This is a genomic window from Aquimarina intermedia (genome assembly GCF_008124785.1).
GTDB classification, from domain to species: Bacteria; Bacteroidota; Bacteroidia; order Flavobacteriales; family Flavobacteriaceae; genus Aquimarina; species Aquimarina intermedia.
In genome coordinates this window covers 1-57,671 of record NZ_VNHU01000005.1, presented here as the reverse complement: position 1 = coordinate 57,671, position 57,671 = coordinate 1, and the positions used below count along the sequence as shown (strand labels likewise).

Below are 57,671 nucleotides of genomic sequence, written 5' to 3'. Positions count from 1 at the left end.
TTAATTTGTACGGCATCGGGAGAGTAAAATACTACAGCCTCGTCTGCTGCATCCAAAGCTCCTTTATACTCTTTAAGAAATTCTGCGTTGAGACTACTATAGGTATGTAGTTCCAAACATGCTATTAACGAACGATTCGGATATTGTTCTTTAACTGCTTTTGTAGTGGCAGCTACCTTAGATGGACTATGTGCAAAATCTTTATAAGCTACCGCGCTATTCGACTCTGCAATTTTTTCTAAACGCTTTGAAGCTCCCCTAAACGTAGCAATCGCTTCATAAAAATCATCTTCATCTACTCCCATATGCTGGCAAATCCATTTTGCTCCGGCCAAATTACTTAGGTTATGCGCTCCAAAAACTTCGATCGGCATATCACCATCAGGGGTTTCTAATAGTGTTTCCCCATCTACAACCTGGTATTTTGGAGTTTCATAAGGAAATTTACGAATTTGCTTTTCTGTAGTTTCTGCCAATTGCGCGACCTCAGCATCTTCATTATTATATACTAGCGCTCCACCATTAATAATAGACTCTATAAAAATTTGAAATTGCTCAACATACCCTTCATACGTCGGAAAGACATTAATATGATCCCATGCAATACCACTGATCAGTGCTATATTAGGTTGATATAAATGAAATTTTGGCCTGCGATCAATTGCAGATGATAGATATTCATCCCCTTCCAAAATCATAAAATCATTATCTTCTGTGAGACGTACCATCACATCAAAGCCTTCTAATTGTGCTCCCACCATATAATCCACATCCTTACCATGATAATGCAAGACGTGCAAAATCATAGAAGTTATAGTAGTTTTACCATGAGAACCTCCGATTACTACACGCGTCTTATTCTTTGCATGCTCATATAGAAACTCAGGGTACGAATAAATCTTTAACCCCAACTCTTGTGCCTTTAATAATTCAGGATTATCCGCCTTAGCATGCATTCCTAAAATGACTGCTTCAATATCACCACTCAATTTATCAGGATACCATCCAAAAGCTTCGGGTAATAATCCGTGTTTTTCCAATCTGGATTTTGAGGGTTCAAATATAGTGTCATCACTTCCGGTAACGGTATCTCCTTTTAAGTGTAAAGCAATTGCAAGATTATGCATTGCACTGCCGCCAATGGCTATAAAATGTATGCGCATAGTGTAAACTGTATTGAAAGAGTAAAGATACAATTAACGTCGAGGAATAAAACCTGATTTAATAAAATATTGCAGGCCTGCAACCCTGCTATACCCTTAATAGTTAACCCCGAAATTTCCTATTGCAACGATATCTAAACAATTATTTAACAGTTTTACGATAACTTAGCAGTAGCTTTATACGGTAGTAACTGTATACAAAACTGAGTGTCATATTTAGATATATTTTAAAATATTAAAATTAATGGTACAACAATTGTATTAACAGTTCAAACTCAAAATCTCAAAAAGATGAAAAGGTATATTATTCTAGTATTCTTAATCTCAATATCGATGCTTATGGCTCAAGAATCGTTTACTACGGAATGGAAACAAGTCACCGAGTTCGAAAAAAAGGGATTGCCCAAATCAGCAGCAGAGGTTGTTACCAGCATTTACAACCAGGCTAAAGAACAGAATAATACCACTCAGCTTATCAAAGCGTTGCTACACAAGTCAAAGTACACCCTAACCCTTGAGGAAGACGCACAACTTAAAATAATTAACACCTTTAAAAAAGAAATTGAGCAAGCTAAACCCTTAGAAAAACAAATATTGCAAAATATTCTTGCTAACCTCTATTGGCAATATTTTCAACAAAATCGATGGAAGTTTTATAACCGAACACAAACTGCAAATAAACCTGAATCCAACGATTTTAGAACCTGGGATTTACAAACCCTGTTTGCTGAAGTACACAGTTACTTTAAAGCTTCCTTAGAAAACCCGGAGCTTTTGCAAGAAACTCCTCTTAAAGCATTGGATGTTATTTTAACTACCGAAGAAAACTCAAAATTATACCGTCCGACAGTGTATGATTTATTAGCACATCAGGCACTTGATTTTTATAAAACGTCAGAAACAAATATTACCAAACCAGCATATGCTTTTCAAATTGATGCGACTGATTACCTACAAGACCATACCACCTTTATCAATCTTGAACTAAAAAGTAAGGACTCCGTATCGCTTCAGCTGAATGCTTTACAGCTCTATCAAGACTTGATTCACTTTCACGCTAATGATAAAAATCCTGCAGCCCTGATCGATGTCAATATTGAGCGTTTATTATTCGTAAAGGAGCATACTACCGTAACTGATGCACAAAGCATACTACTGAACACCTTCCGAAAGGAGAAAGAAAATGTTGCAACAGATCCGGCAGCTACACTTTATGATTATCAGATTGCTTTAATTTTACAAGAGCAAGCTTCCACCTATGTTCCAGATACAAATGAAACACATCGCTTTAAATTAGAAGAAGCTCTGGCGATATGTAATGCTGCTATCGCAGAATTCCCAAAATCCAGAGGAGCCAAAAACTGCGCTGCCTTAAAGTCTCGTATCCTTGCTCCCGAGTTAAGAGTACAGACTGAGTCAAACGTTCCTGTGCAACAATCGAGTCGTGCACTCATCACCTACAAGAATGCGAAAGACTTTCATTTTAAAGCGCTCAAAATTAGTCAGGAGCAGCTACAAACTTTAGAGAAAAGCTATAAAATCAATGAAAAAATTAAACTAATTAATTCACTTGCTACGCAAGCAACTTGGCATATCACTACGTGTAGTGACCAGGATTATCAACGACATTCGGCCGAAGTGGTAATACCTCAACTCCCGCATGGACAATATTTGATAATTGCCTCGCCTACAGAAAAAATTTCGTCTTCTTCACTTTTAGCGTATGGTGAATTACAAGTCACCAAGCTCGCTATTGTAGAGCATCGCGCCCCGCAGACCCAAAATTTTCAAGTCTTGGATCGCTCTAGCGGATCGCCGATACCAAACGCAAAAGTTCAATTGACCACTTCAAAAAACAGCGGTAGCCGTAACCCGCTTGATATTACTTTGACAACAGATGATAATGGAATGGCTAAGCTCGACATAGATGGGAACTATTACAATGTTATGGCTATGGTTACGCACAACGAAGACATTGCTTATTTTGACGGGTATTACATCAATCGACAGTATAACGAAAGCCCCGATACCTACAAACCCCTTTTTACCACCTACCTTTTTACAGACCGCAGTATCTATCGACCGGGACAGACTGTTTTTTTTAAAGGTATCATGGTGAATTCTCAAAATGAAAGCAAACCTACAGTAGTTTCAGAGCAAAAGGTAACGGCCACCTTACGTGATATTAACGGACGCGCATTACAATCCTTGGATTTTACAACAAATAGCTTTGGCTCTTTTCACGGACAGTTTATTTTACCAAGCTCAGGCTTAACCGGATTGTATGTAATTCAAATGGATAATTATCATAATACGACCTTCTCTGTGGAGGAATATAAGCGGCCAAAATTTGAAACAGAATTTAAACCCGTAACTGAAACCTATAAAGTGAATGATAGTATTACGGTTCAGGGTACCGCTATGGCCTATGCCGGTAGTTCGATCACCGATGCTAAAGTAGTGTATCGCGTATACCGCAAGGTGAACTATCCGTACTGGTACTATTGGTCACGCCCGGCGTACACAAGTGAAGCACAAGAAATCAAACATGGAGAAACTACCAGCGATAGTAAGGGTCTTTACACTATAACATTCCCTGCACTACCTGATACTAGTGTGGATAAAGAAAATCTACCGGTTTTTAATTATGAAGTAGTTGCCGAGGTCACCGACATCTCCGGAGAAACACGGGTAGCCACGACAACGGTTCGTGTGGGCTATCATTCAACCCTACTCACCATACAGAGTAAAGAGCAACTGAGTACCGCTCAAAAATCAGACACGATTAAGATCAGTACCAAAAACCTTAATGATGAATACATTGCAGCCAAAGGCACAGTAACTATTCATAAATTGATTGCACCAACAAGTCCATTGCGTAAACGCCCATGGTCATCTCCGGATTGCAAGCTGTTGACTAAAGAGGAGTTCAAGAAATTGTTTCCGCATGACGCCTATGATAAGGAGCACGATTATCATCAATGGAAAAATGGCACCCAGATGCTCAAAACCTCCTTTGACACCCAAAAATCTTCAAATTCGATAAAAGGAGTAGAAGCAATTGCACTCACCAAATTATCCAGTTGGAAACCCGGCGTATATCGTATTGAAGCAAAAATTAAAGATAAGAATGGTCAAGAAGTCAAAGCCGTAAACTACATAACAATAAACGACCCAAAAGCTACAACCGTAGCTGATCAACAACTGTTTACAATCAGTTTAGATAAAACCACCTATCAAATAGGCGACAAGGTTCAGGTACGCATAGGATCTGCTGCCAAAGATTTACAGGTTACACTGGTAACCGAAAAAGATCGAAAAATTATCGATACGCAAATTATCACCGTATCCAATACCATCAAAACGATAACCATACCGGTGACCAAAGAGGATTTAGGTGGTTTTGCCATCACCTATAGTTATGCACAGTTCAACGATTTTGAGTCTGGCAATATACTAGTTCCTGTACCCTATCCTGCCTCTGACTTACAAATTACAACCAGAACGTTTCGCGACAAGTTGCGCCCGGGACAGGAAGAAACATGGAGTTTTACTATTACAGGTCCTAAGGGAGAAAAAGTTGCCTCAGAAATTCTGGCCAGTATGTACGACCTGTCTTTAGACCAGTTCAAACCGCATCAATGGCAATTTTCGCCCATTGCGCATCCTACCTACTACTCTGTATACGATTTACAGGCACGGCAGAGTTTTGGTATTCATAATTTAAGAATTTATCAACCGGATAGAGGATTTAATAAGTATAGTATTCAGCAATACGATCAGCTAAATTGGTTTGGCTTTACCTTTGGTTCCCACTATTATCATAATAGGATGTTACGTAAATCTGCGACGCCAATGGTACAGAACGAAATCATGGAAGAAAGCAAAGCTACTAATTTGGTCGAAGATTCCACTAGACTCGAAGAATTAAGAATGACAGCTGGTTCAAAAGATGAAGATGCAGCTAAAACTGAGCAAAAGAAAACAACGGAGTCCGATATGATACGGAAGAATCTGCAGGAAACTGCCTTTTTCTTTCCGCAGTTATCGACAGATGAGGATGGAAATGTAACTTTTAAATTCACCACCCCCGAAGCTTTGACCCAATGGAAATTACAGTTGTTAGCACATACTAAAGAGTTACAATCAGCCCTGCAGTCCCTAGAGACCGTCACACAAAAAGAGTTGATGGTGATCCCTAATCCCCCACGATTTTTACGTGTAGGAGATACTATTCAATTGGGAACTAAGATTGCTAATTTGAGTGCTCAACAACTTACCGGTACTGCAGAGCTTCAGCTAACCGATGCCTTTACTAATAAGTCGATTAATAGTAAACTTCAGTTACAAAACGCACAACAATCTTTTTCGGTTGATCAAGATGGTAATACGGTTGTTTTTTGGGAACTTGTAGTTCCGCAGGACGTGCAAACCGTTCAATATACGATTACAGCAACTGCCGGTGACTATAGTGATGGCGAACAAAATGTATTACCTGTACTTACCAATCGTATGTTGGTTACCGAGACTTTGCCTATGTGGATTCGTTCGGGGCAAACCAAAACTTTTACATTAGATAAATTACAAAACACGACCTCAACCACCTTATCGCATCATAAGTTAACGTTAGAGATGACCTCTAATCCTGCGTGGTATGCAGTACAGGCGATGCCCTATCTGATGGAATATCCTTATGAATGTTCAGAACAGACCTTTTCGCGGTATTATGCCAATGCCTTAGCACAACATATCACCCAGTCTAATCCCAGAATTGAGCAGGTATTTAAGCAATGGAAATCGAGCGATGCCTTATTAAGCAATCTGGAAAAGAATCAACAGTTAAAGTCACTCATCCTTGAAGAAACTCCGTGGGTACGTGATGCAGCCAGTGAGCAGGAACAAAAGAAGCGAATTGCCTTATTGTTTGATGCAAATTTGATGCGTCAATCCTTAGAAACCTCATTAAATAAATTGGTGCAGATGCAATATCCCTCGGGAGCATTTCCTTGGTTTGAAGGCGGAAGAGCTAATCGTTATATTACACAGCATATCGTTACCGGTTTTGGTCACTTACAAAAACTAGGAGTTACCACCCCAAACCCTGCGATACAGAATATGTTGCAAAAAGCATTACAGTATTTGGATCAGGAATTTGTAAAAGAATATCAGGAACTGAAGAAGTATACTAAAGGGAAAAAAGCAGAGATGACTAAAAATCATCTAAGTTATATGCAAATTCTGTATTTATACATGCGCAGCTTCTTTAAAGACGCTAAACCCTCACGTACGGTAACCAAGGCTACCTCGTATTATATGTCACAGGCACAAAAGTACTGGTTAGATCAAAATCTATATGCACAAGGTATGTTGGCCTTGATAACACATCGTGCTTCACAAACATCAACTGCCAAAGCAATTGTCAAGTCGCTTGAAGAACGTAGTATCAACAGTGAGGAACTAGGTATGTATTGGAAATCAAATACTCCCAGTTGGTATTGGTATCAGGCGCCTATCGAAACGCAGGCCTTGTTGATCGAAGCATTTGGAGAAATTATTGAAGAACCTAAGCGCACTGAGATTATCGACAATTTAAAAATCTGGTTACTTAAACACAAACAAACCAATCGTTGGGCTACTACAAAAGCAACCACGCAAGCAATTTACGCCTTGCTGTTACAGGGTACTGATTGGTTATCGATTACGGAAACCATCGCTGTTAAAGTGGCTGATCAAACAATCGATCCGGGTACGTTAGAAGCGACCAAAGTCGAAGCCGGTACCGGGTATTTTAAGACTTTGTGGAATGGCAACGAAATCAAACCTGAACAGGGCAGTGTAACGATTACTAAAAAAGAAAAAGGGATCGCATGGGGTGCTTTGTACTGGCAATATTTTGAAGATCTTGATAAGATCACACCAGCCGAAACTCCGCTAAAGCTCAAAAAAGAATTATATCTAAAAAAGAATACAGATACCGGAGAGCAAATTACCAAAATCGATGCAAGCACCAACTTACAATTAGGAGATTTGGTACGGGTACGTATCGAGTTACGCACAGATCGTGATATGGAATTCATACATATGAAAGACATGCGAGCCTCGGGATTAGAACCGGTCAACGTGATTTCTACTTATAAATATCAGGATGGTTTGGGTTATTATGAAAGCACTAAAGATGCAGCTACCAATTTCTTTTTTGACTATTTACGCAAAGGAGTTTATGTATTTGAATACGATGTACGCGTGAATAATGCAGGTCATTTTTCTAACGGTATCACAACGATTCAAAGTATGTATGCGCCAGAGTTTAGTAGTCATTCTGAAGGAATTCGTATACAGATCGGAGAGTAATTTTTTGAATAGGCACTAGGCATAAGTAACAAGCCAAAAGTTTTTGAAAGAAATACCTTGTCACTTTGAGCGGAGTCGAGAGATTGTTTGAAACCATAGTATGTGAGTCTAGACTCCGCTCGACCTGACATCGGTTTTACTATTAAAAATTGGATGTTGACTATTAAAGAATACTCAATTGATATAGCATACTAGTCGCTTCTGGCTAACTACTATCACCTAAAAAAAACTCCTCACCCTGATTAAGGGGAGGTGCCGATGAGCGGAGGCAGTGGTCTGTATAAAATATTTTGCAATAATTTTGCATACAATTATAGACACAATAGCTAAATATAATCATTCCACATAGTTCCAGCATCATTCATTTTCTTTGCTTGTCCAAAGAAAACGAACCAAAAGAAAAGACACTTTTTTCAAGGTATTTTTGTCTTCGACAAAACCAGATTTTGTTTGCTAAAATCTTTCCAAGGCTTCAAGATTTTTTAACGTAAACCAAATCTTATACTAGTGAAAAAAGAATTATAAAAAACTAATGCCCTTTACCTAGTCACCCTTGGCTACTAACAGAAAAACTATTGCCTCGTGCCTACTAACTAGTGACTCATTTGCAACATCTATTCTGGCAAGCCGTTTTCTATGTATAATCAAGATCTTATGACAGCTAACACTACTCCGTGGATTAGAAGAAATTACAAATGGGCGCTCCCTGTGGGATTTGCTCTTTTACTTTTAACCTTCTTCTTTAGCATGACAGGTGATGCGACACTACGTGTGGGATCGATAGTCGCAAATCCATCTCTCATTAATAATGCGATTGAAAAAGCTAACAAAGACGATGCGGTCATTGCCGAGTATGGCACCCTATCCCCTACAAACTCACTGGCAATTATAGAAGGGGAAGTAGTATACAGTAACAATAATGAAACGGTTAATATTTCGCTATGGGTTCAAGGCAGTAAACGCAGAGGCAAATTAGATCTCACTGCAGATTATAAAAACAACACTTGGCATTATCGCATGATTCGTATGCGAAATAAAAAGACTCGTGAGTTATTAATGGTGTTAGAGTAAAATAATAGGCACAAGTTTTTGAAAGAAGTAATTTGTCACCTCGAGCGGAGTCGAGAGGTTGTTTAAAACCACAGTATATAGGTCTCGACTCCGCTCGACCTGACACTGATTTTACTATTAAAAATTGGATGTTGACTATTAAAGAATACTCAATTGATATAGCATACTAGTCGCTTCTGGCTAAGCACTATTACCTAAACAAAAAAACTCCTCACCCTAGTCAGGGGGAGGTGCTGACAGGCGGAGGGGGTGGTTTGTATAAAGTACTATTCAATAATTTTGCCTGCAATTGTAGATATTATAGTTAAATACCACCATTTTACATAGTTCAAGCATCATTCATTTTCTTTGCTTGTCCAAAGAAAACGAACCAAAAGAAAAGACACTTTTTTCAAGGTATTTTTGTCTTCGACAAAACCAGATTTTGTTTACTAAAATCTTTCCAAGGCTTCAAGATTTTTTGACGTAAACAAAATCTTATACTAGTGAAAAAAGAATAATAAAGAAGTTTAATAAAAAACTAGTGACTTGTGGCTCGTCTCTTCCTACTAATTAAGAGAACTACTGCCTTGTCACTTCCTACTATTGCCTAAACTAACTAAAACTGCGCAGCATAACATACCCCCTCACGCCATGGGGTCACCCCCCCTATCCGCAGCCCCCTTACCCCTCGCGGAAGTAGTTCGATGAATGCTTTTAAAGATTGTTATGCCTAATGAAAGGGGTCTTAACCCTTCGTAGCATAGGCTATAGGCCATAATTGACACCTTGCAAGGGTCACTAAAAGGCCTTGATGCCCTCTTCCCAGGGGTTAGAGCCCATATTGGGTGCCTTCGAAGTACTTCGACCACGCATCGAAGTCATTCGATAAGGGCTCTTAGGGATCTTGGATATCCTTAAAAGCTGTAAAACACTTCGTATAGCTATTGATTTAATGGGTATCAGCCCTAAAACAGCTCCCACTAATCTATATTTAATGGAATTTGGACTAGCATTAGCGTTTTCTAACTACTGTTGCTATCCATTGAAGGGTCCGATAATGGAGTAATGATTATTCATTTAATACGTAGAAGTATTGTTTTAATTGGTGGAAGGGGTTGAGTTATGGGGAAACCTTTTAAAATAAAACATTTCTTAATTTTCCAATAGTTGCCTTAGATTCGCGGTATCCATTACCTTGAGATTAACTTTTATCTTTTCCTGTTTCAACTTCTTTAACTTTAATTTAGAACCATAAATAAATTGCTCAGATTTTGATGTAACAATCAAATATGTTTCATTCTTTATTGGAATATTCTCAAATGTTAGGTTATCCTTTGTTCTGTATAGAGAAATGAATGAATTAAATCCTTTATAAATCATGTGAATTTGATAATTATCAAGTTCTTCTCTAGCATCAATATCCAATTCAAAATCTATCCTGTAATCTGGATTAACAACTTTGTCAATATTAATCCATTTGAATTTATTGATTAATACTCTTTCTGAATAATTTTGAAGCTCCATTTCTTGAGATGTTTCTGCATTTGCCAAACTATCTTTTTGTTGATAGAATTGTAAAGAATCTATTGGAATGGATTTTATTATATCAATTCTATTAACTCTATCATAATGAATAACACCAATATAAACCGGTTCTTCTATCCATTGAAATTGAGCCAGCGTATCTAACTGAGTGTAATACAACTCATTGCCTTTCAATCGTTTATCTGGAAAAATAATTGACAACCTCTTTTTATCTTTAAGAGGCACACTTTTATCACCAACTTTAAAATCCAAATATATTACACCTGAGGATTCCAACAGCTCATTTTTATTAGTGATCGTATTGATATTATTAAAAACCAAATCTTTAAAATCATACAATTCTTTTAATTCGACAGTAACTTTATCCCCTTCATCTAGCTCAAAATCTTCACGAACAAACCATATTTTTGTCCCCTTATTTCCTTCAATTATTTTAAATGTAAGTGTATCTAAGTCAAAATATTGCGTTTGAACTTTATTAAAAACCTTAAAACTATTATAAGGTTTGATATTTATTTTATAATCTTCACAGCTTGTAAAAGTACTAGCGTAAATGAGTACGAAAATTTGAATATAAATTTTTATCATATCACGTTGGGTAATGTCAAACATTGGACTTACAAAAAAATTCTCAATTCTATGATTCGGGAAACTTAATTATTAAATTTCAACTAGTACCTTTTCGAAAAAAATAAAAGGATTAGCATACCTAATTATAACCACCTCCAATCTACAAAGATTATTTAAGACGATTGGCGTCACCCAATCCATGTTTTTGTTCGTGGGTAAGCAGCCATTGTTTTCTTGCGATAACCCCGCCATACCCCGTCATGCTGCCATCATTACCAATGACGCGGTGACAGGGAACAATAATCGCTATTCGGTTGCATCCGTTTGCTGAGGCAACGGCACGTACTGCCTTGGCTTTTCCTGTTTTTTCAGCTTGTTGCTGATAGGTAACTGTGGTTGCATAGGCTACATCCAATAGACTCTTCCAAACCAATTGTTGAAAAGCTGTTCCCGGAGTTTCCAGTGCAACATCAAACGTTTTTCTCTTTCCTGTAAAGTATTCTTCAATCTCTTTTTTCGCTTGACGGATATGTGCATTTTCGCCCATCAACATCGTAGCATTGAGTAGCTTTTGTAAGGCTGCAAATTCAGTTTCTAACATGCGTCGATCTACAAATTCTAACAAACAGATACCGTTTTCTGTTGCGCAGATAAGCATTGGCCCCAGTGGGGTGGTCAACCGACTGATTAAAATACTGTTCTTATCGCTACTATTCTTGGGCGATTTGCCTATAAGCTTTTTGAACGTATAGCCAAATCCGCTCAAGGATTCATAGCCTGAGTCAAACGCTGTATGAGTGGTTCGTTTGCCGCTTTTTAACTCTTGAAAGGCAGTGTTGATTCGGTACATTCGCTGATATGCCTGAAAGGTCATATTGTAGTGTTTTTTAAACCATCGACGTACTGCCTCAGGACTGATATGATGCGCCCGTAAGGTGGCATCAGTTATCTTTTCTTTAGGATGGTCTTTGACTAACTGTATAGCTGTCTCTACATGCTTAGGAGCCTGATTAGCATTTTCGGTAGGCTTGCATATTTTGCAAGGCCTGTATCCGTTGTCCAACGCTTCTTTAAAGGTAGTATAAAACACAACATTTTCTCGTTTTGGCTTTCGTGCCCGACAGGTCGCAATACAAAATACAGAAGTAGTTTTTACGCCAACATAAAAAATCCCGACAAAACGTTGAGATCTATCAAGTAGCGCGGTGTAATAGGTGTCGATTGTTTCTTTTTCAGTAATCTGCATGCTAGAAAATTGAATTAAACGATTGTTGATTCAGTACCGTTTGGGCTGTTTGTTCTAATCGAGTGTACATAGTATCAAATAAAAAGTTACCCATACTAATCCGTTTTATCCCTAAGTTGCGCAAAGTTTCAAAATCAGGAAGCTTAGGCATACACATAACATTGATCGGTAACTTCGTACATTTAACTAGTTCGCTAATATCGGTTTCTTTTTCAACACACGGTACAAAAATACCATTTGCACCGGCTTCTTGATATAAACCAATTCTTCTTTTAGTCTCTGCTATAGGGTTTGGATGATCCATCAAAAAAGTGTCTGTTCTTACATTTATAAACAGGTCTTTATCGATACTCCTTATTTGCTTAACTACTTGTGTTAGTATTGCTGCAAAAGATTCGGCATCGCGTAGCTTTCGATCGGTATCAACAAGGCTGTCTTCAATATTGATTCCCACAACACCTATGGTACTTAATCTTTTAATATGCGCTGCGATTTGCTGGGGATCATCACTATACCCAGCTTCGATATCCACCGATACAGGAAGTTTTGTATTCAATACAATTCGTTTGACTATATATTCTAATTCAGCAAACGGAATTTCTTCGCCATCCCGGTACCCTAAAAGAGAGGCAATTGCTGCACTTGAGGTGCCAACGGCCTGAGCATTTAGTTTTTCGGCTACCTTGACACTAGGTACATCCCATACATTAAAGATGAGTAACGGTTCTTTTTGATTGTGTAAGTCTTTGAAATTCATCGTGTATAATTTTTCACAAAGTACTGAAGACACGAAACCACCTGCAACCGAAAATTGGACATGTATTTTTTGTGGTCAGAAAAATCTATATAGCGAATCGACGTCCCCTATAAACAAAACACCCCAAATACAGCTATATATTCGAAATAATTAGATTACAATACCATAAGTATCATATATTTAACTATCATTCAAATTTTGAATGCAATTCATTTATTAGGAATATACAGCTTTGATTCGCTTCTAATCTCTTTTATCTCATGCAGCTTTACAAGACCTTTCTTGTTTACAAGACCGTAAATCAGTAAATAGTCTCTATTAACTTCTTTGACAGGAACCATCCACATTTTATGATCCTTATTTGGATAATATACGATAAAATAAGTCTCATCTAATTTTTCCAATCTATACCTCGGACATTTTTCTATACCTACCATCTCTATAACCTTTTCTTCACATATAACTCCCTTAAATTTAATTCTTGATTCTGTCCTTATAATTGATTTTGAATAAAAATGTTCATATTGTTTATTTATTATACTGTCAATTGGATATTTCAATACTGTGGGAAGTAACTTTACGTAGTTTACATTATTAATTATTGATTTGTTCCCATTACGATCCATACCAGATAATTTATGTGTTGTTAATAGAAAATTACTTTTATCATGAGTAAAATGGTAGTCTGTATAGTTAACTCCATCATTGTGTATAAACAATTTATTTTTTAAGTCAATTTCTAATTTTGTTTCCCCTAATAATGTATCAAAACTATAAGTCATCAATTTATCATGCGTAATTTCGATCACTGGGCACTCTATACTAGTGAACGTATAATCATCGATAATCATAGCCCATTTACCGGTTAAGTCTTGACTTACCATAAATTGTACTACAAAAAAAACAAACAAGGACAACGTATTTTTCATAATTACTTAATTCGTTTTAGCTCAAATTGTTTAGCCAAAATATGAGGTTGTCCAATATTAAAGCCATCAGGTGAAATATAATCGTTGGTAAATATTAGAGCTTGCAATTCTTTATCACTAGTCGATTGAGATTCTAACAAACTTACGTCAACAAACTCTATCTGGTGATTTTTGCAAATTGTTTCAACACTTGTTTTTAATTGCATAGGTATCGTGAGGTTCATAGATCCATTTTTTTTAAATGCATATTCAATAGCAAAAAAATCACGACTTGCTTGAATCCAATTTCTAGAAACTTTTAGATAGGCATAATATACATCACCTAAAAACAAGTTTTGATTTTCTGGAAATCCTACTAGTTTGCATTCAACCATTTTACTATTATTATGCCATACTAGAGGGTGATCTTTGTGTAATTTCAACTGTATATACGGCATAAAAAACTTACCAAGCATATTGTACATAAAGTCACAACCAATAGCAGACAAACGCCATGTTTCCTTTGTGGGTTCTCCAATAACACTATCCAAATTTACAAGCAAATCAAAGTAAATGTTTTGAAAATTAGACGCTTCGGATTGTATGTGTACACACGAAAGATGAGCATTTTGATAATACTGCTCAGAATTCGTGAATTCTATAAACTCTTCAATATTCATGTTTTTTTTAATTAAACCGATGAGTTTTGATACTCATCGATGTAATCTATACTAATTAATTACAATTTCCAAAACCGAACCATGCATGTTGAAATTGGGTAGGTTGTAATCCAAATAGATTACCAGTTCTAACTTTACCTCCTCCAGTCATAACTTATACAATTACATAATGTGATTGATTTCGTAGCCTATAAAAAAACACCCCGAACACAGTTTTGTATTCGGGGTGGTGATTTTTATATATTAGGTAACTTCCTATTCTACGTCAGCAGTGTTTAACATGGTCCACAAGGTATCTTTCAATTCTTGGAGTCCTTGTTGTGCTACAGAAGAGATAAACAAATACGGTACTTTTAAATTTTTATCTAGTTCTGCTTTCATTTCGGCTTTTAGCTCCTCATCCAACATGTCACTTTTAGAAATAGCTACCAAACGTTCTTTATCCAGTAACTCGGGATTATAGCGTCGTAGTTCATCTAACAAGATTTCATATTGCTCAGTAATATCCGGTGCATCAGCGGGCACTAAAAACAACAAGGTCGAGTTACGCTCAATATGACGTAAGAATCGATGTCCGATCCCTTTACCCTCTGCTGCCCCCTCAATAATCCCAGGGATATCAGCCATTACAAAGGTTTGATAATCTCGATATTCGACGATTCCTAAGTTAGGTTTAAGCGTTGTAAATTCATAATCAGCAATCTTTGGCTTAGCTGCTGTAATTACCGAGAGTAAGGTAGATTTACCTGCGTTGGGAAAGCCTACCAATCCCACATCGGCAAGAATCTTTAATTCCAGGGTTATGTCCAGCTCCTCTCCATCGACTCCGGGTTGTGCATATCTGGGGGTTTGATTTGTAGAACTCTTAAAGTGCCAGTTACCACGACCGCCCATACCACCTTTGACAATTATATATTCCTGTCCCTCTTCGGTGATTTCAGTTATAATTTCCTGCGTTTCGGTATCGCGTATAACAGTTCCCAAGGGTACATCTACGTACACATCTTCTCCATCGGCTCCCGTGCTACGTCCCTTACTCCCATGCTCTCCATGACCAGCTCTAAAGTGGCGTTTAAATTTTAGGTGAAACAAGGTCCACATATTTGGATTCGCACGTATAATTACATGTCCTCCGCGACCTCCATCTCCCCCATCGGGTCCACCTTTGGTGATATATTTTTCACGATGTAAGTGCACCGATCCTTTTCCTCCTTTACCCGAGGAGGTGTATAATTTTACGTAGTCTACAAAATTCCCTTCTGTCATAATTCAATACTTAAAATCAGCCATCTAGCTGGAAAACTGGTATAAAAATACCAAAAAATGCAATTGTATAATTGCTATGTATGGATTAAAGCTGATCTATTACTGCGCTTAAGCGTGTAGTAATTTCATCAATAGCTCCAACGCCATCAACCCCATAATATTTATCCTGCTTTTGATAGAAGTTCTTCAAAATTGCAGTTTCGTCGTAATAGATCTTAATTCGGTTACGAATCACAGCTTCGTCGGCATCATCAGGGCGTCCTGAGGTTTTGCCTCGTTCCAATAATCGCTGTACCAATACCTCATCATCTACCTCTAGTGCTACCATTGCACTTACCTCGGTCCCTTTGGATTCGAGCAGTGTTGCTAAGGCTTCAGCTTGTGCTTCGGTTCTTGGGAAACCATCAAAGATAAAACCTTGTGCCTCGGCGTTTTTATCAACTTCGGCGTTCAGCATCTTAATTGTAACCTCATCGGGTACTAGTTGCCCTTTATCCATATAGGATTTAGCTAAGGTCCCTAAATCGGTAGCATTTTTAATGTTGTATCTAAACACGTCTCCGGTAGAGATATGTTTAAGGTTGTACTTTTCTTTCAAAACTTCTGCTTGTGTTCCTTTTCCTGCTCCCGGAGGGCCGAATAACACCAAATTGATCATGTGGTTTGATTTTAATTGATATACTTCTGTTAAGTTACGTCCTAAACCATCGTAGTCCAGACCGTATCCAACAATAAAACGATTCGGTATTTCGAATCCTATATAGTCTAATTTTATATCCTTTTTATATACTTCGGGCTTGTAAAAAAGTGTTGCAATCGCGATAGACTCGCTACCTTTTGACTCAAGAATTTTGAGCAGTTCTTCTATCGTGTTTCCGGTATCCACGATATCCTCCAGTACCACTACTTTTCTACCCTTAATCTCTTCATTTAGGCCGATAAGTTCTCGTACATTCTCGGTAGATTGCGTACCGGAATATGAAGCTAATTTCACAAAACTTACTTCGCAATTATAGTCAAAGCGCTTCAGAATTTCTGAAACGAACATAAAACAACCATTTAAAACTCCGATAAACAAAGGATTATCATCTTTATAATCCCGGTTTAACTGCGCTGCAATCCTGTCAACAGCCTTTGCAATGCGCTCTTCACTAATGTAAGGTGTAAAATATAAGTCGTGCAATTTGATCATACGGATCAGGCTGTTTTTTTTACTAAAGGCGCAAAGATAGTGATTACATATTATACTTATCAAACAATCACAACTGCATTTAGCGTGTAAATTACTGGTTAGTGTTCTTTAAAAAATTATTTTTGCTGTCTCAAAGCGATAATTCAACAGTAGCACTATGGTAAATTATTTCTCTTCTGAATTCAAACTAGGAATTTTAGGCGGTGGGCAATTAGGCAAAATGATGCTTTATGAAACACGTAAATTAGACATCCAGACCTATGTGATGGATCCAAACCCACAAGCTCCGGGTCGTCTTGCCTGCGATCATTTTACCGATGGGGATTTAATGGATTTTGATACGGTGTATTCCTTCGGAAAAAAAGTAGATGTGCTTACTTTTGAAATCGAAAGCGTAAATGTTGATGCCCTTGAGCTGTTAGAGAAAGAAGGTACCAAAGTGTATCCTGAAGCAGCCACATTGCGAAAGATTCAGAACAAAGGAAGACAAAAGCAATTGTACGCTGATCGAGGTATACCAACTGCCGATTTTGCTGTTTTTGCAACCAAAGTAGAGTTGGTGGCAAGTATTGAGCAACAAGACACTAAACTTCCCTTTGTATGGAAAAGTACCCAAGGAGGGTATGATGGCAAAGGTGTTGCTATCATAAAAAGCGAAAAAGAGCTGGCAAAATTACCGGATACCGAATGTATTGCCGAAGCGCTGGTTCCTTTTAAAAATGAATTGGCTGTTATTGTGGCGCGCAATGTGAGTGGCGAAATAAAAACGTATCCTGTGGTTGAGATGGAGTTTCATCCTGAAGCTAATCAGGTCGAATATGTACTATGTCCAGCACGTATTTCTGACGCTATTGCAAAAAAAGCAATCGATATTGCAACGCGCGTATCTCAGGCTTTTGATCATGTAGGGATCTTGGCCGTTGAATTATTTTTGACACAAGATGATGAGATCCTGGTGAATGAAGTGGCCCCCAGACCTCATAACAGCGGACATTATAGTATTGAGGCTAGTTTTACCAATCAGTTTGAACAACACATTCGCTGTATTCTGGACTTACCACTTGGAGCTACAGAAAGTAAACTTGCCGGTATTATGGTTAATCTTACCGGTGCCGAAGGTTTTTCTGGTCCGGTAACCTATGAAAATATAAAAGAAGTGATGACACTTCCCGGGGTAACGCCCCATATTTATGGTAAAAAAGAGACCCGTCCTTTTAGAAAGATGGGACATGTCACTATCGTAAATAAGGACATAAACACAGCAAGACAAATAGCTGAAAAGGTAAAGGATATGCTGAGGGTAATCAGCAAATAACTTTTGCCATATAAGATTTGAACAACGCAACAACACAATAAAACAAAAAGACATGAGTAAAGTAGCCGTAATTATGGGAAGTACCAGTGACATGCCTGTAATGCAAAAAGCGATTGATATATTAGAAGGTTTTGATATCGAAGTAGAGGTTGATATTGTGTCAGCTCATCGCACGCCGGAGAAATTGTTTGATTATGGTAAAAATGCGCATACCCGAGGAATTAAAGTTATTATCGCCGGAGCAGGTGGTGCAGCCCATCTACCGGGAATGATTGCCTCGCTCTCTCCGCTTCCTGTTATCGGAGTGCCTGTTAAATCAAGCAACTCAATCGATGGTTGGGATTCTGTGTTATCCATACTACAAATGCCCGGCGGTGTCCCCGTAGCAACCGTAGCGCTTGATGGTGCTATGAATGCAGGAATCCTGGCTGCTCAAATTATTGGAGCATCTGATTCGTGTATCTTAGATAAAATTTTACTGTATAAAGAAGGACTCAAGACTAAAGTTATCAAGGGCGCAGAAGACATTAGAAAATCTTAATCAAATTCTTATTTCGTAAAGGTAAACAACTTGAGAAATGCCTAAAAATAGAAAGAGCTGCCGGAGAGGCAGCTCATTTCATTTAGACCTTACAACAGAATATAACAATATTTATTAACCAACTTAAATATATTACACAAAAAATTCATCGTAAGGTCCTACTCTTAAAACCTGAAACAAAGGTAAAACCTTACTTTGATTACGGCACTATAATACCTGGATTTTTTTCATTTTTTCGATGAAATACAAATATTAACGATGAAATACCGTTTCAATAGATTTACCAGCTAACGAATCTAGTTTTGAAATTACTTTTAACGACGAAAGGCTAACTTTTAACAAAGAAAAAAGAGCTACCGTTACTGTAGCTCTTTTAAAAATATGATCTTTACCAACAAAAAAGATTAATATTCATACCCCCTGATTATTAATTTAATTGAAATCTTTTGATAAGATCAACACGTATAAACCTGAGACAAATCTAATGCTCTTGTACAGCGTATTGTAAATTCTTATCAAATCAAAATGACATAAATCGATAAAAGACACGTTTAATCGATAAAAAGAAAATTTATATGGATACGACGCAAAATCCTTTACTTCAATCTTTTGATACTGCTCCTTTTTCTCGCATTGAGACTTCGGATTTTATTCCTGCTATTAAGGAAGGTATCAAACACAACCGCATAGCTATCGATCAAATAACTTCTCAAACATCACAACCTACGTTTGAAAATACTATTGCTCCATTGGATTATAGCGGACAGTCTCTGGATCGGGTAACAAGCATCTTTTTTAATCTTAACAGTGCTGAAACTAACGACACTATTCAAAAAATAGCGCAAGAGGTAGCTCCTATGCTTTCAGAATTACGTAATGACATTCAATTAAACGCAACTTTATTTGAAAGAATTAAAACTGTTTTTGAAAACAAAGACAATATAACGCTAAGTGAAGAGCAAAAAACATTAGTAGACAAGACCTATAAATCATTCTCTCGCAACGGTGCCAATCTTAAAGAAGAGGATAAAACCAAACTCAGAAAAATTGATACAGAACTCTCTAAGCTTAGTCTAAGCTTTGGAGAAAATGTTTTGGCCGAGACAAATGCATTTGAATTATTAATCACGGATAAAAAAGATATATCGGGACTCCCGGAGGGCGCTAAGGAAGCAGCCAAAGCTTTAGCAGAAGCAAAGGATAAACAAGGATGGCTTATAACGCTGGATTATCCGAGTTACGTTCCTTTTATGATGTATGCCGATAATCGCGACTTACGTAAAAAACTTGCTTTAGCTTTTGGTGCACGCGGTTTCCAAAGCAACGAAAACGATAATCAAGAAAATGTTTTGCGTATTGCAAAATTGCGTTACGAGCGCGCACAATTGCTGGGATATGCCTCTCACGCACATTTTGTACTTGAGGAACGTATGGCGCAAACTCCGGAAAAAGTGTTTGACTTTTTAAATGAAATCTTAGTCAAAGCAAAGCCTGCTGCAAAAGAGGAGTTTGAATCGCTTGAAAAATTTGCAAAAGAGCTGGATGGTATTGAACAACTTCAAAAATGGGATGGAGCCTATTATTCCGAAAAACTTAAACAAAAATTGTTTGATCTTGACGATGAAAAGCTAAAACCTTATTTCCAGTTAGAACACGTAATCGATGGTGCATTTGCTATTGCCTCCAGACTTTTTGGACTAAATTTTAAAGAGACTAAAACCGTTGATACCTACCACAACGAGGTTTTAACGTATGATGTTACAGATACTGACGGAAACTATATTGCTTTGTTGTATGCAGATTTTCATCCGCGACCAGGTAAACGCAATGGTGCCTGGATGACCTCATACAAATCCCAAATGATAAAAGATGGCAAAAATGAACGACCCCATATCTCTATAGTTTGTAACTTCACTAAACCCACGCCCAGTAAACCTTCGTTACTAACTTTTAATGAAGTGACTACCTTATTTCACGAATTCGGACATGCACTACACGGTATTTTGGCAGATACTACGTATCCGGGACTTTCCGGTACCAGTGTGTTCTGGGACTTTGTAGAACTACCCAGTCAAGTAATGGAGAATTGGTGTTATGAAGAGGAAGCACTTGCGTTGTTTGCAAAGCACTATAAAACGGGAGAAAACATCCCTATGGAATTAGTGAAAAAAATAAAAGAATCTGCTACCTTTTTAGAAGGAATGGCAACCTTAAGACAATTGAGCCTCGGTTTATTAGACATGTCATGGCATGCTGAGAACCCTAATGCTATCGACGATGTCAAGAAGTATGAGACACAAGTCTTTGCAGACACTTCACTTTATCCGGATGTGGCATCGAATTGCATGAGCACTTCTTTTTCTCATATCTTTCAAGGAGGGTATGCTGCAGGATACTATTCTTATAAATGGGCAGAAGTACTGGATGCCGACGCGTTTGAATACTTTAAAGAAAACGGAATCTTTAATAGCACTATCGCTACACAATTTAAAGAATATGTTTTATCAAAAGGAGGAACTGAAAATCCAATGATTCTTTACAAGAAATTTAGAGGACAAGAACCTAATCCGGAAGCATTATTGCGCCGTGCTGGTCTTATAAAATAAAGAAAGTGAGCTTGACAGGATATAAAGATTCCTGTCAAGCTCACTAATTACTTCGAAATTACTACTTCTGTAACTAGTTACTTTTTAACAAATTGCTTTGTATAGTTTTTGATCCCATCAAAAAGTGATACAAAATACGTTCCTGATGCCAGACCATTCATATCAATTGATGTTGTTTTTGCAAGCACTTGAGCTTCTCTCAGTACATTTCCTGAAGTATCGAATATCAAAACCGTAAATTGAGAAGGTGCCTCATTCGCAAGCGTAATATTTAACAATTCTGAGCCTACCGGATTGGGAGACAGCGTGAATACTTCCGACAACTCTTTGCCTGGATTCGTTTCCTTTACAAGCACTGCACATGTTCCCTGCACAACCCATCCCGTAGCATTCTTTTGATAAATCTTACCCTCGAGACGCATCTGATCCCCTGTTTTATAGGAACTCTTTGAAGAAAATGAGTTCACCTCATTACATGATCTTGAGGATGATGAAACTTGCACATTATCTATCGCAACATCTCCTTGCCATCCAGATCCCGTAACCGTATTAAACCTAAGTTTCAAATTTCCTCCGTCATATGCAGAAAGATCAATGTTTGATATATTCCAAGCAGAACCTTGTGCACCTGTCTTACTAAATATAGAGGACCAAGATACTCCATTATCACTACTTGCTTCAATTTGTAAGGACCCTATAGCACTTCCTGTCATATGATAGGAAAAATTGAGCGAAGCCCCTGTTACAGGACTTAAATCAAAACAAGGCGAATTTAATATCGCTCTTTTATTAGGATATCCTGAACCATTGACAGAAGCTTCAACATATAAATAGTAGCTCCCCTGCTGTGCCGAGCTTGGACCTGTACCTCTTGATGGCGTTCCATTGGCATCGATAGACCAATTGAGATTGTCTGAGGTATCCTGCGTCCAGGCTCCCAGTGTATTTTCAAAACTTTCCGCATACGGGTACGACGAAACTACGTTGATACATTCATTAGAACCTCCCGAAGATACATCATTTGAAATTTCAATAAGATATTCAAGCGCCAGCTTAGCAAATTTCGCCGCATGAGTAGCATTGGCCGTGGGAGAACGATCAAAGGTATCATTAGGCGTGTGTATATATGGATTACTTTGAGAAAATGTGGCTTCAAATGGAAAAGCAACTTCATATCCTTGTTGCGCCCAACTATAATGATCAGAACAACCATAATTACAAATCGTGGTTCCATAGGTGAACTGATGTGTTCCCGTCGCGTTATAATAATTCATTAATTCGATAAGAAAATTATTCAAACTTGACGAATTATAGGAGTCTGTAGAAACATACACATCCTTTGATGACCCTTTATAATTAGTCATATCAAGTTGCATATAACTAACTACATCAACATTTCTACTTTTATAATCCTGAGCAATTTCTTTAGAACCTCGCAACCCTACCTCTTCTGCTGCAAAAGCCATAAATTCGACCGTTCGTTTAGGCCTATAATCCATAGAAAACAATACCCTTGCCGCTTCTGTTATTGTTGCGATTCCCGATGCATTATCATCAGCGCCAGGAGCGTTCCCGTTATTTCCTCTTGCTGTAGAATCGATATGTCCTCCTATAATTACAAAACTATCAGGTTCATCTGTTCCTGTTATCGTCATAACAACCGATGGCATAGCAGTACTGCTATGATTAACGATTCTCACAGATACATCTGAACGGTTGCCTGCAAGGCTTTCCCATTTCGTTTTTAGATCCAAAACCGCTTGTCTTGCACTATTGGTTGTGTGATAGCGTGTTCCGTAATTTTCTAATTCAATTATTTGGTTTGCTATATTGGTATTATTTACCAAATTTAAACTTTGATTTACCAACGTTGGCTGTGTTATTTGAAAAGAAGTCGCTGCACGTTGCATGGTATTTAACCTCATCTTATCCAAAGAAGCAATTGCAGATTTCTCTGAAGGTTCAAATATGAATCCCGGTCCATGTACGAGTACCTTTTCATGTAAGAATTCGGCAGCATCTTCCGTTAATTTGACAGCACTAAAGCCATTAGCAGCAGTAATAACCTCAATCATTTCAGGATGTTGCTTCTGTAGTTCGTTTGCATCAACAGTCTGAATGGTCGCATAAAACATTGCAGATTCCTGTTGTGCGTAAGTGTTCGATAAAAATGTCAAAGCAATAAGCGCTGACAGAAAAGTGTTGGTTATTTTCATGTTCAAAGAGTTTGTGTTTAACAACACTAACTTACACAAAATCGGGGTTTTACCACGATGGGTATCCCACAAAAAAACAACTGTATAAAATTGTGCTTTTGCTTTCAGTTTAGACTGAAAGCAAAAGCACAATTTTACTATATTTACTTATGAAATTTATAGAAGCCAAAGAAAAACTACTTGAAACCTGGGGAGCATTGGGAGACTCTTGGGGAATAAACAGAACAACTGCACAAATACATGCGCTGCTCTTTATCGCTCCGAAACCCTTGGCTATGGAGGATATCATGGAAGAATTAAAGATTTCGAGAGGAAGCACCAGTACTAATTTGAGGATTTTATTGGATTGGGGAATTATTTATAAGGAAAATAAAATGGGCGAACGTAAAGAGTATTTTGTAGCCGAAAAAGATGTCTATAACTTATCCAGACAAATTGCCACGGAACGAAGTAAACGAGAAATCACACCTGCCCTACAGACATTACAAGAAATAGTCCAAATTAAAAAGGATGGAACCGCCGAAACCAGAGAATTTATTAAACAAACGCAGGCTTTATTAGTCATAACCAAAGATGTAAATGCATTATTCAATCTTTTGAGTACTCAAGAGCAAGGTCGTTTGCAAAGAATAATTTTACATTGGCTAGGAAGTAAGAATACTTAAAAAGGTAACGAAACAGATGTTAACAGATTCTTAATACTATAATTCTTAAGAGTCCTTCGAGGTTTTTATTCTATTTTTGAAGTCTAGCTATTCAACATATGCCAACAAACGTTATAGATCCAAATACATGGATAGATAAATATAGTAATTACTTATTCAACTATACCATAGGTAGAGTGAACAATAGAGAAATTGCTCAAGATCTGGTTCAGGAAACCTTTTTTGCCGGTCTCAAATCCATGAAAAATTTTAAAGGAGAGGCAAGTGAAAGAACTTGGTTAGTTGCTATCTTGAAGCGTAAGATAATTGATCATTATAGAAAAAGTAACAGTAAGAAGGGGAAAGCCGAAGTTCGCATGCAACAAATCGGAGACACTGAAACCGAAGGTGATTGGTTGGAAGAAAAAGTTGCTGATCCTTTTGAATTAAATGCAGAAAGCGAAATAGAGAACAAAGAATTAGGTAAGGCAATCTACCAATGCCTAGATAAACTTCCAGAAAAACACGCGGATATCTTTAGATTAAAAACCATTCAGGGGTTTGATACTGAAGCTATTTGTAATGAATACAATATTACGGCGTCTAATCTATGGGTCATTATACACAGGGCACGTACTGCGATGGCTTCATGTCTGGAAAACAATTGGTTTAAATAGTTATTATGAGTAAAAGAAAAGGAATTTTTGTTAGTTGCAACGAAGCTGCGCTTTGTTGTGATAAAAGTCAGTACAAAGAAGCCTCGTTGGCAGAAAAGATACGACTCAATATTCATTTGATTTTTTGTAAAGCTTGTCGCCTTTATTCTTCTCGCAACTCCAGATTAACTTGGTTGTTAAAGCATATTGAGACAGAAGAACTTTCTGAAGATGATAAAAGAATAATGAAACAAAATTTGGAGAAGCAAATGTCTGATTAATGAACTTTACTTCTTTCTCAAATTCTCTGTCTTATAGCAAAGCGATATAAATAACTAACCAAAAGAGCGGAACACTCTCCACCCAAAAAGAACAATAATATTCAGATTGTCTTTTTTTTGCATTCCATAAAAAGAGCAAAATAAGTATAGTAATCAACAATGTACTATAAATTTCATGTAGCTCAATTTGTGACTTTAATAATGTCAACAACAAAAATATAATCATTAACGCACTACCAAAAATCTTGGTATTTGTTATACCTATCAGCTGCGGAATAGTTTGTAAGGAAGTGTCATCATATTGAAGGTCTCTAATCTCAAAAGGCAACATTACCACAACAATAAATAAAAAACGTTGCAACGTTTCTACCCATAACGCCAAAGTAAAATCAGCTTCTGCAACTGCCGAAGGAACCACGACGGTGGCTATAGCCCATACCAATCCTATGATATAAATTTTGATTCTAGCCACATTTCGCAAGCTTTTGCCTCTGGGAAATATAGGCAGTGCATAAAGTGCAGTTAAAATTACTACCGGAATCATGTAAAGTAAGGTTCCTATCTCAAAATACAATATACTTCCTAAGAAAAACAGCGCAGACAGTACTGTAAACCACTGTATCGCTTTCATCGATTTTGTTAAACGGCGATGATACAAATTAGAAACACTAGTATACTTAACAATATTATATCCTACAATAGAACCCGAAAACATAAAAATCAACAGCTCGGACCTGAACTGCAAGCCAAATTTAAATTGTGTTAAAATTACCAATGAACAAATAGCTATAGCCACATGAATACTGCTATTGATATAAAATTTAAAAAAGATTTGAAACTGCTTCACATTGCAAATTTAACTTTCTCTGTTAATAACCCACATAATTGGTTGAAAACTTACAATCCTTGTATAAAAAAGGGACTGAATTTTCTTAATTAAATACGTACTTTTGCCGACTCAAACACAACGTTTTTAGCATATGAAAACTGATTCTTTCAAACTTCGCCATATAGGCCCTTCTGAGAAGGATTTACAAGACATGTTACACACTGTAAAAGCTGAATCTATGGATCAGCTAATTTATGAAACAGTTCCTGACGATATTCTATTGAAAAACCCACTTCAGCTTGATGAAGCAATGAGTGAGCAAGAATATGCAGCTCATTTATTAGAATTAGCTGCCAAGAATAGTGTTTTCAAAACCTATATCGGTCTTGGTTATCATGAAGCAAGTCTCCCTGCAGTAATTCAACGTAATATTCTTGAGAACCCGGGATGGTACACAGCGTATACTCCGTATCAGGCAGAGATCGCGCAAGGAAGACTGGAAGCTTTATTAAATTACCAAACGATGATCTGTGATTTGACAGGCATGGAGTTGGCTAATGCTTCTTTATTAGACGAAAGTACGGCTGCAGCAGAAGCAATGACAATGTTATATGCCGGCAGAACACGTGATCAGAAGAAAAGTGAGTGTAACAAATTTTTTGTTTCCGAAGAGATTCTTCCACAAACGTTGTCACTATTAAAAACCAGAGCTATACCATTAGCCATAGAATTGGTGATAGGCAATCATGAAACTTTTGAGTTTTCATCAGAATTTTATGGTGCACTACTACAATATCCGGGTAAATCCGGTGAGGTATTTGACTATGCCGCATTTGTAGAAAATGCGCATGCTGCAGATATTAAAATTGCAGTAGCTGCAGATATTTTAAGTCTAGTAACCTTAAAATCTCCGGGTAGTTTTGGAGCAGATGTAGTAGTTGGTACTACTCAACGTTTTGGGATACCATTAGGATATGGAGGGCCACACGCAGCCTATTTTGCAACGCGAGAAGAATACAAGCGTAATATTCCTGGTCGTATTATCGGTGTGACACAGGATACGAATGGTGATCGAGCGTTACGAATGGCATTACAAACAAGAGAACAACATATCAAAAGAGATAAAGCTACCTCTAATATCTGTACAGCACAGGTATTATTAGCCGTTATGGCTGGTATGTACGCGGTATATCATGGCCCAAACGGACTTAAATATATTGCAAACAAAGTTCATACCTCTGCCACGATATTGAGTAAAACCCTTTCAAAACTTGGTTTCACTCAATTGAACGAAAATTTCTTTGACACTATACGCATTACAGCAGATGCCGATAAAATAAAAACGTTGGCCGAAGCAAAGCAAGTTAACTTCTTTTACCCTGATGCAACTACTGTATCGATTGCTCTAAATGAGGCGACAACTGTAAAAGATTTAAATACTATTATTTCAATTTTTTCAGAAGCTTCAGGCAAAGAAGCAGTTGTTATTCGTGATATTTCTAAAGAAGAAACCAGTATTTCTCAAAATTTAGCTAGGACTACAGATTTTCTGACTAACGAAGTTTTCAACAGCTATCATTCTGAAACTGAATTGATGCGTTATATCAAGAAATTAGAACGCAAAGATCTTTCTTTGAATCACTCTATGATTGCTCTAGGCTCATGTACGATGAAACTGAATGCTGCAGCCGAAATGCTACCATTAAGTGATCCGCAGTGGGGGAATATCCATCCCTTTGTTCCTATTGAACAAGCGCAAGGATATCAAGAACTATTATCTAAATTAGAAGATCAACTTACAGAAATCACCGGTTTTGCCGGGACATCCTTACAACCCAATTCAGGCGCACAAGGAGAGTTTGCAGGACTTATGGTTATTAGAGCGTATCATGAATCACGTAATGATCATCACCGTAATATTTGTTTAATTCCCTCATCAGCACACGGAACCAATCCAGCATCTGCGGTAATGGCAGGAATGAAGGTTGTGGTAACCAAAGCTACTGACGAAGGAAATATTGATGTTGATGATTTACGCGAAAAAGCCGAAAAGCATAAGGATAATTTAGCTGCCTTGATGGTTACCTATCCATCCACTCATGGTGTGTATGAATCGGCAATTAGAGAAATAACATCTATAATACATGACAAGGGCGGACAGGTATATATGGATGGCGCTAATATGAATGCTCAGGTTGGTTTAACAAACCCAGGCGCTATTGGGGCTGACGTTTGTCACCTTAACTTACATAAAACATTTGCCATTCCACATGGTGGCGGCGGACCGGGTGTAGGTCCGATATGTGTAGCAGAGCAACTTGTTCCTTTCTTACCCGGTAATCCGGTAATTAGTACAGGTGGCGATCATGCTATTACAGCCATATCTGCTGCACCATGGGGATCCTCATTGGCCTGCATAATCTCTTACGGATATATTACCATGTTAGGTGCAGATGGTCTAAAGAATGCTACAGAATATGCAATTCTCAATGCCAACTATATTAAAGAACGACTGAACGGTCATTATAGCACGTTGTATTCTGGAGAACGCGGTAGAGCTGCTCACGAGATGATTGTAGATTGTCGCCCTTTTAAAGCAAATGGAATTGAGGTAACAGATATCGCCAAGCGTTTGATGGATTATGGGTTTCATGCCCCTACAGTCTCCTTTCCGGTAGCCGGTACAGTTATGATTGAACCTACTGAAAGCGAAGGCAAGGCAGAGTTAGATCGTTTTTGTGATGCTTTAATCTCTATCAGAAAGGAAATTAGCGAAGCAACCAAGGATAACACCAATAATATGCTAAAAAATGCTCCGCATACATTGGCCATGGTAACAGCTGATACTTGGGATTTTCCATATTCAAGAACTGAAGCCGCCTATCCACTATCGTATATAGCTGAAAATAAATTTTGGCCTTCTGTACGTCGTGTAGATGATGCCTATGGAGACAGAAATCTAATATGTACCTGTGAGCCCATTGAAGCTTATATGGAAGAAGCTTAAAAACTAACGAACTCTACGTACATAAACAAAGCGGGATCTTTAAAAAGATCCCGCTTTGTTTATGTACTCCTTTTTATACCACTAGCTACTCTTCAATCTGCTGAGCAGTAACTATATCTTTGATTTTATTTTTAATATCCTCATCATCAAGATACACCAATAGTGCTTCTTTTAAAAAGTCTCGCTTTCCATACAGCGCCTCTGACTCATTAACTCCGATAGCATGAGTCTCAAGTAACATATCTCCTTTGCCTGTGAGTAGCCATAGAGGGTTCAACTGTTCGTAGGTAGCTATAATTCTTTCTATAAAATCTCCACCTATGTTACTATTCGAAGACTGCAGCCGATGTAAGTATCCCGGGCTAGCTTCAATTGACAAGCTAAAGCTACGTAAGCTATATCCCAAATACTCTGCAAAAATAATCACTCTATCTAAAATATTATCTTTTTTATCCAAAATAGTAGCTTAAAACTTGTTAATGTACAATATTTTATATATTATTGTATAGCGAAACTTCAACATTTCGTTCACAAAGATACTCATCATTTTAACATTAGCCAACTATCATGATAACGCAAGAAGAACGCTCGGCTATTATTAATAGTTTAGGAAGCAAACACATCAAAAAAATTCAAGAGTACTTAAAAAAGAGCAACATCTCAACCTCACAAGGAAGGCCCTACTCTAAAGCCACTATTTCTTACATCCTTTCAGGTGAACGAGAGAATGAGGTAATCGAAAATGCTATCTTTGCTTTTGCTCATCAAAAAGTTATAGAGAAGGAAAAACAACAGGAGCTAAGAGAGTTATTAATTGCCAAACAAAAAAAATGAAAAATGATATAATCTGTAGAGATGACTTAGAATGTTTAATGAATTCATTTTATTCAAAGGTGCTGTATGATTGTCAGATAGGTTATATTTTTACAGACATCGCTCAACTCAGTATGAAAAAACACTTACCGATTATTATTGATTTTTGGGAAATGAACTTATTCAGAAAAGGTACATACCGTAATAATGTGGTAAAAATTCATCAAGACCTCAACTCAAGACATCAATTAAAAAAACACCATTTCGAAATATGGCTAACTCTTTTTAATAAAACTGTAGATGAACTGTTCGAAGGAATAAATGCCCAATGCATTAAAACGAATGCTATATCTGTTGCTACGGTGCTTCAAATTAAGCTAGGAAAAAATTGATTTTTAAAGGGCATTATTTTGTTATAACAACTTTTATCGGAAGAAACATTAGCCGTAACAAAGAGGCAGTACTTTTGATTTGCTGTGCATTGGCATTATCGCTAAAATCCTCCTTTTTTAATTAATTACGATGAAAAATAAATTATAAATTCTATATTTCGACATCGTTGATTTTTTAACCAAACGCATCTTATGTACGAAGGTACTTTTCCGCATAAAAGATTTGAGAAAACGCTGAGTTTTCTTCGTAAACATGTTCCTGCGCCTACTACTGTATTAGACTTGGGGGTTGAAAACCCTTTTTCTGACATTATGAAAAAGGAAGGTTATGAGGTTCAAAATACGACCGGAGAAGACTTGGACTGTGACACTTCAAAATTAAAAGAAAGTACGGCAAGCGTTGTTACTGCTTTTGAAATATTTGAACATCTACTTTCTCCATTTACAGTGCTTACTGATATCAAAGCAGATAAGCTTGTAGCTTCAGTTCCCTTGCGTTTGTGGTTTTCAAAGGCGTATCAAAGTAAAACAGATCCCTGGGACAGACATTTTCATGAATTTGAGGATTGGCAATTTGATTGGCTCCTGGAAAAAGCCGGATGGACGATTATCGCTAAAGATTCATGGACACATCCTGTTAATAAGATAGGATTTCGTCCTTTCTTAAGACTTTTTACTCCGCGTTATTATATCGTGTATGCTGAAAGGCGAAAAGTATAATTAACATCAATTGTAAGCTTATTCAGACACTCTTTTTATGTCAAAGATCTATATTGTCATACCTGCTCATAATGAGGAAAAATTTATCTCAAAGACACTTGATTCCTTAGTGAATCAGTCTCTGTTACCCCATAAAATTGTGGTAGTGGATGATAATAGCTCGGATAACACTAATAAGATTTTAAAAACATACGTCGATCGATATCCATTCATTACAATTGTGCACATACGATCTAAAGAGCAACACCTACCAGGTAGTAAAGTTATAAATGCTTTTAATGCTGGCTTAAAAGTACTGGACATGGACTATGATATTCTATGTAAATTTGATGCGGACCTAATTTTTCCATCTGATTACTTAGAGACTATTGCTTCGCATTTTAACGCTGATCATAATATCGGTATGGCCGGAGGCTTTTGTTATATTTCAAAAAATAAACAATGGGAGTTAGAAAACCTCACTAACAAAGATCATATTCGTGGCGCTTTAAAAGCATACCGCAAAGAATGTTTTAAAGATATTAATGGACTTATGCCTGCTATGGGTTGGGATACTATCGATGAACTACTGACTCAATTCTATGGTTGGTCAATCAAAACCGATGCGTCTTTAAAGGTTAAACATTTAAAACCTACAGGCCAGACATACCACACATCTTCAAAACTTAAACAAGGGCAAGCATTTTATCAAATACGTTATGGCTTTTGGTTAACCCTAATCGCTTCAATCAAATTAAGTGTCTTAAAAAAACAACCTAAACTCTTTTTTGATTATCTACAAGGGTACTTTAAAGCGGTAAAAAATCGAACTCCCTATTTAGTCACAGCTGAGCAAGGCAGATTTATTAGAAAACTACGTTGGAAGAAAATTTTTGGTAAATTATTTTAAAACCTCTTTCAAAACAGTTCCAGTAGTTCCGTTAGGAAACTCAATCCTTAACAAACTAGAGATAGTAGGCGCGATATCGGTTATAAATACTTTCTCGACACTACTCCCTTTTTGTATCCCTTTTCCAAAAAACAACAACGGAGCATGTGTATCATAACTTGAGCCACTGCCGTGCGTTGATCCTTTTTTTGAATAGGTGATTGTAGCCGGATCCAATACGAATAAAACATCTCCACTACGTTTTTGATTAAACCCTTTTTGTAATAATGCCGGAACTCCGAATTGATAAGTACTTCCCAACATTTGGTTGCGAGTATATGCTTTATCGACTTTTGGATATGCAAGGATATACTCTGCTGTATATTTCTGTAAATGGGAGTGATTCAACTCTTTTTCCTTAACCAGTGCATAGTTGAAGAATATCTGACCATTAGAAACGCTTTCAACCAATCCTTGAACTCCATATTTTTCAGTCAATTGTGCATTAAGCTGTTCAGAAAATTGCATTAAATCAAAATATCCTGCCGGTATTTTTAAGGCATTTAAATAGGCAGGCACATTTACTGCTCCATGATCTGCTGTCAAAAACACTGTATAATTTCCTACTCCGACTTTCTTATCAAGTGCAATCAGCAGGCGCTCCAGATCTTTGTCCAAACGTACATAGGCATCTTGAACTTCTTTAGAATTTACTCCAAAATTATGTCCAATATAATCCGTACTAGAAAAACTTACCGCTAGTACATCTGTATCGTTGTCTAATCCTAATCCTTCACCCTCTAGCGCGGCAATGGCAAAATCTGTAGTTAAACTATTGCCGTAGGGAGTAGCTTTTAAAATATCAAAACCGCCGTTTTCTTCAGCCAGAGCTGCTAATTCATAAGGAAAAACTGCCTTTTCTTTCCCCTTAAATCCTGCCTCATACATATTTTCATCAATTCCACTAGCGCTATATTGTTCGCTATCAACCATAGTGTCCCACGTTTTCAAATAGGATTTTATCGTTCCCGAAGCATTAAATTTTTGCACCCATTGGGGTAGTATATCCATATAATAAGAGCTTGTGATCCATTGCCCTTCGTCACGGCCTCTAAACCAATAGGCAGCATTTGCCGTATGCCCCGCCGGTAAAATGGCTCCGCGGTCTTTTAGAGAAATCCCTATGGTCTTTCCGCGCATTTGTGTATGCATACGATTTTGATCTGCAAAACTGGTTGTTTTCATGCGTCTGGGTGACATCTTATCAAATTTACTGGTAGACCCAACCGCATTCACCAGCGTATCTTCGACACAATATACCTTTGTTTTAGCAGTTTTATCATACCAATTATTCGCTATTATACCATGGTTAAAAGGAGTTGTACCTGTATATACGGATGCATGTCCTGGTCCTGTATAGGTGGGGATATAGTTGAAATGCGCATTCTTGTATTGGAAACCTTCCTTACTAATTCGCTTAAAGCCTCCGGATCCAAAGGAAGTATCAAATCGTGTTAAGTAATCATAGCGCATCTGATCAACCACAATTCCTACCACCAGCTTTGGACGATCGTTCTTTGATAGTACTGCCTGTGTATGTCCCTTAAAAATAAATCCTACCGTTAGTATTAAAAAAGCTATTCTCAACATTCCTTTAATTTGTATTTGAATATGCAAAAGTAGCATTTATATAAAACTAAACTTTAGTATAAGGTTAAATGCTGTCGGATATTTTTTTTCTATTTTAGCCGTTCTAATCAAAAATACATGTTTTACCTAGACGATATTGGACGTTATTTTTTAATGATTAAGGGAGTCTTTAGTCGTATGACCAAAGGTTCTGTCTTGCGTACATTAATTTTTAAGGAAATTGATGACCTTATTATCGGGTCTATAGGGATCACCGTATTTCTTGCTTTTTTTATCGGGGCTGTTGTAGCTATACAAACTGCATTAAACCTTACCAACCCCTTGATTCCGAAACAATTAATCGCATTTGCCTCTCGCCAATCCGTAATTTTAGAATTTGCTCCAACGTTTATTTCGGTCATCATGGCGGGTAAAGTAGGTTCCTTTATTACTTCTAGTATTGGAACGATGCGGGTTACAGAACAAATTGATGCCTTAGAGGTTATGGGGATCAATTCTTTAAATTACTTAGTTTTCCCTAAAATTATCGCCATGTTGATGTATCCCTTTGTCATCGCAATCGCTATGTTTGTGGGAATTTTTGGAGGTTACATCGCCGGAGTTTATGGAGGTTTTGTTTCTAGCAGTGAATTTATTACCGGATTACAGGACGAATTTGTTCCCTTTCATTTGGTCTACGCTTTTATTAAGACATTTTTGTTCGCATTTCTACTAGCGACGATCCCGTCATTTCACGGGTATTACATGAAAGGTGGAGCACTCGAAGTTGGAAAAGCCAGTACCGCTGCTTTTGTTTGGACGACTGTTGTGATTGTAATTTCAAACTATATACTAACACAATTATTACTAAGCGCATGATAGAAGTTAACGATATACATAAAGCTTTTCATGGCGAAGAAATATTGAAAGGTATAACTACTACATTTCACCGTGGAAAAACAAATCTAATAATTGGAACCAGTGGTAGTGGGAAAACGGTTTTTTTAAAATGTTTACTAGGGTTATTTACACCAGAAAAAGGCACGATATCATATGATGGTGAAAATTATTCTGAATTAGATGAAGAAGAAAAGAGACGATTACGTCAACGAATGGGGATGGTTTTTCAAGGCAGTGCCTTGTTTGACTCTATGACTGTTGAGGAGAATATCATGTTTCCACTTAAAATGTTTACCCGACAGAAAAAATCTGAAATGATGGATCGTGCAAATGAAGTAATCGATCGGGTTAATCTTGAAAATGCTAATAAAAAACTTCCTTCAGAAATTAGTGGAGGTATGCAAAAACGTGTTGCAATCGCCCGTGCAATTGTAACCAGACCTAAATATCTTTTTTGTGATGAACCGAATTCCGGTTTAGACCCTAATACAGCGATGGTTATTGATAACTTAATTCAAGAAATTACAGTTGAAAATGATATCACCACAGTAATCAACACTCATGACATGAATTCTGTGATGGAAATTGGTGAAAAGATCATTTTTTTGAAGAAGGGATTCTTAGAATGGGAAGGTGACAAAACACAAATTTTCAAAACCGATAATGAGGCTGTAACTAATTTTGTTTACTCGTCTAACTTATTTAAAAAAGTACGAAAAGCACAGTTGCAAGGTTTTTAAGCCATCCTATATTAATCCTTACAATTACACAATTATAACGAAACGTGCTTATTTCACTATCAGCGTATCTACTCCTATTTGACGTGTAGACCATTTTCTTAGATCAGTTTGTCGCAATTCATGAAGACTATCGGATAGTTGAGATTTCCAAATAGGAAATAGCATCGGAACCGTATCCACCCTCAGAAAATTAGACTGTAACACTAAACCGTAGCCCAGGGCTGAAAGATCCGGAAATCTAATTTTAGCATCTTTTGCAATAGAATTATAGGGTAATACTTCAACAGGCTCTACTTTATTTGCATCACGCAACTGTAATTCCAACGCCGCAATTCGGTTTTTAAGATCTTCATTTTGCGCAGTTAATCGATCATTAGCATTCTCGAGTCTTCCGAGTTCAACGATCGATCGATCGTAGGCTTTTGACACTTGTTCCAATCCTCTTGACTTATTTCCGTTAATGGTTAACTCGAAATCTTTTATATGATCATACTTCTTGATTTCGTTTCTAAGATCGCTAACAACAGCTTTATCTATTTCACCATCAAAAAACAGCTTAATGGTTCCCTCATTATAATTATAGAAATCTTTACGCAGGTATAGATTTTCGTTACCTGAAATTTCACTCTCTAAAAAGTTGCGGTAATCACGCTCACTATTGCTTTCTCCCAGTACTTTAACAAAAGTAAAAATTGCAGGAATCATAGCCAATAATGCTATAAAAGATGCTAATTGCGCAGTACGCTTCCGCTTTGCAGAGTTTGCATATCTGATCATTGGAAAACGCAATAGCTTAGCTGTTATAAACGTCGATAGCGCAATAAAAATCGCATTAATAGTAAAAAGGTATAAAGCACCCCCTGCATAAATAAAGTTCCACTCTGCTATACCATACCCTACGGTACATAGAGGTGGCATAAGTGCAGTAGCAATCGCTACTCCGGCAATCGCATTTGGCATTGTTCCTTTTTTGGACTTGGCAACTATTAAGGCCAAACCTCCAAAAATCGCTACAAAAACATCCAATATGGTGGGTGCTGTTCTTGCTTCCAACTCTGGTGTTAACTCTGTCAAAGGGGATAGTGAAAAATACAAGGTAGCAGTCAGAACACTCAAGCCTACCATCACACCAAGGTTGATAAGCGATCGTCTAAGCGTATCAATATCGTTAATTGCGATGGACAATCCTACTCCAACAATTGGTCCCATAAGAGGTGATATAAGCATCGCTCCGATAACCACAGCTGTAGAACTAACGTTGAGCCCTATAGATGCAACAAAAATAGAGAAGACCAGGATCCATGCATTATGACCTTGAAATGGAATGTCATTCTTTACATCAGCGACAGTCTGATCTCGATCTGTATCTGACCGTATATCCAGTAAATCACTCAAAAATGCACTGACACTCTCAAAAAGACCTTTAGCCTCTTTTTTTATCGTTTCCTTTACCTCCTCTGCATCAATAGGAGATTCTGAGTTTGAATTTTCTTGCATAATCTAATTAGCCGTAATGTTCTCCAAATTTTGTTTTTACCGCCGCCAACACTTCTTTGATTTGTTGTTCTTTAGTTTTTGGATAAATTAAAAGTACCTCCTCATTATCGATGATAATATAATCATCCAAACCATCGACAACCACCACCTTCTCGCTGCTAGTGCGAATCATATTGCCCTTAGCATTTTGAGCTAAAAGTTTCGCATTAACAATTGCGTTTTCCGCATCAGTTTTATCCAGTTCATTATATAAAGAACCCCAGGTCCCCAAATCATTCCAATCAAAACTAGCAGGTAGCACATAGACATTATCAGCTTGTTCTAAAATAGCATAATCTATTGATATATTTTCAGCTAATGGATAATTATCTTTGATAAAACCTTCTTCTGCACCTGTATTGAACTCTGGCAACCCTTTAACAAACAAAGCTGTCATTTGTTTTTGATAGTTTTCAAAGGCTTTAAGAATACTCGATACACTCCAAACAAATATACCTGCATTCCATAAATAATTTCCTTCTGCCAGAAACTGTTTGGCAGTTTCATAGTTCGGTTTCTCTGTAAATTTTGAAACTTCTTTAATAGTATTCTCATCTTTTTTATACTGAATATAGCCATAGCCCGTGTTGGGAAACGTTGGTTTTATCCCTAAAGTGATTAACCTATCATGTTGTTCGCATGTTTCAAAGCTCTTTTGAACATCCTTTGCAAAAGCTATCTCATCTTCTATCCAATGATCACTGGGAGCAACAATCATTACCGCATCAGGATCTAGTTTTTGGATTTTTAAAGATGCATATAATATACAAGGTGCTGTATTCCGCATCGCGGGCTCTCCAATAATTTGATCTTTGCTTATTTGTGGTAAATGTTCCTGAACCAAATCACTGTAGCAAGCATTAGTTAGAATAAATATGTTTTCTTCTGGTATACTTTTAGTTAATCTGTTAAATGTATGTTGAATTAAAGATTCGCCGGTCCCTAGCATATCGTGAAATTGTTTCGGGAATTTAGTTGTGCTTACCGGCCAAAAACGTGATCCAACTCCGCCTGCCATTAAAATGGCATAATAATTCTTTTTCATCTGTATATGTTTCTTTTACATCGTTCGATATAAGCGCAAAAAATCAACTATGTTGATACTGGCTAATTATATCTCAATGTATTATTTCAACTTCTGCATTAGGATTAAAAAGATAGACTCTACCCGTTTTAATTTCTACGCATTCATACCGTTTTATTTTTTTGTTTCCTTTACGGAATAATTTCCCGTTATATAATCTAAAGGTACTACCAAAAGGAAGTTCAAAGATATAGTTTTTATCATTTGCGGGATCAAATTGTTTAAGAAGAAGCGATAGGTGTGCATCGGTATCACTACTTGCCTTTGGGTTTTTAAAATGATGTGCAATTGCCGGAAGTAAGGAAGCGGGAAAAATCTGAGGATTGATAAAAGGAAGCATTAACCTTCGAAACGTCCTTTTCCATTCTAAGCCATGCGGTTTAATGATTTTACCATAGTGCTCAAAGGCTAATAAATGCGCTATCTCGTGAATCAATGTGATTAAAAAACGATATTTATTAAGCGACGCGTTTACAGTAATTTGATGGCTCCCATCTGCTAACCTGCGATAATCTCCGTGGCGTGTGACACGTTCATTTACAATTTTAAGATATACGTTGTTTTGAACAATTAAGTCAAACGCAGGATCGACAGCCCGTTCCGGTATGTATTTAGTCAAAATCTCTTTCACTCGCACAAAATACAAAATAGCGCTATAAGTAAAGAAAAATCTTGTTTTAAATTATCTATTTCGATTGAGACGAAATGTTTAGGGTGTACTACTTGACACCTGTAGCACCTTACCTTGATAGAACTTTTGTCCGGTTTCTGCAAAATCCTTGATATATCTAGCCATTTCGAGTGCTGTCAACGGAGCTTCATAGCCAGGAAAAGCTTCTTCAAGCATTTCTGTCTGTACTGCTCCCAGCGCTAATGCATTAAATGCGATACCCGTTTCTTTATATTCTTCGGCCAACAATTCGATTAACGTTAGTACTGCACCTTTACTTGAACTATAGGCGGCTAATCCCGGAAACTTGAGACTTCCTTGAATGCCCCCCATACTGCTAATAGCAATAACATGACTCCCTTTTACCAAATACGGTAATATACGACGCGTTAGTTCTGCCACACCAAAGACGTTTACTTGATACACCTTCTCAAAATCCTTGGTCGTAAGCTGAGAGAAAGGTTTGTTAATTAAAAGCCCCGCGTTATGAATTAAAATATCTACTTGTTGCCATTGAGACTTTACAAAATCAGCAACTGTATCCAAGTCTTTCCCATTTTCTAAATCAAAAGAAAAGGCATGAATTTTCTCATGCTTCAACGCAGCAATTGGCTGCTTGTTTCTGGAAAGAGCTAAAACATTATGTCCTTGATCAGCAAATAATTTTGCCAGTTCAAAGCCAATACCTCTGCTGGTTCCTGTGATTATTATATTCTTCATGTAATTTTTTTAACTAATTTAATAGAATCTCATTTTCTGTAGTATTAGCCATTGCCGTAACCGCCGGAATTATTAGCTCAACCAAATCGCTCATAAAATCGTAGTTCATTTTATCAGCCTCATCATCAACATGATGATAAAAGTCATAATTTGAAAAATCAAAAGTGGAGAGCGTATGACTAGGTACCTCTAATTCTTTGTAAAATGAGTAGTTATCACTACGCTTGAAAAGCTGGTACTGTTTAGCTTTTGGCAAAAATCCAATCCACTCTTTATCACCGTAATCATTAAGTTTTTCTGCCATATTTGATTTGGAATAACCCGTGAGATATGCTACATACTTCTTCCCATCCATAGGCATCCCAACCATCTCAAAATTTAGCATAGTATAAATGGGAGTATTGAGTTCCTTAAGTTTATTCGCCAAATGTTTAGACCCTACTAATCCACTTTCTTCCGCACCAAATAACACAAAAATCAGGCTACGCTTTATTGATTTCATCGTAGCAAAATGTTTCGCAAGCGCCAAAACTACGCTAACTCCTGTCGCATTATCATTTGCCCCGTTGGCAATACTATCACCTCCTATAACCTTTGCAGTGCCGATATGATCTAAATGCGCCCCTAATACAATATATTCTTTTGAGAGCAACGAGTCATTTCCTTTTACAACACCTACAATATTTTTAGTCTTAATATCATTAACCAAAAAGGAATCGTTATATGTTTTAAAAAAAGGTTGAATACCATACGTTTCAAATTGTTTAATTACATAGTCAGTCGCCAGGTCATAGCCTACAGTGCCTAAAGCTCTTCCGTTCAAAGAGTCGCTCGCCAGAAACGAAACATCTTGCGCGAGGGTTGTTTTGATTTCCTTTAAATTCAGGACATCCGATTTTTTCTCAGATTGCTGTCCATATCCTGGAGTTAAAACAAATAATAAAACATAAAACCCGAGAGTCCTTTTAAAAAATTTTATAGCCATGTGTTAATGTGATTAGATTTTTATAAGATTCCCTTCTGTGTATTCTTACGTTGAACCGCTTGTAGTAAAAGTACGGTTTTGGCATCACATATCTCACCGGACTCCACCATTTTCATAGCGCGATCCACTGAGAGCTCTAACACATTGATATGCTCTTGTTCCTCTTCTAACCCTCCGCCAGATCCAACGCTCATGGTTTCATCATATGCTGCAAGAAAAAGATGAATTTTTTCGGTCAGTACTCCCGGAGATGTAAATACTGCTCCCATAGCTTCTAAGTTACTCACTTTATATCCAGTCTCTTCATAAGCTTCCCGAATGGCACATGCTTCAGGGCTGTCTCCATCTAATAATCCCGCACAAACTTCAATACTGGTATCTTGTTTATTAACTAAATATACCGGGTATCTAAATTGTTCAGTTAGAACGACAGTATTTTTGGCGCTATTATAGAGCAGTACAGCAGCGGCATGTCCTCTATCAAAGACTTCCCGAGTATGTGTTTCCCATTTAGTTTGGTTGGCAGGCAAAAAATCAAAGGTATATTCACGTAATGTATACTTCTTATCTGATAAGATCCGACTTTGTTCGTTTTTAATCTGTGATTTCGCCATAATTAAATATAAAAAAATCCCGCTTTGGATAAAGCGGGATTGATATTAATTGTATCCTAAATTTAAACTCTTGTTCGGTTGGTTATGCCAACATCGTTACCGGATTTTCAAGATATTGTCTCAACGTTTGTAGAAATTGTGCTCCCGTAGCGCCATCAACTGTTCTATGATCACAAGCAAGTGTTACCTTCATGGTGTTACCTACTACAATCTGCCCTTCTTTGACTACTGGTTTTTCAACGATCGCCCCAACAGACAAAATAGCAGAATTAGGTTGATTAATTATGGAGGTGAATTCCTGAATTCCAAACATTCCTAAGTTTGAAACCGTAAACGTACTTCCTTCCATCTCCTGCGGAGTCAATTTTTTATTTCTGGCTTTGCCTGCTAAATTCTTAACGTTCCCTCCAATCTGAGTTAGTGACATCTGATCTGCAAAAGGCAATACCGGAACTACAAGACCCTCGTCTACCGCAACTGCTACTCCGATATGGATATGCTTTGCGTACTTCATTGCAGTATCTGACCATTGTGTATTCACCTGTGGATGCTTACGCAAAGCCATTGCACATGCTTTAACCACCATATCGTTAAATGATACTTTTGTATCAGGCAATTGGTTAATGTTTTTACGAGAAAGCATAGCTTGCTCCATATTAACCTCTATAGTCAAGTAATAATGTGGTGCTGAAAATTTTGATTCTCCTAGACGCTTTGCAATTACTTTACGCATTTGAGAATTCTTAACTTCTTCAAAAGCTTCTTCTCCCGCAGGTGTATACATCTGTGGCGCTGGAGATTCTGTCTTAGTTTCAGTTTTTTGCGGAGCTGCTTCAGCTTTTTTGGAAGGCGTATACGACTCCACATCTTTTTTGACAATACGACCTTTATCTCCCGATCCTTTTATTTCAGAAAGACTAATTCCTTTGTCAGCAGCTATTTTTTTGGCTAGCGGAGAGGCAAAGATTCGTTCTCCGGAAGCGTTTGAAGTTTCTTCAGACGAAGAGGTCTCTTCCTGCTTCTGTGTATCAGCACTATCTGCTTCTGTATCTTTTGATTTCGCCTCAGTTTTTGCGGCTGAAGGAGTAACTTTTCCATCTTTTAATCCGGAAATGTCTGTGCCTTCAGGACCAATAATTGCTAATAATGCATCTACCGGAGCTGTTTCTCCTTCTCCTATTCCAATATGAAGTAACGTACCATTATAAAATGATTCGAACTCCATCGTAGCTTTGTCAGTTTCAATTTCTGCAAGGATATCTCCTTCCTCAACGCTATCACCTACTTTTTTTAACCATGTAGCTACGGTTCCTTCTTCCATCGTGTCACTAAGCCTTGGCATAGTGATTACTTCAACTCCTTCAGGAACTTCTGAAGAGGATGTATTAGTTGCTTCAGCTTCTTCAGGCTTAGATGCATCCGACGTATCAGCCTCTTTATCTTGAGTCTTTTCAGCAGCTCCTCCGTTTAGAAGATCGGATATATCCTCACCTTCCTCACCAATGATTGCTAAAAGCTGATCAACCGGAGCTGTTTCTCCTTCTTCTATTCCAATATGAAGCAAGGTTCCTTCATAAAAGGATTCGAACTCCATGGTAGCCTTATCGGTTTCAATTTCTGCAAGGATATCCCCTTCACTTACTTTATCGCCTTTTTTAACAAGCCACTTTGCAACAACGCCTTCTTCCATCGTGTCGCTCAAACGCGGCATATTGATTACTGTAGCCATATCTTATTGTGGTTTGTGTGATAAAAACGGGTAATCCTTTTGATCGTAAACAACGTCATACATAACGTTTTTCTCTGGGAACGGAGAATCTTCGGCGAATTTTTGACACGCTGCTACATTTTCCTTTACGCGTTTGTCAATCGCCGCAATCTCATCATCTGTTGCATATTTCTCTTCCTTAATTACATCCAACACCTGAGTAATTGGATCAATTTTTTGGTATTCTGCAACTTCGTCTTTCGTTCTATATTTTTGAGCATCACTCATCGAGTGTCCTCTATAACGGTATGTTTTCAATTCTAAAAAGGTTGGACCTCCGCCTGTTCTTGCTCGTTCGATAGCTTCATCCATAGCTTCTGCCACCTTCACTGGGTTCATAGCATCTACAGGACCGCAAGGCATCTCGTACCCCAAACCAAGCTTCCATATATCGGTATGATTAGCAGTTCGCTCTACAGAAGTTCCCATAGCGTACCCATTGTTTTCTACACAAAAAACTACTGGAAGTTTCCATAGCATCGCTAAATTGAATGTTTCATGTAAAGAACCTTGGCGAGTAGCCCCATCTCCCATAAAGGTAAGGGTTACTGCATCTCTTTTATGATATTTATCTGCAAATGCTAAACCGGCTCCGAGAGGAATTTGACCTCCAACAATCCCATGACCACCGTAAAACCTATGTTCTTTAGAAAAAATATGCATAGATCCACCCAAACCTTGAGAGGTTCCGGTTCCTTTACCATACAATTCTGCCATCACACGTTTTGGATCAACGCCCATTCCTATTGGCTGTACATGATTACGATATGCCGTAATCATACGATCTTTTGTCAAATCCATCGCATGTAATGCGCCTGCCAAAATTGCTTCCTGACCGTTATACAAATGCAAGAACCCTCTTACTTTTTGCTGGATATATACTTGAGCTAGTTTGTCTTCAAACTTTCTCCAGAAAAGCATATCTTCATACCACTTCAGGTAAACTTCTTTGGTTATTTTTTCCATTTAGAATGTAATAATATTTCTATTTATTTATAGATGATCTACAGTTCGCATAAACAACATATACATTTTACGAACCTGATCCTTCGTGACGACACGAAAAGCAAAAATAATATATTCACCTGTAAGGGAAAAGGAGTTTATTGATAAATATTAACTCTTTACTAGAGATATGATTTGTCAAAAATCAACGGCAACAAGTTCGCTAGTGAATTTGAACATACTACTTTGCCGGTTTCACCCATAAAATAAATTTCAATCGGTTGCTTTTGTTTAATTTCGTACTCAGCTATCGCTTGCCTACATGCTCCACAAGGTGGCGTTGGTGTAATAAGCTGATGTTTTAAGGATCGTGCAGATAATGCCATTTTTACTACGGGTACATCAGGATAATTAGCTCCCGCATAATAGATCGCTGTTCGTTCTGCACAAAGACCTGATGGATAGGATGCATTTTCCTGATTATTTCCAAGTATTACTTCCCCATTATCAAGCAGCAATGCTGCTCCGACTAAAAATTCTGAATAAGGCGCATACGCTTTATCCCGTATTTGCATCGCTTGCTTCATTAATCCTTGAATGTCGTCAGTGGTTTCTTCTAACGAATTATACACCTGTAACGTGGATTTTATTTCTATCTCTTTCAATGTAAATGCTTAAAAAATTATTGCCTGACAATGTACTACAAAGAAAAAAAGTATCAAACAGTTCGCTTGATACTTTTAACCTACTTTTATTTACTAAAATTAATTTTCAACATATTCGTCCCCAAAATTAAAAGACAATCCAAATCTCAACGTTCCTTCTAATGGACTTTTTACAGGAGAGGTAGAGAAAAGATATGAAATATCGATATTTACAATAGTGTATCTAAAACCTGCCCCTAAAGAGACAAATTTACGCGCTCCTTTTTCCTCTGCTTCGTTAAAGTATCCCGCTCTAAAGGCAAACACATCCTGATACATATATTCTGCTCCTAAAGACCAGGTTAATTCTTTTAACTCTTCGCTAAATCCATCTGGAGCATCCCCCCAAGAAGAAAAAATAGCCCCAAACGAACTGATATCCTGATACTCTTCGCTATCGCCTCCATTTATCTCTCCGTCACCATTGAAATCCTGCGGTGAAGGCACCAACAGTTTATTAATCTCTATAGAAGGTGTGATACGATTGGATTCGTCTAAAAGAAAGTCAAAACCAGCTCCTAATTTGAAATTAGTAGGAATAAAGTTTTCCTGCCCCGCATCATCGTATTTTATTTTAGGTCCGATATTAGAAATATTTACTCCGGCTCTCCAGCGTCCATTAAACGAATTATAAGCAATTTCTTCACTCTGATAAAATCCGGCAATATCGACACCAAAACTACCCGATGCAGAAATATCTTCTGTCCCATTAGAAAGTCTTAAATCCGAGCGTAAATATCGTCCGGCAACAGCCATCGAAAAACGATCACTTAATCGCAAGGCATACGAGACATCCACTGTCAATTCATTAGGCTTCTCAATTAACCCTAAATCGTTTGGGTTCTCCCTAAATTCTATTTCACCCAAGCTAAAATACTTAAAACTTGCTGCAACAGCACTTCTATCATTAATACGATTATAGTATGTCAAATTACCAAGTCCTATATCATTAACTAACTGACTTAGGTAAGGTGTATAATTAACCCCAACACCTTGTTTTTTCTCTATGAAAGCATATTTAGCCGGATTCCATTGTTGGGAAAAAGCATCTGCAGTTGTTGCTACACCTTGGTCCGCCAATCCTGCAGCCCTCGCGTCAGCAGCTATTAAGAGGAATGGTACTGCGGTAGTTATAGCCCTCTTATCTTGCGCATGTAGTTTAGTACCCAAAATCGATATAAGCCCCAAAGCCAGGATGATAATTTTTTTCATAATTGAGTTTAGTTTAGACAAATATAAAGTTATTTCGTTACTAAAAAAGAACAACGTTTTTAAATTAAGGAACGCACTACGTACCTAACGTTTGTTTTCAAGATATCTTATTAAAACCATTAAATTTAATTAATAACCTTGTATTAGTATTTAAGAGCCATAACTTTTAGCTAAATCTGAAAAAAGAACGTTTTTAGTCGGGATTATTTTACACTTTATCGAGGTTAGATTCTTAAACATTCTTATAAAAAACTAAAATCTACTATAGCGAACCATTCATCTTAACATTTAAAAATGATGATTTTAAACTGTCAAAAAAAAACTCTTTTCCGCGCTCTTCTCAGAATTCATGGGTATTTACAAATCATTTCACAATAAACTGATACATCTGTCGTTATTGAGAACTCAGGGCAGATATAATTATTTAAACCGAAATGATAATAATTTAAAAAAATTGGGGTAAATTTAGCTGTAATTATTATATTGCGAGCCCTAATTTCTACTTTAACGAACTTAAGATTATGAAAAAAGCGTTTATTTTTAAGTCGCTAATGTTACTCACCATTAGCACTTTACTGTTAAGCTGTAATCAAAATGATTATGGTGACAGTTCTCGAGCCACCGGCTGGAAATACAATTCCAAAGAAGGTGGATTCCAAGTAAACACAAATTATAAAGAACAAGAGACAGGTCCGGGACTTGTTTTTGTTGAAGGGGGTACCTTTACAATGGGCCGTGTTCAAGACGATGTTATGCACGATTGGAACAATACTCCAACGCAACAGCATATTCAATCGTTCTATATGGACGAAACCGAAGTAACCAATATCATGTATCTGGAATATCTTGACTGGTTAAAAGGTGTGTATCCTCCGACAGAGCCTAAATATAAGAATATCTATAACGGTGCGCTTCCTGATACGCTAGTTTGGAGAAATCGTCTTGGGTTTAATGAAATGATGACCAACAACTACTTGCGTCATCCCGCCTATGCAAATTATCCGGTAGTGGGTGTAAACTGGATACAGGCAGTAGAATTTAGTAATTGGAGAACAAACCGAGTAAACGAACGCATACTCGAAGAAGAGCAAGTAATTCGAGAAAACGCTCCTTTTGAAGACGTATCGGCAGAGAGCACATTTGACACGGAAACATATCTAAACGCTCCATCTCAAACCTATGGTGGAAATGATGAAGCTATACGTGGAGGAAGAGCTTCAGAAAAATACGAGCAGCGTAATGATTCTACGGGATTATATATCCAGCGTAAGGATGGGTTACTGCTACCAAAGTATAGACTTCCTACAGAAGCAGAATGGGAGTATGCTGCTTTAGGATTAGTTGAACTTAGAAGTTACAACATCTACAGAGGGCGTAAAAAATATCCTTGGAACGGAAAATACACACGTTCTGGCAAAAGAAGAACACGTGGAGACCAATTAGCTAACTTTAAGCAAGGTGATGGTGACTATGGTGGAATCGCAGGATGGAGTGATGATGGAGCGGATATTACAGCACCGGTTAAGTCTTACGATCCTAATGACTACGGTCTCTATGACATGGCTGGAAACGTTGCAGAATGGGTAGCGGATATCTATAGACCTATCGTAGATGATGAATATAATGATTTCAATTACTACAGAGGGAATGTATATACTAAAAACGCTATAAATCCTGATGGTACAGTTAAAATTGTTACTACAGATTCAATCATCTTTGATACCTTGAGTAACGGTAAAATTGTTGCAAGAGTTTTACCGGGAGGTATTTTACAAACTCCTGTTGACGAAAACGAAACCTACCTAAGAACAAATTTCACCCAGAGTGATAATAGAAACTTTAGAGATGGTGACAAAAGTTCTTCACGTTATTATGAAGGTTATCAAGATGAGAACACACCTAATCGCCGAATGTATAACGCTCCGATTCACAAAGTAGGACCAAGTGCAGAAGACAGTACTAAGCTAGACAGAAGTTATGACGAATCTAGCAAACGAACCACGATTGTAGGCGAGAATGTACGTGTTTACAAAGGCGGTTCTTGGAAAGACAGAGCTTATTGGTTAGATCCTGCACAACGCAGATTCTTCCCTCAAGACATGTCCACAGACTATATCGGATTTAGAAATGCAATGTCCCGTGTTGGAACTAAAGCAAAAAACAAAAAAACACCAAGACATCGTAAACCAAGATAATTACTATTCCATCAATAAGACAACTGAAAGCCCTGCATAAATTTTATACGGGGCTTTTTTTTACCCTATCATTCTATGACTATTGCAGCGTTACATACCATTTTTTTAAAGAGTTCAGGCATCTGTACTGATACCAGAACGTTAAAATCGAATCAACTGTTTTTTGCTCTCAAAGGCGATAATTTTGACGGTAACCAGTATGCCGAACATGCTATTAACCAAGAAGCCCTTTACGCTGTTATAGATGATCAAAACATACCTAGCAATAATAAGTTTATACACGTCGACAATGTGCTCGAGACGTTACAAAAACTAGCCACCTACCACAGAGAATATTTAGAAATCAAAATCATTGCATTAACTGGCAGTAATGGCAAAACAACCACAAAAGAACTTATCAACACTGTTCTTAAAACAACCTACGCTACCAGCGCCACAAAAGGCAATCTCAATAATCACATAGGAGTACCTCTCACGTTACTGTCAATGAACAAAGAAACCGAGATAGGCATTGTTGAAATGGGTGCTAACCATGTAAAGGAAATAGAACTCTTATGCAGTATAGCAAAACCTGATTTTGGATATATTACTAATATTGGAAAGGCACATCTGGAAGGGTTCGGTAGCCTAGAAGGTATTTTGCAAGGTAAAACAGAATTATACCGTTATCTGCAGAAAACGGACAACTTAGTGTTTTTAAATACAGAAGACAACAAGCTTGCAGATGCGGCAGCGAACAATAAAACGTTTACATTTTCTCAAAACGATAGTACCGATACTACCGTTTCATTTATAAAAGCAACACCAATGGTTTCCTTATGTTTTAGAGCATTAACCATACACAGTAATCTTATAGGCACCTACAATTTTACAAATATAGCCGCCGCAATTGCAATTGCAGACTACTTTAATATACCAGCTGAAACCATAAAAACCGCTATCGAATCTTACACTCCAAAAAATAACCGTTCTGAAATTGTAAGGTTCAAAAATCATAAGATAATTCTGGATGCTTATAATGCAAATCCAACAAGTACCTCTGCTGCCATAAACAACTTTGCAACGTTGCCTTACACTTCTAAATCAGTATTTCTTGGTGACATGTTTGAATTAGGCGAATACAGCCTTATAGAACATGAAAAAATAGTAGAACAGTTACTCTCAACGGACATTGATCAAATCATACTTATTGGTCAAAACTTCTATAAAACTACTACCAACCATCCTAAAATTACAAAGTTCCCTTCGTTTGACACTTTTAAAGAACAATGGAACATCTCACTTTTATCTAATGGAAACCTCATTAAAGGCTCCCGTGGAATGAAATTAGAGCGAATAGTGAGCTTACTGAATGATCCTGAGTAACAGTCATTAAAGCTGTTCAACTACAACGCTTTATATTTCAAAGACATAAACTTCTTACAACCGTTAATTCTAAAATTATCCGTTAACTTGGTATTAACACAAATATTTGATTACTAGCGCTTTGTTAACTACTAATTAACAAGAAAAATCCCTTATAATAAATATTTTTACGAAGTCACACAAAATATTTATCATGAAGGAACTATTAATCACGCTATGCCTTTTTGCGTATGCAATTGGGTTTACTCAAACCGAACCACAGAAAGCCGAATCACAGGATACTTTATTAATTCAGATGGTAGACAATCGCGTCAAACTACTACAGGATGAGCTTAATTTAACCAATACAACAGCAAACATCCTCAGAAAAAAAATTGTGGAGTATTCGGTCGAAGCCGATAAGATCATTCAATCGGAGCTACCATATAACGAAAAAGCACGTAAATTAAAGAGTCTCCTATACTATCAGGAGATTGAATTAAAAAATTTACTTACCGTACCTCAATATTACAAATATGTAAACCTCACGGCAAGCAACTAGGAATTACAATAAAATGCGAAGTGTATTGTGGGTCATACTGGATTCGAACCAGTGACTTCTACCCTGTCAAGGTAACACTCTGAACCAACTGAGTTAATGACCCGCTTAATGCTATTTTTTAGAAGAAAAAATAAACATCATACTAAAAATAAAACCCATACAAATGTATGGGTTTTATTGTGGGCGATGAGGGATTCGAACCCCCGACCCCCTCGGTGTAAACGAGGTGCTCTGAACCAACTGAGCTAATCGCCCTTGTCATTTTCGCAACAGTTATTCCCTGATTGCGGATGCAAATATAGCACAGTTTTACACTCTACCAAAGCTTTTTGAAAAAAAAATCAAATTATTTCTGCCACTGTAAATGTACTTCCTCCAACAAAAATCAAATCTGAATTTTTAGCAGCCTGTAATGCAGCTTTATAGCCCATTTGAACACTGTCAAAAGTAGTCCCATTTAATTTAAATTTTTTTCCAAATTTCTCCAGATTTCTTTCATCCATCCCCCGTGGTATGTCAGGTTTAACAAAATAATAAGTGGCTTCAGTCGGAAACAAGGGTAAAATCTCGTCAAGATTCTTTTCGCTCACAACGCCCAAAACTATATGAAGGTGCTCATAAGATTCTTCAAGCAGTTGTTCTAATACAATTTGTAAGCCATCAAAGTTATGAGCCGTATCCACTAGCACCTTGGGATTTGACTGTAAGCACTGCCATCTACCAAGTAGGCCTGTATTTTCAACAACCTTGGCCAGACCACTTCGCGCATTCTTTTGATTAATTCTCCATCCAAGCCCGTTTAAGACAGCTATAGCTTGCACAACCGTTCGAACATTCTCTTTTTGATAAAATCCTTTTAAATCTGTTTCTATGTCTGTAGAAATATTTTCAGCTAAATACAAAGGGGCTTTATTATTACCTGCGATTGTTTCAAATACCTCTTTGGTTTCTGTAGTAGAAATACCTATAACTACAGGAGTGTATGGTTTGATTATACCCGCTTTCTCCTTTGCTATTGCTTGCCTCGTCGTTCCCAAAAACTGTGTATGATCTAACCCTATATTCGTAATTATCGAAACTTCTGGCTTTACAATATTTGTAGAGTCTAAACGACCACCAAGTCCGGTTTCTATAATTGCAATATCCACTTTTTGATCTGAAAAGTATTGAAATGCCAAACCCACTGTCATTTCAAAAAATGACAATGCTTTACTTTCAAAATAACTTTTGTGTCTTTTCAAAAAATCAACGACAAAATCCTCACTTATCATCTCACCATTAATCTTAATACGCTCTCTATAGTCTTTTAAATGTGGCGAGGTATACAAGCCCACCTTGTAACCAGCTTCTTGCATTACAGAAGCTAACATATGACTAGTAGACCCTTTACCATTAGTTCCGGCAACATGCACACTCCTAAATGTAGTTTGAGGATTTCCTAGATGCTTTGCCAGTTCAATAGTATTAGAGAGGTCAGCTTTATACGCATGTTTACCTACACGTTGGTACATTGGTAACCGGGCAAACATCCAATCCAATGTTTCCCGGTAGGTTATTTGAATACTCATTAATTATTCTGAAATTTCGAACTGATACACTATCGTGCCGACTTGTTTTACAGGAGCCTTAGCATCACTATTGAATCGGGTTGCTAGTGCTGCTCTTTTTGCCGGCTCCATTAGACAAGCCGAATTATTAGTTGTTCCTTTAACTCCGGGAGTCGCTCGCACTACCCGACCTTGCTGGTCCACATCGATACGAACAACTACAATACCAGACTCATTACAATCCTGAACAAACTTTTCCTTATTTAGCGCTTTTCTACCCCCTAAGCGATAATTACCATCACCATCAAGTCCTTTACCAGTCCCATAATACGATTTTGCATTAGGGTCTCCTGCAGTACTGCCCTTATCTCCAGGCTCAATAGTATTACCCTCTCCTCCTTTTGCCTTACCATCAGTCTTAGGTCCATTAGAAAAGCTTTCCAAGATATCTAAAGTAGATTTATCAGGTTTTGGATCAGGTTTCTCTTCAACAGGCTTTTCTACCTCTTTCTTAACTTCTGCCTTCTTAGAATCTATAGTCTTATCAGCAGTTTTTTTCTTCTTATCTTCAGCTTTCTTTTTGACCTCTGCTTTCTCCTTTATCACAGGGGCAGTTTCATTATTCTGAGTAACTACCTTTTCTGACAGCTCTGACGCCTCAGACTTTTGTTCCTTCTCTACAGAAGTAGGACTCACAACTTTGGGTTTAGGCGCAGATCTTATGGGCTCCTTGGATTGTACATTTCCATTACCAAAATCTGAGGTACCAAAGTTCACTGCGATTCCATTCTCCGGTGCAGGATCCAGATAACTTAAACTAACATAAAATAATAATACTACAATTGCTATATGCAGCGCAATTGTAATTATCATGGATTTTCGTTTATGTTTTGTATCTAGATTAAACATACTTTTTATTCCGGCTTAACGGCCAAGATCACTTTAAATCTATTTCTATTTGCTATATCCATAACGCTTACTGCTTTTTCTATAGGCACACCTTCTTCAGCTCTAAGAATTATAGTAGGTTCAGGGGTTCCCGACAAACGCTCTAACAAGGTAGCTTCCAAACTACTTTGACTCACCCGCTCTGTGTCGATATAGTATTGCAATTTATTCGTAATACTCACCGATATGTTTTGAACATTTGAGCTTTTTCCACTGGCTTTTGGCAAAATTAAATCAAGAGCCTCCGGAGTAATTGTTGGAGATGTCAATAAAAAAAACACCAACAATAAAAACACAATGTCTGTCATTGACGACATACTGAACTCTGGACTGACTTTATTTCTTCCTCGTAAATTCATATTATACAGGTTCGTTCAATAAGTCCAAGAAATCCACAGCTGTTGCCTCCATCTGGTGTACTACCTTATCAGTTCGTACAACTAAATGATTATAGCCAATATAAGCCACAATACCTACCACAAGTCCTGCCACGGTAGTTGTCATGGCCGTATAAATCCCTTCTGCCAGAGATCCCATATCCGCACTTCCAGCACTTGACGCTAAGTTATGGAAAGCTAAAATCATACCAATTACGGTTCCTAGGAAACCAATCATTGGCGCAGCTCCTGCTACAGTTGCCAGGATACTAACGTTCTTTTCCAGTTTGTAGATCTCTAAGCGACCTGCATTTTCTATAGCTGTATTAATATCATCCAAAGGACTTCCGATTCTGGATATTCCTTTTTCTGTCAAACGAGATACAGGATTATTAGTTTGTGCACATAGAATTTTGGCTGCCTCAATTTTACCATTTGCTACATGATCTCTAATTTGATGCATAAAGCTTTCGTCATACTTCGAAGCCGCTTTGATTGCAAAAATTCTTTCAAAATAAATATATACTGCGACAAAGAGTAAAACGAATAAAATTGCAATAATCAAAACACCAGCAGTACCACCGCTAAGTAGTAAATCTATAATGGACAGTGATTTTTCTTCTGCTTCTGGAGCTACTTCCTCGGCTATTTGGGCTAGTGAACCAAGTGATAATAAATGCATCATATTGTTGTTGTTATTTTAAGGTTACTACAATAACGTAAATTGGATAGGTTAAGTATACTGTTACAAGATAAAAATTATTCCCAATAACCCCACTGTACCAAGTACTATCGTATAAGGAAGTGCCATTTTGACCATTTTACCATATGATAGTCCGATTAACGGTGCTAAAGAAGAAGTAAGTAAGAATAAAAATGCTGCCTGACCATTGGGCGTAGCAACACTTGGTAAGTTTGTACCAGTATTTATTGCAATTGCCAGCTTCTCGAACTGCTCTCTGGAAATAACATTGTTGTCAAAAGCTTGTTTAACTTCACCTATATATACAGTAGCTACAAAAACGTTATCACTAATCATTGATAGCACTCCATTAGCAACATAAAACATAGCCGGTTGATCTTCCGGTTTTAAAGTAAGCGCCCAATCGATAATAGGTGTAAATAAGTGTTGATCATGAATCATAGCAACCACTACAAAAAAGACAACTAATAAACCGGTAAATGGTAACGCTTCTTCGAAGGCTTTACCAAGAGAATGCTCTTCTGTAATCCCCATAAAAGCAGTTTGTACAACAATCAATGCCAAACCAATAAAACCAACCGGAGCAAGGTGCAATGCTAATCCTATAATTAACAGAATTGCAGATACTGCCTGCACTATTAGACCATATTTTTCTTGAGGAGAACGCTTCTTATCCTCTTCATCTGTATAACTCTCAATAATTCTTCTGGCTACACTCGGTAATTTTTCGCCAAAACCAAACCACCCTGTCGTTTCTAACAAAACAGTCGTAAGTAATCCAAAAATTAATACCGGAATCGTAATTGGCGCCATTTGTAGAAAAAATTGAATAAAGTCCCACCCCATTTTTTCACCTATCAATAGATTTTGAGGTTCTCCTACCAAGGTGCAAACACCTCCTAAAGCGGTACCAACAACACCGTGCATAATTAAACTACGTAGAAAGCTTCTAAATTTCTCGAGAGTTTCTCCACTTAATTCTTTTCTATCCAAAGTACCATCATGATCAAAATCAGCATCGGGCATAGAGTGAATTTTATGATACACACCATAAAAACCAACAGCCACACTAATTAATACAGCTGTTACCGTTAGTGCGTCTAAAAACGCAGACAAAACCGCCGACAAGAAAACAAATAATAAAGATAAGATCAGTTTAGACCTAATTCGTGTAAACACTTTACTAAAAATATACATTAGTAGAGGTTTCATGAAGTAGATCCCAGCAACCATAAAAACCAGCAGTAAAACTACCTCTAGGTTTTGTGCTACTTCATTGTATGCATTTTTTGGTGTAGTCAGATTCAGAATCAATATCTCAATAGCCAGCAATCCTCCAGATTGTAAAGGATAACATTTGAGTGCCATGGCTAAAGTAAAAATAAACTCACCAATAAATATCCAAGCAGAGACCGTAGGTCCCAAAATGTAAATGGAAAATATATTGAAAATTAAAAATCCGATCATTATCATTTTGAACCATCTCGGACTGGTTCCTAAGAAATATTTAAACATAATTTGCTTGCTAAATTGGGTTAAATTTATATCAGCTGTTTAAGAGCAATCTCAAAAGCTGTTTTACTAATATTTGTTCTGGTTGGGTTATTGGAGTAGGTATGAGCGATCGCTTTGCGTATCGTTTCAGAAGTATCCATAAAAATAGCCTCATCTGTCATTTGTACACGACGCTCCATAAAATATGAGAATACTCTGGCCATACCACAGTTAGATATAAAATCCGGAATCAAACTTACGCGTTCGTCTGTATATTCCATAATGGGTCCAAAAAATATTTCTTTATCTGCAAAAGGGACATTGGCACCACAGGAAATAACTTCTAATCCAGACTCAATCATTTTTGTAATTTGATCTTTAGTTATCAGTCTTGATGCAGCGCAAGGAGCAAAAATTTCAGTCTGTAATTCCCAAATTTTATCATTGACCTCTTCAAAAGGAATTAGTGAATCACTAAACAATTTATTACCGACCTTATTAAGGTACAGTGTTTTAATATCATCAAAAGTAAAACCGTCTTCTTTTATAAGTCCTCCTGCATGATCAATAATCCCGACGATCTTAGCACCCATTTCAGAGAGATAATATGCAGCTGCAGAACCGACATTCCCAAATCCTTGAACAACGGCACGTTTACCTTTAACGTCTCCTCCATAAATTGCATAATAATGACGAACAGCCTCTGCCACACCATACCCGGTGATCATATCGGCAACGGTCAATTTACGAGATACATCCGGAGAAAACATCGTGTTTTCTAACACCTTGATTACGCCTTGACGCAATTGACCAATACGGTTAATTTTATCAGCAATTGACGGTTGAAAATGCCCGTTAAACACCCCCTCTTGCGGGTGCCATACACCACAATTCTCTGTAATTGGAATTACCTCATGGATTTCATCAACATTTAAATCTCCTCCAGTACCATAATAACTTTTTAACAAAGGAGAAACAGCTTTATACCACCGTTCTAAAACACCGGTTTTACGAGGATCATTCGGATCAAAATTAATTCCTGACTTAGCTCCTCCAATTTTAGGGCCTGAAACTGTAAATTTCACCTCCATAGTCTTAGCAAGAGATAAAACTTCATTTTGATCCAACCCCTTTCGCATTCTGGTTCCACCACCGGCAGCGCCACCTCTTAATGAATTTATTACCGTCCATCCTTCAGCTTCAGTCTCCGGATCCTTCCAATTAAAAACTATTTCTGGACTTTTATTTTCGTACTTCTTTAGTAATTCTTTCATAAATAAGATTTCAATTCAATTAAAAAACTTGTTTCCCACAATACTGATTCATTTTTAAGTTTTCACAGTTTCCCTTAGGGGAAGTTAACACTGTGTCATACTAAGAAATTTAACTGTTAATTGAAGTTTGATAAAATTCAAAATTTCACAAATATAAAAAACAAAATATGGGAAATACGTAAATATTTCAAAAATAATGTTTGCTTAAAACAAACTTTCACACTTCTTGAATAACAGAATAAATGAGACAAAAAGTATTGTGTAATTATATGCAGAAATCATCCTTTCAAAAAATGAAATAAATACTAAAACTATTGTTTTATAACTTATATTTGTAAGATTAATAAAAATACCCTGCGTAATGCAATTTATTTTTATCAAATAGTACAAATCGCGTGTTATGCACGCATAGTAAATTATAATTATATATGGACTTTAAGTTAACCGAAGAACAATTAATGATACGCGACGCAGCTCGCGATTTTGCTAAAGCAGAATTATTACCTGGAGTTATCGATCGTGATAACAAGCAAGAGTTCCCCACTGAACAGGTGAAAAAAATGGGAGAACTAGGATTTTTAGGAATGATGGCTTCTCCAGAATATGGCGGTGGCGGTATGGACACTGTATCCTACGTGTTAGTGATGGAAGAACTTTCTAAGATCGATGCTTCATGTTCGGTTATTGTATCGGTAAATAACTCTTTGGTATGCTGGGGTCTGGATACTTATGGTAATGACGCTCAAAAAGAAAAGTACCTTACAAAACTAACCACAGGAGAATCGATTGGTGCATTTTGCTTATCTGAACCTGAGGCTGGTAGTGATGCAACATCGCAAAAGACTACCGCTATTGATAAAGGAGATCATTATGTTCTTAATGGAACTAAAAACTGGATTACCAATGGTGGAAGTGCAGATTATTATCTGGTAATTGCTCAAACGGATAAAGAAAAGAAGCATAAAGGTATTAATGCTTTTATTGTTGAAAAAGGATGGGAAGGTTTTGAAATAGGCCCTAAAGAAGATAAATTAGGCATTAGAGGAAGTGATACACATTCCTTGATCTTTAACGATGTAAAAGTACCTAAAGAAAATCGTATTGGTGAAGATGGTTTTGGTTTCAAATTTGCTATGAAGACATTGGCAGGCGGACGTATTGGCATTGCGGCTCAAGCTTTAGGTATAGCGTCAGGAGCATACGAGTTAGCTAAAGAATATTCTAAAGTACGTAAAGCGTTTGGTACAGAAATCATGAATCATCAGGCAATTGCTTTTAAATTAGCAGACATGCATACTTCTATCGAAGCTGCCAGAATGCTTGTTCTGAAAGCTGCAATGGATAAAGACAATCATGAAAATTATGATTTATCAGGAGCTATGGCCAAATTATACGCCTCGCAAGTTGCAATGGATGTTGCTGTAGAAGCTGTCCAAGTTCATGGAGGTAATGGTTTTGTAAAGGAGTATCACGTGGAGCGATTAATGCGTGATGCTAAGATTACTCAAATCTATGAAGGTACAAGTGAAATCCAAAAAATAGTAATCTCAAGATCCATATTGAGAGATTAAATTACAAATCTTTTTATTAAGTACTATCCCAAATAACTAAAGCTATTTGGGATTTTTTTATCTCCGCAAAAAAAAAGACTTCGAAGAATACTATATCGTCTTTAGACATTTTGAGTATTAGGAGACAGAAATTACAGTATTAAAATAATTACAATCCATTAAAGCACTTTTCAAGCTATTCTATACAAGGAAAGCCCACAATTATAGGTCTATAAAATATTGAAAACACGTTTACCTAGACCCCGCTGCGTACTGTATTAATATACTAAATCATACGCTACCTACGCAACGCCGTACCCCAGAGAGATACATACGACACTCTAAACAGGTAAAACGTATAGATAATCTTAAATAATAAGGAAATACTACGTGTCCTACATCAATGTAATAAGTAATACTAACATTTTCAGGCATAAAAAAACCCTTCATCGTTACGATGAAGGGTTTCAAAAAAGGCGGTGACCTACTCTTCCACAGTAGTAGTACCATCGGCGCTAACGGGCTTAACTTCTCTGTTCGGAAAGGTAAGA

47 protein-coding genes, 2 tRNA genes and 1 rRNA gene (1 of these 50 running past the window's edge) are annotated in these 57,671 nt (G+C 37.3%); 19 read left to right on the top strand and 31 right to left on the bottom strand.

Annotation, left to right across the window (positions count from 1 at the left end; all coding sequences use genetic code 11):
* Positions 1-1,163, bottom strand: partial view of a UDP-N-acetylmuramate--L-alanine ligase gene (locus tag BD809_RS08655; protein WP_148782578.1) — the 5' portion only. Its footprint begins 196 nt before the window's first position; the window shows 1,163 of its 1,359 coding nt (coding positions 1-1,163); its start codon is at positions 1,161-1,163; its stop codon lies beyond the left edge, outside the window.
* Positions 1,164-1,454: 291 nt separating this feature from the next.
* Between BD809_RS08655 and BD809_RS08650 the strand changes: the two genes are divergently transcribed.
* Positions 1,455-7,514 carry an alpha-2-macroglobulin family protein gene (locus BD809_RS08650; RefSeq protein WP_148782577.1) on the top strand — a complete coding sequence of 2,020 codons (6,060 nt, stop codon included), beginning with the start codon at positions 1,455-1,457 and terminating at the stop codon, positions 7,512-7,514.
* Positions 7,515-8,168: 654 nt separating this feature from the next.
* Complete coding sequence (locus BD809_RS08645; RefSeq protein WP_170251833.1) at positions 8,169-8,585, top strand: cytochrome c oxidase assembly factor Coa1 family protein; 417 nt, start codon at positions 8,169-8,171, stop codon at positions 8,583-8,585.
* Between the two features lie 1,134 nt (positions 8,586-9,719).
* Here BD809_RS08645 and BD809_RS08640 read toward each other — a convergent pair.
* From BD809_RS08640 to BD809_RS08610, 7 genes are all read right to left on the bottom strand, one after another.
* Positions 9,720-10,724, bottom strand: coding sequence for a hypothetical protein (locus BD809_RS08640; RefSeq protein WP_148782575.1), 1,005 nt, complete (start codon positions 10,722-10,724; stop codon positions 9,720-9,722).
* Positions 10,725-10,851: 127 nt separating this feature from the next.
* Positions 10,852-11,928, bottom strand: a complete 1,077-nt coding sequence (locus BD809_RS08635) for a bifunctional transcriptional activator/DNA repair enzyme AdaA (RefSeq protein ID WP_148782574.1) — start codon at positions 11,926-11,928, stop codon at positions 10,852-10,854.
* Between the two features lies 1 nt (position 11,929).
* The gene (locus BD809_RS08630) at positions 11,930-12,685 is read right to left on the bottom strand and encodes an isocitrate lyase/PEP mutase family protein (RefSeq protein ID WP_148782573.1); all 756 of its coding nucleotides are present in this window, start codon (positions 12,683-12,685) and stop codon (positions 11,930-11,932) included.
* 209 nt (positions 12,686-12,894) lie between these two features.
* The gene (locus tag BD809_RS08625; RefSeq protein ID WP_148782572.1) at positions 12,895-13,614 is read right to left on the bottom strand and encodes a hypothetical protein; all 720 of its coding nucleotides are present in this window, start codon (positions 13,612-13,614) and stop codon (positions 12,895-12,897) included.
* Positions 13,615-13,616: 2 nt separating this feature from the next.
* Positions 13,617-14,273, bottom strand: coding sequence for a hypothetical protein (locus BD809_RS08620; protein WP_148782571.1), 657 nt, complete (start codon positions 14,271-14,273; stop codon positions 13,617-13,619).
* A gap of 255 nt (positions 14,274-14,528) precedes the next feature.
* The gene (obgE, locus tag BD809_RS08615; RefSeq protein ID WP_148782570.1) at positions 14,529-15,539 is read right to left on the bottom strand and encodes a GTPase ObgE; all 1,011 of its coding nucleotides are present in this window, start codon (positions 15,537-15,539) and stop codon (positions 14,529-14,531) included.
* 85 nt (positions 15,540-15,624) lie between these two features.
* Positions 15,625-16,731, bottom strand: a complete 1,107-nt coding sequence (locus BD809_RS08610) for an adenylate kinase (RefSeq protein WP_148782569.1) — start codon at positions 16,729-16,731, stop codon at positions 15,625-15,627.
* Between the two features lie 157 nt (positions 16,732-16,888).
* Here BD809_RS08610 and BD809_RS08605 point away from each other — a divergent pair, with 157 nt between their 5' ends.
* From BD809_RS08605 to BD809_RS08595, 3 genes are all read left to right on the top strand, one after another.
* Complete coding sequence (locus BD809_RS08605; protein WP_148782568.1) at positions 16,889-18,046, top strand: 5-(carboxyamino)imidazole ribonucleotide synthase; 1,158 nt, start codon at positions 16,889-16,891, stop codon at positions 18,044-18,046.
* A gap of 52 nt (positions 18,047-18,098) precedes the next feature.
* Complete coding sequence (purE, locus tag BD809_RS08600; RefSeq protein WP_148782567.1) at positions 18,099-18,587, top strand: 5-(carboxyamino)imidazole ribonucleotide mutase; 489 nt, start codon at positions 18,099-18,101, stop codon at positions 18,585-18,587.
* 575 nt (positions 18,588-19,162) lie between these two features.
* On the top strand, positions 19,163-21,193 hold the full coding sequence (locus tag BD809_RS08595; protein ID WP_148782566.1) for a M3 family metallopeptidase: 2,031 nt from the start codon (positions 19,163-19,165) through the stop codon (positions 21,191-21,193).
* 77 nt (positions 21,194-21,270) lie between these two features.
* Here the strand turns inward: BD809_RS08595 and BD809_RS08590 are convergent, their stop codons facing one another.
* On the bottom strand, positions 21,271-23,409 hold the full coding sequence (locus tag BD809_RS08590; protein ID WP_148782565.1) for a M20/M25/M40 family metallo-hydrolase: 2,139 nt from the start codon (positions 23,407-23,409) through the stop codon (positions 21,271-21,273).
* A 149-nt stretch (positions 23,410-23,558) separates the two neighbouring features.
* Between BD809_RS08590 and BD809_RS08585 the strand changes: the two genes are divergently transcribed.
* The 3 genes from BD809_RS08585 to BD809_RS08575 all read left to right on the top strand — a co-directional run bounded on the left by BD809_RS08585 (position 23,559) and on the right by BD809_RS08575 (position 24,990).
* Positions 23,559-24,074, top strand: a complete 516-nt coding sequence (locus tag BD809_RS08585) for a GbsR/MarR family transcriptional regulator (RefSeq protein WP_148782564.1) — start codon at positions 23,559-23,561, stop codon at positions 24,072-24,074.
* Positions 24,075-24,172: 98 nt separating this feature from the next.
* Complete coding sequence (locus tag BD809_RS08580; protein WP_148782563.1) at positions 24,173-24,730, top strand: sigma-70 family RNA polymerase sigma factor; 558 nt, start codon at positions 24,173-24,175, stop codon at positions 24,728-24,730.
* A 5-nt stretch (positions 24,731-24,735) separates the two neighbouring features.
* Complete coding sequence (locus tag BD809_RS08575) at positions 24,736-24,990, top strand: hypothetical protein (RefSeq protein ID WP_148782562.1); 255 nt, start codon at positions 24,736-24,738, stop codon at positions 24,988-24,990.
* 31 nt (positions 24,991-25,021) lie between these two features.
* On the opposite strand, the gene BD809_RS08570 is transcribed toward BD809_RS08575, so the two are convergent.
* The gene (locus BD809_RS08570; RefSeq protein ID WP_148782561.1) at positions 25,022-25,621 is read right to left on the bottom strand and encodes a UbiA prenyltransferase family protein; all 600 of its coding nucleotides are present in this window, start codon (positions 25,619-25,621) and stop codon (positions 25,022-25,024) included.
* A gap of 349 nt (positions 25,622-25,970) precedes the next feature.
* Between BD809_RS08570 and gcvP the strand changes: the two genes are divergently transcribed.
* Complete coding sequence (gcvP, locus tag BD809_RS08565; protein WP_148782560.1) at positions 25,971-28,826, top strand: aminomethyl-transferring glycine dehydrogenase; 2,856 nt, start codon at positions 25,971-25,973, stop codon at positions 28,824-28,826.
* An 85-nt stretch (positions 28,827-28,911) separates the two neighbouring features.
* Here gcvP and BD809_RS08560 read toward each other — a convergent pair whose 3' ends face one another.
* Positions 28,912-29,283: a hypothetical protein gene (locus BD809_RS08560; RefSeq protein WP_148782559.1), complete on the bottom strand. Its 372-nt coding sequence runs from the start codon at positions 29,281-29,283 to the stop codon at positions 28,912-28,914.
* 110 nt (positions 29,284-29,393) lie between these two features.
* Here BD809_RS08560 and BD809_RS08555 point away from each other — a divergent pair, with 110 nt between their 5' ends.
* The 4 genes from BD809_RS08555 to BD809_RS08540 all read left to right on the top strand — a co-directional run bounded on the left by BD809_RS08555 (position 29,394) and on the right by BD809_RS08540 (position 31,640).
* Positions 29,394-29,660: a hypothetical protein gene (locus BD809_RS08555; protein WP_148782558.1), complete on the top strand. Its 267-nt coding sequence runs from the start codon at positions 29,394-29,396 to the stop codon at positions 29,658-29,660.
* Between the two features lie 113 nt (positions 29,661-29,773).
* Positions 29,774-30,031, top strand: a complete 258-nt coding sequence (locus BD809_RS08550) for a group III truncated hemoglobin (protein ID WP_246131481.1) — start codon at positions 29,774-29,776, stop codon at positions 30,029-30,031.
* A gap of 192 nt (positions 30,032-30,223) precedes the next feature.
* The gene (locus tag BD809_RS08545) at positions 30,224-30,751 is read left to right on the top strand and encodes a methyltransferase domain-containing protein (RefSeq protein ID WP_148782556.1); all 528 of its coding nucleotides are present in this window, start codon (positions 30,224-30,226) and stop codon (positions 30,749-30,751) included.
* Between the two features lie 37 nt (positions 30,752-30,788).
* Positions 30,789-31,640: a glycosyltransferase gene (locus BD809_RS08540; RefSeq protein WP_148782555.1), complete on the top strand. Its 852-nt coding sequence runs from the start codon at positions 30,789-30,791 to the stop codon at positions 31,638-31,640.
* On the opposite strand, the gene pafA is transcribed toward BD809_RS08540, so the two are convergent.
* Positions 31,632-33,269, bottom strand: a complete 1,638-nt coding sequence (gene pafA / locus BD809_RS08535; protein ID WP_148782777.1) for an alkaline phosphatase PafA — start codon at positions 33,267-33,269, stop codon at positions 31,632-31,634. The genes BD809_RS08540 and pafA overlap by 9 nt on opposite strands.
* A 117-nt stretch (positions 33,270-33,386) precedes the next feature.
* On the opposite strand from pafA, the gene BD809_RS08530 reads away from it, so the two are divergent.
* Entirely contained in the window at positions 33,387-34,127 is a 741-nt protein-coding gene (locus BD809_RS08530) for an MlaE family ABC transporter permease (protein ID WP_148782554.1), read from the top strand.
* Positions 34,124-34,888, top strand: coding sequence for an ABC transporter ATP-binding protein (locus BD809_RS08525; protein WP_148782553.1), 765 nt, complete (start codon positions 34,124-34,126; stop codon positions 34,886-34,888). Before BD809_RS08530 ends, BD809_RS08525 begins: the two co-directional genes overlap by 4 nt.
* A 48-nt stretch (positions 34,889-34,936) precedes the next feature.
* Here BD809_RS08525 and BD809_RS08520 read toward each other — a convergent pair whose 3' ends face one another.
* From BD809_RS08520 to porV, 10 genes are all read right to left on the bottom strand, one after another.
* Positions 34,937-36,385, bottom strand: coding sequence for a DUF389 domain-containing protein (locus tag BD809_RS08520; protein ID WP_148782552.1), 1,449 nt, complete (start codon positions 36,383-36,385; stop codon positions 34,937-34,939).
* A gap of 7 nt (positions 36,386-36,392) precedes the next feature.
* Positions 36,393-37,469, bottom strand: a complete 1,077-nt coding sequence (locus tag BD809_RS08515) for a mannose-1-phosphate guanylyltransferase (RefSeq protein WP_148782551.1) — start codon at positions 37,467-37,469, stop codon at positions 36,393-36,395.
* Between the two features lie 73 nt (positions 37,470-37,542).
* Entirely contained in the window at positions 37,543-38,139 is a 597-nt protein-coding gene (locus BD809_RS08510; RefSeq protein WP_148782550.1) for a SprT-like domain-containing protein, read from the bottom strand.
* Positions 38,140-38,217: 78 nt separating this feature from the next.
* Positions 38,218-38,898: an SDR family NAD(P)-dependent oxidoreductase gene (locus BD809_RS08505; RefSeq protein ID WP_148782549.1), complete on the bottom strand. Its 681-nt coding sequence runs from the start codon at positions 38,896-38,898 to the stop codon at positions 38,218-38,220.
* Positions 38,899-38,911: 13 nt separating this feature from the next.
* A complete protein-coding gene (locus BD809_RS08500; RefSeq protein WP_148782548.1) occupies positions 38,912-39,883 on the bottom strand; it encodes a M28 family peptidase in 972 nt (323 codons plus the stop codon).
* A gap of 20 nt (positions 39,884-39,903) precedes the next feature.
* Positions 39,904-40,497, bottom strand: a complete 594-nt coding sequence (locus BD809_RS08495; RefSeq protein WP_148782547.1) for an NUDIX domain-containing protein — start codon at positions 40,495-40,497, stop codon at positions 39,904-39,906.
* Between the two features lie 82 nt (positions 40,498-40,579).
* Positions 40,580-42,226, bottom strand: a complete 1,647-nt coding sequence (locus BD809_RS08490; protein ID WP_148782546.1) for a pyruvate dehydrogenase complex dihydrolipoamide acetyltransferase — start codon at positions 42,224-42,226, stop codon at positions 40,580-40,582.
* Positions 42,227-42,229: 3 nt separating this feature from the next.
* Entirely contained in the window at positions 42,230-43,231 is a 1,002-nt protein-coding gene (pdhA, locus tag BD809_RS08485) for a pyruvate dehydrogenase (acetyl-transferring) E1 component subunit alpha (protein ID WP_148782545.1), read from the bottom strand.
* A 161-nt stretch (positions 43,232-43,392) separates the two neighbouring features.
* Positions 43,393-43,875 carry a cytidine deaminase gene (locus BD809_RS08480; protein ID WP_148782544.1) on the bottom strand — a complete coding sequence of 161 codons (483 nt, stop codon included), beginning with the start codon at positions 43,873-43,875 and terminating at the stop codon, positions 43,393-43,395.
* Between the two features lie 99 nt (positions 43,876-43,974).
* The gene (gene porV / locus BD809_RS08475) at positions 43,975-45,126 is read right to left on the bottom strand and encodes a type IX secretion system outer membrane channel protein PorV (protein ID WP_148782543.1); all 1,152 of its coding nucleotides are present in this window, start codon (positions 45,124-45,126) and stop codon (positions 43,975-43,977) included.
* A 521-nt stretch (positions 45,127-45,647) separates the two neighbouring features.
* On the opposite strand from porV, the gene gldJ reads away from it, so the two are divergent.
* From gldJ to BD809_RS08460, 3 genes are all read left to right on the top strand, one after another.
* Positions 45,648-47,321: a gliding motility lipoprotein GldJ gene (gldJ, locus tag BD809_RS08470; RefSeq protein ID WP_148782542.1), complete on the top strand. Its 1,674-nt coding sequence runs from the start codon at positions 45,648-45,650 to the stop codon at positions 47,319-47,321.
* A 75-nt stretch (positions 47,322-47,396) separates the two neighbouring features.
* Positions 47,397-48,686, top strand: coding sequence for a UDP-N-acetylmuramoyl-tripeptide--D-alanyl-D-alanine ligase (locus BD809_RS08465; RefSeq protein ID WP_148782541.1), 1,290 nt, complete (start codon positions 47,397-47,399; stop codon positions 48,684-48,686).
* Between the two features lie 193 nt (positions 48,687-48,879).
* Positions 48,880-49,227 carry a hypothetical protein gene (locus tag BD809_RS08460; protein WP_148782540.1) on the top strand — a complete coding sequence of 116 codons (348 nt, stop codon included), beginning with the start codon at positions 48,880-48,882 and terminating at the stop codon, positions 49,225-49,227.
* A 28-nt stretch (positions 49,228-49,255) separates the two neighbouring features.
* Here BD809_RS08460 and BD809_RS08455 read toward each other — a convergent pair.
* The 8 genes from BD809_RS08455 to BD809_RS08420 all read right to left on the bottom strand — a co-directional run bounded on the left by BD809_RS08455 (position 49,256) and on the right by BD809_RS08420 (position 55,570).
* Positions 49,256-49,330 (bottom strand) — tRNA-Val (locus BD809_RS08455).
* A gap of 77 nt (positions 49,331-49,407) precedes the next feature.
* A tRNA-Val gene (locus BD809_RS08450) sits at positions 49,408-49,482 on the bottom strand.
* 86 nt (positions 49,483-49,568) lie between these two features.
* A complete protein-coding gene (locus tag BD809_RS08445; protein WP_317130861.1) occupies positions 49,569-50,795 on the bottom strand; it encodes a bifunctional folylpolyglutamate synthase/dihydrofolate synthase in 1,227 nt (408 codons plus the stop codon).
* A 3-nt stretch (positions 50,796-50,798) separates the two neighbouring features.
* Positions 50,799-51,647, bottom strand: a complete 849-nt coding sequence (locus tag BD809_RS08440) for an energy transducer TonB (protein ID WP_394348847.1) — start codon at positions 51,645-51,647, stop codon at positions 50,799-50,801.
* 41 nt (positions 51,648-51,688) lie between these two features.
* Positions 51,689-52,081, bottom strand: a complete 393-nt coding sequence (locus BD809_RS08435) for an ExbD/TolR family protein (protein ID WP_148782538.1) — start codon at positions 52,079-52,081, stop codon at positions 51,689-51,691.
* A 1-nt stretch (position 52,082) separates the two neighbouring features.
* Positions 52,083-52,784: a MotA/TolQ/ExbB proton channel family protein gene (locus BD809_RS08430; protein WP_148782537.1), complete on the bottom strand. Its 702-nt coding sequence runs from the start codon at positions 52,782-52,784 to the stop codon at positions 52,083-52,085.
* 60 nt (positions 52,785-52,844) lie between these two features.
* Positions 52,845-54,317, bottom strand: a complete 1,473-nt coding sequence (gene nhaB, locus BD809_RS08425) for a sodium/proton antiporter NhaB (protein ID WP_148782536.1) — start codon at positions 54,315-54,317, stop codon at positions 52,845-52,847.
* 26 nt (positions 54,318-54,343) lie between these two features.
* Positions 54,344-55,570, bottom strand: coding sequence for a Glu/Leu/Phe/Val dehydrogenase dimerization domain-containing protein (locus BD809_RS08420; RefSeq protein ID WP_148782535.1), 1,227 nt, complete (start codon positions 55,568-55,570; stop codon positions 54,344-54,346).
* 428 nt (positions 55,571-55,998) lie between these two features.
* Here BD809_RS08420 and BD809_RS08415 point away from each other — a divergent pair, with 428 nt between their 5' ends.
* A complete protein-coding gene (locus BD809_RS08415; RefSeq protein ID WP_148782534.1) occupies positions 55,999-57,141 on the top strand; it encodes an acyl-CoA dehydrogenase in 1,143 nt (380 codons plus the stop codon).
* 450 nt (positions 57,142-57,591) lie between these two features.
* Here BD809_RS08415 and rrf read toward each other — a convergent pair.
* A 5S ribosomal RNA gene (gene rrf / locus BD809_RS16055) occupies positions 57,592-57,671 on the bottom strand; the annotation flags it as partial.

Excerpts from the sequence above, each read along its gene's own strand:
- BD809_RS08630 (WP_148782573.1), bottom strand. The coding sequence starts at position 12,685 with ATGAATTTCAAAGACTTACACAATCAAAAAGAACCGTTACTCATCTTT.
- BD809_RS08645 (WP_170251833.1), top strand. The coding sequence starts at position 8,169 with ATGACAGCTAACACTACTCCGTGGATTAGAAGAAATTACAAATGGGCG.
- BD809_RS08650 (WP_148782577.1), top strand. The coding sequence starts at position 1,455 with ATGAAAAGGTATATTATTCTAGTATTCTTAATCTCAATATCGATGCTT.
- BD809_RS08545 (WP_148782556.1), top strand. The coding sequence starts at position 30,224 with ATGTACGAAGGTACTTTTCCGCATAAAAGATTTGAGAAAACGCTGAGT.
- BD809_RS08505 (WP_148782549.1), bottom strand. The coding sequence starts at position 38,898 with ATGAAGAATATAATAATCACAGGAACCAGCAGAGGTATTGGCTTTGAA.
- BD809_RS08575 (WP_148782562.1), top strand. The coding sequence starts at position 24,736 with ATGAGTAAAAGAAAAGGAATTTTTGTTAGTTGCAACGAAGCTGCGCTT.
- BD809_RS08465 (WP_148782541.1), top strand. The coding sequence starts at position 47,397 with ATGACTATTGCAGCGTTACATACCATTTTTTTAAAGAGTTCAGGCATC.
- pdhA (WP_148782545.1), bottom strand. The coding sequence starts at position 43,231 with ATGGAAAAAATAACCAAAGAAGTTTACCTGAAGTGGTATGAAGATATG.
- BD809_RS08640 (WP_148782575.1), bottom strand. The coding sequence starts at position 10,724 with ATGTTTGACATTACCCAACGTGATATGATAAAAATTTATATTCAAATT.
- BD809_RS08415 (WP_148782534.1), top strand. The coding sequence starts at position 55,999 with ATGGACTTTAAGTTAACCGAAGAACAATTAATGATACGCGACGCAGCT.
- BD809_RS08460 (WP_148782540.1), top strand. The coding sequence starts at position 48,880 with ATGAAGGAACTATTAATCACGCTATGCCTTTTTGCGTATGCAATTGGG.
- BD809_RS08420 (WP_148782535.1), bottom strand. The coding sequence starts at position 55,570 with ATGAAAGAATTACTAAAGAAGTACGAAAATAAAAGTCCAGAAATAGTT.
- BD809_RS08520 (WP_148782552.1), bottom strand. The coding sequence starts at position 36,385 with ATGCAAGAAAATTCAAACTCAGAATCTCCTATTGATGCAGAGGAGGTA.
- BD809_RS08605 (WP_148782568.1), top strand. The coding sequence starts at position 16,889 with ATGGTAAATTATTTCTCTTCTGAATTCAAACTAGGAATTTTAGGCGGT.
- BD809_RS08635 (WP_148782574.1), bottom strand. The coding sequence starts at position 11,928 with ATGCAGATTACTGAAAAAGAAACAATCGACACCTATTACACCGCGCTA.
- BD809_RS08515 (WP_148782551.1), bottom strand. The coding sequence starts at position 37,469 with ATGAAAAAGAATTATTATGCCATTTTAATGGCAGGCGGAGTTGGATCA.
- BD809_RS08620 (WP_148782571.1), bottom strand. The coding sequence starts at position 14,273 with ATGAATATTGAAGAGTTTATAGAATTCACGAATTCTGAGCAGTATTAT.
- BD809_RS08580 (WP_148782563.1), top strand. The coding sequence starts at position 24,173 with ATGCCAACAAACGTTATAGATCCAAATACATGGATAGATAAATATAGT.
- BD809_RS08540 (WP_148782555.1), top strand. The coding sequence starts at position 30,789 with ATGTCAAAGATCTATATTGTCATACCTGCTCATAATGAGGAAAAATTT.
- BD809_RS08490 (WP_148782546.1), bottom strand. The coding sequence starts at position 42,226 with ATGGCTACAGTAATCAATATGCCGCGTTTGAGCGACACGATGGAAGAA.
- BD809_RS08530 (WP_148782554.1), top strand. The coding sequence starts at position 33,387 with ATGTTTTACCTAGACGATATTGGACGTTATTTTTTAATGATTAAGGGA.
- porV (WP_148782543.1), bottom strand. The coding sequence starts at position 45,126 with ATGAAAAAAATTATCATCCTGGCTTTGGGGCTTATATCGATTTTGGGT.
- BD809_RS08440 (WP_394348847.1), bottom strand. The coding sequence starts at position 51,647 with ATGATAATTACAATTGCGCTGCATATAGCAATTGTAGTATTATTATTT.
- nhaB (WP_148782536.1), bottom strand. The coding sequence starts at position 54,317 with ATGTTTAAATATTTCTTAGGAACCAGTCCGAGATGGTTCAAAATGATA.
- BD809_RS08585 (WP_148782564.1), top strand. The coding sequence starts at position 23,559 with ATGAAATTTATAGAAGCCAAAGAAAAACTACTTGAAACCTGGGGAGCA.
- BD809_RS08445 (WP_317130861.1), bottom strand. The coding sequence starts at position 50,795 with ATGAGTATTCAAATAACCTACCGGGAAACATTGGATTGGATGTTTGCC.
- gcvP (WP_148782560.1), top strand. The coding sequence starts at position 25,971 with ATGAAAACTGATTCTTTCAAACTTCGCCATATAGGCCCTTCTGAGAAG.
- gldJ (WP_148782542.1), top strand. The coding sequence starts at position 45,648 with ATGAAAAAAGCGTTTATTTTTAAGTCGCTAATGTTACTCACCATTAGC.
- obgE (WP_148782570.1), bottom strand. The coding sequence starts at position 15,539 with ATGACAGAAGGGAATTTTGTAGACTACGTAAAATTATACACCTCCTCG.
- BD809_RS08610 (WP_148782569.1), bottom strand. The coding sequence starts at position 16,731 with ATGATCAAATTGCACGACTTATATTTTACACCTTACATTAGTGAAGAG.
- pafA (WP_148782777.1), bottom strand. The coding sequence starts at position 33,269 with ATGTTGAGAATAGCTTTTTTAATACTAACGGTAGGATTTATTTTTAAG.
- BD809_RS08500 (WP_148782548.1), bottom strand. The coding sequence starts at position 39,883 with ATGGCTATAAAATTTTTTAAAAGGACTCTCGGGTTTTATGTTTTATTA.
- BD809_RS08550 (WP_246131481.1), top strand. The coding sequence starts at position 29,774 with ATGAAAAAACACTTACCGATTATTATTGATTTTTGGGAAATGAACTTA.
- BD809_RS08570 (WP_148782561.1), bottom strand. The coding sequence starts at position 25,621 with ATGAAAGCGATACAGTGGTTTACAGTACTGTCTGCGCTGTTTTTCTTA.
- BD809_RS08435 (WP_148782538.1), bottom strand. The coding sequence starts at position 52,081 with ATGAATTTACGAGGAAGAAATAAAGTCAGTCCAGAGTTCAGTATGTCG.
- BD809_RS08555 (WP_148782558.1), top strand. The coding sequence starts at position 29,394 with ATGATAACGCAAGAAGAACGCTCGGCTATTATTAATAGTTTAGGAAGC.
- BD809_RS08590 (WP_148782565.1), bottom strand. The coding sequence starts at position 23,409 with ATGAAAATAACCAACACTTTTCTGTCAGCGCTTATTGCTTTGACATTT.
- BD809_RS08495 (WP_148782547.1), bottom strand. The coding sequence starts at position 40,497 with ATGGCGAAATCACAGATTAAAAACGAACAAAGTCGGATCTTATCAGAT.
- BD809_RS08430 (WP_148782537.1), bottom strand. The coding sequence starts at position 52,784 with ATGATGCATTTATTATCACTTGGTTCACTAGCCCAAATAGCCGAGGAA.
- BD809_RS08625 (WP_148782572.1), bottom strand. The coding sequence starts at position 13,614 with ATGAAAAATACGTTGTCCTTGTTTGTTTTTTTTGTAGTACAATTTATG.
- BD809_RS08595 (WP_148782566.1), top strand. The coding sequence starts at position 19,163 with ATGGATACGACGCAAAATCCTTTACTTCAATCTTTTGATACTGCTCCT.
- BD809_RS08525 (WP_148782553.1), top strand. The coding sequence starts at position 34,124 with ATGATAGAAGTTAACGATATACATAAAGCTTTTCATGGCGAAGAAATA.
- purE (WP_148782567.1), top strand. The coding sequence starts at position 18,099 with ATGAGTAAAGTAGCCGTAATTATGGGAAGTACCAGTGACATGCCTGTA.